This is a genomic window from Conexibacter sp. CPCC 205762 (assembly GCF_030646155.1).
Taxonomy (GTDB): domain Bacteria; phylum Actinomycetota; class Thermoleophilia; order Solirubrobacterales; family Solirubrobacteraceae; genus Conexibacter.
The window spans coordinates 1-57671 of record NZ_JAUTDN010000024.1; the positions used below are offsets into that span (position 1 = coordinate 1).

The window sequence follows — 57671 nt, forward strand, 5'->3', positions numbered from 1 at the left end:
AGCCTCTCAGCGCCGATGGTACTTGGCCCGCAAGGGCCTGGGAGAGTAGGACGCCGCCGGTTCCTTCTTTGCAGCCCCGACCACACTGTGGCCGGGGCTGCACACGTTTAAGCCCCACGCTCCAGGCGCGCGCGAGACGCCCAGAGCACGGCAGCCCGACTGCCGCCCAGCGAGCGATCTGACTAGGGAACGCCATTGCGGGGTAGCGGTTGGGGCGCGATGACCGCACTGACGCTCACCTTCGACGACGGGCCCGATCCGCGCTGGACAGCGCGCGTGCTCGACGCGTTGGACGCCTGCGGGGGCCGCGCCACGTTCTTCGTGATCGCCCCGCGCGCCCTGGCGGAGCCGGCGCTGGTCGAGCGGATGGTCGCGGCCGGCCACGGCGTCGAGCTGCACTGCGACGAGCACATCCGTCACGGCGAGCGCAGCCGCGGCTGGGTCGCCGCCGACACCGACCGGGCGCTGACGCGGCTCGAGGCGCTCGGGGTTCGACCGCAGCTGTGGCGGACGCCGTGGGGTGACTGCGCGCCGTGGAGCGGCGAGCTGGCCGCCGCGCGCGGACTGACGCTCGTCGGCTGGACGCACGACACGCACGACTGGCGGGGCGACTCGGCCGCCGCGATCGACGCGGCGATCGGCCCGCGTCTCCATGCCGGGTCGGTCGTGCTCTGCCACGACGGGCTCGGCCCCGGCGCCTGCCGCGACGGCTGCGAGCAGACGGTCGCGTTCGTCGCGCGCGCCGCCGAGCGCGCACGCGCGCTCGGGCTCGCGCTGATGCCGCTGGGGCCGGACGGGACGCCGCTGCACCCTGATGATCGCGACGTGAACGCCGCCAGCCGCATCGACGCCGAGCGTGCTGCCGAGGTGCGACGCGTGGGCGCCGCAGGGGCATCGACGCCGGGCATGCTGCCGAGGTTCGACGCATGAGCGCTGCGGCGGCACCGACGCCGGGCGAGCTGCCAGGGTTTGACGCGGCGCTCGCGCGGATCGCCGCGGGGGCGGACGAGCGGGAGCGGGCGGCGGTGCCGCCGTTCCCGGCAGATGCGTTCGCGCTGTTGCGCGACTGCGGCGCGCTCGCAGTGAATGCGACGGTCGGGCCGGAGCGGCCGGCGGCGGCGCAGGAGCTGCGGCTCGTGCGCGCGGTCGCGGCGGCCGACGGGTCGGTCGGGCGGATCTTCGACGGGCATCTCAACGCGGTCGAGCGGCTTGCCGTCCACGGCGAGGGCGCGCTGCGCGAGCGCGAGCTGGCGCTCGTCGCCGGCGGGCGCCTGCTCGCGGGCGTCTGGGGCGGCGAGCCGCTGCCGGGCGAAGGGCCGCCGGCGCAGCTCATGCCAGCGCGCGCGGGTGACGCGGCGGACGGGATCGTCGCGCGGCTGCGCGGGGTGCGGACCTTCTGCTCCGGAGCGGGCGGGCTGCAGCGGGCGCTCGTGCTCGCACGCGAGCAGGACGATCCGGCGGGGCCGCCGGTCGCCGCATGGGTCGATCTGACGCGCCCCGGCGAGGTCGAGGTCGACGAACGCTGGTTCCGCGGCGCCGGCATGCGCGCCTCCGTCAGCCACCGCGTCGTCTTCCACGACACGGCGGTGCTGGCCCGCTTCGGCGGTCCGGGAGAGCTGGCGCTCCAACCCTGGTTCGGACGCGACGCGCTGCGCACCGCCGCCAGCTGGGCCGGCATCGCCGACACGGCCGCCGTCGCGGCGCTGGAGCAGCTCGCGGCACGCACGAGACGCGGCGAGCTGGAGGCGCTCGCCGCCGGGCAGCTGCTCGCCGCGCGGCAGACGATCGAGCTGTGGGTCGACGCCGCCGCGGCGGCGATGGAGCGCGGCGCGCCGGACGAGCTCGCGCGCCTCTCGGCGCTTGGTCGTCACGCGATCGCGGCGGCGGCGCGGGAGCTGCTGGAGGTCGCCGCGCGCGCCTGCGGCTCCCGTCCGTTCGCGTCCGGCGGTGCGCTCGACCGCGCTCGCCGCGACCTCGAGCTGTTCCTGCTCCAGCACCGGCTCGATCCGATCGTCGCGCGGGCTGGGGCCGTCGCGCTCGACACGCTGGAGACGCTGTGAGCCTGCCCGCGTCCGCGTCTGCGTCCGCGCGCAACTGGCCGCCGCGACCCGGCGGCGGCGCGCGCATGCGGGCAGCCGACTTCGAGGCGCGCTACCGCGCCGAGCGCGACCCGTGGCGCTACCGCAGCAGTCCGTACGAGCGCGCGAAGTACGCCGCCACGCTGCGGGCCTGCGGCCGCGGGCCGTTCGAGCACGCGCTGGAGCTGGGCGGCTCGATCGGCGAGTTCAGCGCGCTGCTGGCGCCGCGCTGCCGGCGGCTGACGACGATCGACGTCAGCGCGACCGCGGTCGAGCGCGCCCGCGTCCGCGTCACCGGTCTGCCCGTCGACGTGCTGCTCGGCGCGATCCCCGACGACCTCCCGCACGCGTCGTTCGAACTGGTCGTCGCCTCCGAGGTCCTCTACTACCTGACCGTGCCGCAGTTGACCGCGACGCTCGCGGCGCTGCGCGCCCGGATGCCCCGCGGCGCGCGGCTGGTCGCCGTCCACTGGGCGCCGCAGGGGCCCGAGCGGCCGCTGAGCGCCTACCTCGTGCATGCCGCGCTGCGCGCGCAGCCGTGGCTGAGGTCACACGTCGCGGCTGACGAGGGCGACTACCTGCTCGACGTGCTGACGGTCCGATGAGCGCTCGCGAGCTGGTCGCGGCCGACGCGCCGGTCGCCTGCGTCGCGATCCCCGCGCGCAACGAGCGCGAGCGGATCGGCGCCTGCATCGAGGCGCTCGCGGCGCAGCGCGCGCCCGGACCGATCGAGGCCGTGCTCGTGCTCGACGCCTGCAGCGACGACACCGGTCCGGTCGCGTCGGCCGCGGCCGCGCGTCACGGACTGCGGCTGCACGTGCAGGAGGGGCCGGGTGCCGGCTCCGGCCCCGCCCGCCGGATCGCGATGGATGCCGCCGCGCAGCGGCTTCACGAAGCAGGCGTGCCGCACGGCCTGCTCGCGACGACCGATGCCGACAGCCGCGTCGCACCCGACTGGATCGCCCGCCAGCTCGTGCATCTGGCGCGCGGCGCCGGCGCCGTCGCCGGGCGGATCGAGCTCGACCCGGTCGAGGCGGGCCTGCTGCCGGGGCACGTGCTCACGCAGCGCGCCGCGCTGGCCGAGAAACGGCTGGAGCGTGTCCGCCGTCGCGACCCGCAGGCGCAGCACCACCATTTCGGCGGCGCCTCGATCGGCCTCGCCGCGTCGACCTACGCGCGGGTGGGCGGGCTCGAGCCGCGCGACGCGCTCGAGGACGACGCCTTCGCCGAGCGGCTTCTGCGCCACCGCATCGCGATCGCGCGCGTCGACGACGTCCGTGTCGTCACCTCCGCGCGCACCCATGGCCGCGCGACCCGCGGGCTCGCGATCGACCTCGCCGCGCTGTGCGCGCGCGAGCAGGCGGGCCGCGTCTGAGACGGCTCGTGCGCGAGGGCGGCGACAAAGCCGCCGCTCAGCGGGCGTACATGATGACGCCGACGCCGAGCAGGCAGATCATGGCGCCGATCAGGTCGGCGCGGTCCGGGTGGAAGCCGTCGAAGGCGACGCCCCACAGCAGCGAGCCGACGATGAAGACGCCGCCGTAGGCGGCCAGCACGCGGCCGAACTCGTTGCTCGGCTGCAGCGCGGCGACGACGCCGTAGAGCCCGAGCGCGACGACGCCGAGCGCGACCACGAGCGGCCCCTTGTGCTCCTTGATCCCGATCCAGACGAGGTAGGCGCCGCCGATCTCAGCCAGCGCGGCGGCGACGAAGAGCGCGATCGAACGGCCGGTCACGCCCGCCATCCTGCCACGCCGGCGCGATCCCGGCGACCCGACGTGCGGTCCGGTCACCGGCGCGTCGGCGTCGTCCGGATCTGTGTCAAGATCTTGACGTGAAGCGAGTGGATGTCGACAGCTCGATCGGCTACGCGTTGAAGCGGACCGCGACGGCGCTGCGGACGGCGATGGAGGCCTCGTTGCGGTCGCTTGGGCTGAGCGTGCCGCAGTACTCGTGCCTGGAGATCCTCAGTGCGCGGCCGGAGATCTCCAACGCGGACCTGGCCCGGGGCGTGTTCGTGACCCGCCAGGCGATGCACCAGCTGCTCGGCGGCCTGCAGGAGGCCGGGCTCGTCAGCGCCGTCGGCAGCGGGCGCGTTCAGCGCTATTCGCTGACGCCTGAGGGGCAGCGGGTCATCGTCGCCGCGTCGGCGGCCGTCGTGGCGGTGGAGGAGCGGATGCTGTCGGGCTTGGGGGCGGCGGAGCGGCGGCGGCTGCATGACGACCTGGAGCGGTGCACCGCAGCACTCGGCGAGCGGGCATAGGGCCGGCGGCGCGAGGTCGCGCGATACGTCAAGACCTTGACAACTGTCAAGGTCTTGACGTAGTCTTGACGGCGTGAACCGCTTTCCAAGGAGCCTCTGATGCCTGTCACCGGACCCGACTTCATCTCCCTTCAAGTCCGCGATCTGGGCCGCTCGGCCGCGTTCTACGAGCAGTACCTCGGCTTGGTGCGCAACCCCGCGGGCCCGCCCCACGCGGTCGTCTTCGACACCAAGCCGATCGCGTTCGCCGTTCGCGATCTGCTGCCCGGCGTCGACCTGGACGCCGTCAAGCAGCCCGGCGAGGGCGTCGCGGTGTGGATGCACGCACCTGAGGCGCAGCAGATCCACGACGCGCTCGCCGCGGACGGGGTCACGATCGTGACCGAGCCCTTCGACGGGCCGTTCGGGCGGACCTTCGCGTTCGCCGATCCCGACGGCTACCAGATCACCCTGCACGCGAAGGGCTGAGGCGCGCGCTCAGTGGGCGATCACGGGGACGGCGTCGGGATCGGGCGCGGCGAGGATGCGGGTGCGCAGCAGCAGGCCGCAGGCGATCGTGCCGGCGGCGAGGATCGCGGCGGTCCACCAGAAGGCGGTCGCGTAGCCGTGGATCGTCGCGGCCAGCTCGAGGTTCGGCACGCCGGCTGAGGCGTTGGCGGCGATGTGGTCGCGGACGGCGCTGGCGAAGATCGTCGACAGCAGCGCGGTGCCGATCGAGCCGCCGACCTGCTGGCTGACGTTGACCATCGCCGAGCCGACGCTGGCGTCACGGTGCGCGACCTCGAGCGTCGCCGTCGTCATGCCGCCGCCGTAGACCAGCCCGAAGCCGATCCCCATCACGATCAGCCCCGGCAGGACGCCGGTCGCGTAGCCGGAGTCCGCCTCCAGCTGGGCGAAGAGCGCCATCGAGACGGCGGTCAGCGCCAGCCCCGCGCCGAGCGTCACGCGCGGGCCGATCCGCTGCAGCAGCGCGGTCGCGCCGCCGACGCCGGTCATGATCGCGACGTTCATCGGCATGAAGGCGAAGCCGGTCTGGACCGGTGAGAAGTCGAGCACCTGCTGCATGTAGTACGTCAGGAAGAGCGAGACGACGAAGATCGCGATCGCGCCGATCCCGAGCGCGAGGTAGGCGCCGCCGCGGTTGCGCTCCAGCAGCACGCGCAGCGGCAGCAGCGGCTGCGCGACGCGCTGCTGGAGCCCGGCGAACAGCACGAGCAGCACGACCGACGCGGCCAGCATCGCGAGCGTGACCGCGTCGCCCCAGCCGTGGCTCTCCGCGTTGGAGAAGCCGAAGACGAGCGCGAACAGGCCGGCGGTGACGGTGAGCGCGCCGGGCACGTCGAGGCGCGGCTGCTCGCCGTGGCGGTGGGCGCGCTCGCCGTGCAGCAGCGCCAGGCCGCCGAGCGCGGCCGGGACGGCGAAGAGCAGGTTGACGTAGAGGCACCAGCGCCACGACAGGTATTGCGTGAGCACGCCGCCGAGCAGCAGCCCGACGCCTGCGCCGATGCCTGAGATCGCGGCGAAGACGCCGAACGCCGTGCCGCGCTCGCGCGGGTCGGTGAAGGTCGTCGCGACGAGCGACAGGGCGGCCGGCGCCACCAGCGCGGCGACGAGGCCCTGCAGGGCGCGCGCGACGACGAGCACGCCGAAGCTGCCCGCCGCGCCGCCGAGCGCCGAGGCGCCCGCGAAGCCGAGCAGGCCGATCACGAACAGCCGCTTGCGGCCGATCAGGTCGCCGAGACGACCGCCGAGCAGCAGCAGCGAGCCGAACGCGAGCGCGTAGGCGGTGATCACCCACTGGCGGCTCTCGGTCGAGAAGCCGAGGTCGGCCTGCGCGGAGGGGAGCGCGATGTTGATGATCGTCGCGTCGAGCACGAGCATCAGCTGCACGACGCCGAGCACGCCGAGGATCAGCCAGCGACGGGCATGGTGAGGATCGACCGCGGCAGCGGTCGCAGAGGGCGACATGGAGATCCCTTCAGAGACGGGAGGACAAGGCGCGGCGGCCACGAGGGCGCTCAGCGGCGCTTCACCTTAGCACCGTCATCCGCGGCGATCGGACAATTCAGGCGCACGAGATGACCTTGACTTTTCACTGCATTTCCCACCTCTTTGCCCGTTCCTGCGGGATGCGCCCCCGCCTTGACTTTTGCCTCCCGATCGTGGAACGGCTCCGCTGATCGCGCGATAATTCATAACGATCGGCCGGGGACGCGGGTGGTGTCGGTGGCATGCGCTCGGACACCGGCCCGCGCCAGGGGTCAAGCCGCGCGCGCAGCCGCCGACCATTCCGGACATGTCCGTCGCCCGTCGCTCCACCCTGCTCGCCGCCGCCGTCTTCGTGACCGCCGCGGCGCCCGCCGCCGCCGCGGTGCCGTTCACCGAGACGTCGTATCCGATCGCCAACGCGAGCTCTGTGACCCCTGGGGACTTCGACGGCGACGGCGCGATCGACGTCATCGTCTCGCAGGGCGTCAGAAGAACGGCGACCGTGCTGCTCGGCGACGGGCACGGCGGCTTCACGGCGGGCTTCGGCGGGGCGCTGACGTTCGGCGGCTCGGTGCACGCGATCGCGGCCGGCGACCTCAACCACGACGGGCGCGCCGATCTGGTGGTGCCCAACGACACCGCCGGCGCGGGCGCCGACAGCGACCAGGTCCAGATCTTCCTTTCCAGCCCGACCGGGTTCGCGGCGGCGCCGTCGCTCACCGCCGGCCAGCGCGCCGGGGAGGCGACGATCGCCGACTTCGACGAGGACGGCGACCCGGACGTCGCCGTCTCCAGCATCGTCGCCAACACGCTGACCGTCTTCCTCGGCGACGGCGCCGGCGGCTTCACGCCCGCGCCGGGCGGGCCGCTCGCGCTCGACACGCGCCAGCTGCAACCTGCGGACGTCGACGGTGACGGGCACCTCGACCTGGTCGCGCAGCGGTCGACCGCCACCAGAGAGGTCGCGGTGCTCAGAGGCGACGGTCACGGCGGCTTCTCGCTCGCCGGCACGGTGCCGACCGGCCGCGCCTACAACAGCGTCGCCGTCGCGGACCTCGACGGCGACGGTGACGTCGACGCCGTGGCCGCGGGCGGCGGGTTCGACGGCGCCGTGCTGCCGCTCCTCAACGACGGCCACGGCACGCTGGTCCCCGGCACGCCGATCGTCAGCGAGATGGCCGCGTACGTCACCACCGGCGACTTCGACGCCGACGGCCGCGCCGACGTCGCGGTCGTCGCCGGCATCGGCTACGGCACCGCCGTCATGCTCGGCAACGGCGACGGCACGTTCGCCGCCGCCGAGGAGCGGAGAACCGGGCCGTCCCACGCCGGGATCGCGACCGCCGACGCCGACGGCGACGGGCGCGACGACCTCGCGGTCGTCAACTTCGGCGGCACCGCAGGGCTGTCGCTGCTGCGCAACGACGCGCTCAGCGACGGCGCCGTCACCCCGGGCAGCGCGCAGAACCTCGGCGAGGCGACCGTCGGCACGAGCGGCGCCGCGCAGACGTTCACGGTCAGCTCGGCCGGCACCGCGGCGCTCCACGTCGGCACGGCCGCGACCGGCGACGCCGCCTTCGCGGTCAGCGGCGACACGTGCAGCGACGCGAAGCTGCGCGCCGGCGAGACCTGCACCGTCACCGTCGCGTTCGCCCCCGCCACGCCGGGGCCTGCGAGCGCGACGCTCACGATCCCCACCGACGACGAGCCGCTGACCGTGGCGCTGAGCGCGGTCGGGCTGCCGGTCTCGGTCGACCCGGATCCGGACCCCGACCCGACCGATCCCGAGCCGAACCCGTCGACCGACCCGAGACCGGCCCCGTCGCCGGCTCCTGGGACCGTCCCGACGCCGGCCCCGTCGCCGGCGCCGGTCCAGCCGACGACTCCGCCGGCCGTCCCCGCCCCCAGAGGCGCGGTCTTCGCCCCGCGCGCGGCGAGCACGATCCCGGTCGCACGGACCGGCGCGATCGTCCTGCCGCTCGCCTGCCCCTCCGGCCAGCCCTGCAGCGTCAGCGGAACGCTGACCGTCAGCGGGTCCACGTCACGTGCCGTCGCGGCCAAGACGACGGTGCTGATCCGCCTCCGCGGCATCCGCCTCGCCGCACGTCAGACGAAGACCCTCACGGTCACGCTGCCGGCACGGTTCGTCAAGCAGCAGCAGGCCAAGGGCGTGCGCACGCTCCGCACCGTCCTCACGCTCGACACCCGCCTGCGCGACGGCAGCACCGTCACGACCCGCAAGCAGGTGACGCTCCTGCTCCCGCGCCTCAGAGCAGCGCAGAGAAGAACGCCCACCACCCGCCCCGCCCCGGCTCCCGCCAGACGCCCCTCCTTCACCGGCTGATCCGCCACCGGCTCGGCGCACGTCGCTCCACGACAGCCCCGTCGCGATCAGCGCCGGAACGCCGAGCAGGAAGGCGGTCGCCAGCTCGACGGCCTGCAGGACGATCCCGTAGGCGAGCGCGTCGGCGTAGGAGATGCCGTAGCCGCCGCTGAGGACGGCGACGCAGGCGGCCTGGAAGACGCCGAGGTTCGACGGGGTGATCGGCACGGCGGCGGTGACGTTGACGGCGAACAGGACGCCCGCGGCGGCGGCCGCGCCGGCGTCGGCGTCGAGACCGAGCGCCACCAGCAGCAGGTAGCAGGAGCTCCACTGGATCGCCCAGGCCAGCAGCTGCATCGCCGCGGCCTTCGCGCCCAGCCGTGGGTTGCGGAACACCCGCAGGCCGTCGCGCACGCGCGTCATCGCGGCGCGGAGCCTCGCCTCGACGCTGCGCGCGCGTCGCGATCGCGCGCCTGCACGCAGCAGCGCCGGGGCGAGCAGCACGGCGGCCGCCAGCGCCAGCGGCGCGACGGCGAGGGCGACCAGCACGCCGCCGTGGTCGCCGGAGCTGCCGAGCGAGGCGGCCATCACGACACCCAGCAGGATGAGCGCGAGGACGTTCAGCAGCGCCTGGGAGACGATCGTGCCGGCGACGGTGGGGAGCACGTCGCGCTGGAGCCCGCCGATCCGCCGCGACACCACGAGCGCACGGGCGGGCTCGCCGAGGCGGGCGGGCAGCGTCGCGGACAGCAGCACGCCGACCGACGTGCCGCCCAGGACGTCGCGGCGCCCGACGCGCGCGGACGGCAGCGCGGCGCGCAGGATCGCCCGCCAGGCCACGGAGCGCACGACGATCGACAGGCACATCAGCGCCAGGCCCGCGATCACCCACGCCGGTGACGAGCGCGACAGCGCGTCGGTGAGCGGGCCGACCCCGACGTGCCTCAGCGCTCGCCATGACAGGCCGATGCCGGCCGCGGCGGCAGCCACGATCGCCCCGCGCCGGGCGATCCCCGGCAGGCGGCGGGGCTGGCGGGGCTGGGGCTGCTGGCGCGGCGGCCGGGCCGGCGCCGGCTCGAGACTGGGCAGCCGCCGGGCGGGCACGCGCGGCTGGCCGTCGGCGGGCACGAGGCCGTGCTTCTGACCGAGCTTGCGCAGCGTCCCCTCCGGTTCAGGAGCGGCGATCGCGTCGCCATAGGCGTCCAGCAGGCGATCGGCGATCCTCGGCCACGCGAAGCGCTCGGCGGCGTGCGCCGCGTTGCGGCTGAGCGCCTGCTCGCGGGCCGGGTCGGCGGCGAGCGCGCGGAGCGTCTCGGCCAGCGCGACGGCGTCGTTGCGCGGGATCAGCAGGCCGTCGACCTCGTGATCGACGACGTCGCGGTAGCCGGCGATGTCGGAGGCGATGACCGGGGTGCCGGCCGCGAACGCCTCGGTCAGGACCATCCCGAACGACTCGCCGCCGAGCGAGGGCGCGCACAGCACGTCAGCCGCCTGCAGCACCTGTTGCTTGCGGGCGTCGTCGACCTGGCCCAGGGCCTCGATCCCGCGCAGGTCGGCCAGCACCAGCGCGGCGTCTTCGGGTCGCACGCCGACCAGCGTCAGCTGCGCGGGAACCTGCTCGCGCAGCGTCGCGAAGGCGCGCAGCAGGACCGGCAGCCCCTTGCGCTCCACCGGCTGCCCGACGAAGGCGATCCGCAGCGGCCTGCCCGCCGCCCGCGGCGCGCGCGGCGCCGGCGGGAGCAGGTCGACGCCGTTGGGGATCACGCGGTAGCGCCCGCCCCAGAAGCGGCGCCCGGTCCAGGCGGCCGCCTCGGAGACCGCGACGCGCACGGCCAGGCGGTTCATCCGCCGCCGCGCGCCGGCCGCCGCGGCCAGCCCGTGCGGGACCGCGCGCTCGGAGTGGGTGTGGAAGGTGCCCACGAGCGGAATGTCGGTCGACAGCAGCGCGTCCCAGCAGACGGCCGGCGCGACCGGCTCGTGCAGGTGGACGACGTCGTATCCGCCGCTGCGCAGCTCGCGGCGCGCGACGGCGACGGCGGCGGGCGTCAGCGCGAGGTTGGAGATCGCGCCGTTGGCGGGCAGACCGACGGTGCGCCCGAGCGACACGACGTGATCCGGCAGCTCACCGGCGAGCGGACGGGCGCCGCCGTGCCGGCGCGCCGAGCGGCGGTCGTCTGGGTCGAACGGCGCCAGCACGCGGACCTCGTGCCCGCGGGCGAGATACTGCCCGGCCAGCGCCTCCACGTGCCGGTTCACGCCGCCCGGATAGCTCCACGAGTACGGCGACACGAGGGCGATGCGAAGGGGAGAGCTCATGCGCTCCAGCCTCCAACGGGATCGCGCCGCCGACCATCGGTGACTGCCCTGAGTGGACCCTGAGGGGGCTAGATCATTCTCCGCTGCGCGGCCCAGCGGGTGAGCGCGTTGCGGTTGGTCAGCTGCAGCTTGCGCAGCACATTGGAGACGTGGGTCTCGATCGTCTTGATCGACAGGTGCAGCCGCTCGGCGACCTGTCTGTTGGTGTAGCCGCGGGCGATCAGCAGCAGGACGTCCTGCTCGCGCGCGGTCAGCGAGTCGCGCTCGGGGTCGATCCGCGCGGCCGGATCGGCGGTGGCCGATCTGCCGCTGAAGGCGTCGAGCACGAAGCCGGCCAGCCACGGCGAGAAGACCGCGTCGCCGTCGGCGACGCGGTGGATCGCCGCGACGAGTCTCTCGGGGGTGATCGACTTCGTCACGTAGCCGCGGGCGCCGGCGCGGATCGTGGCGAGGATGTCCTCGGGCGAGTCGGAGACCGACAGCGCGAGGAAGCGCACGCCCGGCCGCTCGGCGTGGACGGGCGCGATCACGGCGTCGCCGCCGCCGTCAGGCAGGTGCACGTCGAGCAGGACGACGTCCGGGTCCGCGGCGCGGACCAGCGGGATCGCCTCCTCGACGGTGCCGGCCTCGCCGACGACCTGAATCGTCGGGCCGAGGCCGGCGCGCAGGCCGGCCCGGAAGATCGTGTGGTCGTCGACGATGACGACCTTGCGCAGCGGATATGCCATGGCGGTCAGCTTCCTGTTCGCGGCAGCACCAGTTCCACCTCCGTGCCGGCGCCGGGCGCGCTGACGACGACGGCTCGCCCGCCGCAGCGCTCCATCCGGCCGACGATCGACTCGCGCACGCCCTTGCGGTCGACGGCCACGTCGGCGGGGTCGAAGCCGCGGCCGGCGTCGCGCACGTAGATCGAGGCCTCGTCGTCGGTCACGCGCGCCAGGACCGAGATCGCCTCGACGCCGGCGTGGCGCCCGGCGTTGGTCATCGCCTCGCGCGCGGCGGCGGCCAGCGCGGCCAGGCCCTCGTCGAGCACGTCATCGGACGGCTGCACGAGGTCGACCTCGATGCCGTAGTGCTCCTCGACCTCGGCGGTCGCCGTGCGCAGCGCGCTCGCGAGCGTGGCGGCGTCGCCCGGCGCCTCACCGCCGTAGAGCCAGCCGCGCAGCTCGCGCTCCTGGCGGCGCGCCAGCGACTGCGCGCGGCGCGGGTCCTCCTCGCGCTGGATCAGCGCGAGCGTCTGCAGCACCGAGTCGTGCAGCCGTGCGGCGACGTCGGCCCGCTCGTCGGCGCGGATGCGCAGGCGCCGCTCCGTGTCGGCTTCCGCGCGCGCCTGCGCGAGCTGCGGGCCGACGATCAGCCCCAGCCCGGCGGAGACGACGGCGGCGGCGATCAGCGCGCTCGACAGCTCGGCCAGCTTGCCGCTGTCGGTCAGGAACGAGACCGCGCCGCCGACCAGCAGCGCCAGGCCCGCGCCGAGCCGCAGCAGCTCGACCCGCTCCAGCCGCGTGCCGGCCTCCCGCGCACGCGTCGTCTCGCGCCACACCAGCACGACGCCGGCGGTCAGCAGCGCCGCCGGGACCAGCACGCTCAACGGCGGGGTCACGACGTGGAGCCCGAGCGCGTACAGCACGGCGCCGAACACGAGCAGCAGGGCCGGCGTCGTGCGCGATCGTTGCGACCACGGCGTGATCGGCCCCGGCTCGGCCGGCAGCAGCACGACGAGCGCCGCGTAGGCGACGAGGCCGACCCCGCCGGTCACGACCAGCAGCGCCGTGACCGCCAGGCGGACCAGCAGCACGTCCGCGCCGGTGCTGCGAGCGATGCCGGCGCAGACGCCGAACAGCAGGCGGTCAGCAGCGGAGCGTTGAACGGACACGTGCTTGAACGTAGCGGCGCACGCCGGTCACGAGCCGTGAGCGGCGTCGACGCGCGCGGCGCGGACCGGGGCAGGCGTGAGCGCGGAGGCCACGACGATCAGCAGGAAGCCGACGGCCTGCAGGACTATGCCGACGGTGTCGCTCGGCATCGGGTCGCCGAAGACGACGATGCCGCCGGCGATGCCGACGATGTTCGCGGCGGTGCCGGTGATCGCGATCACCGGCACCGCGTCGCCGTCCTGCAGCCCGCGCGCCGAGGCGTAGAACGCGCTGACCGAGGCCAGCGCCGCGACCAGCAGCCAGGGCGACACGAGGCCGAGCGGGCCGGCGTCGCTCAGCAGGCCGGTGAGCGCCTTCAGCGCGACGTCGGAGACGCCGAACAGGACGCCCGCGGCGGCGCCGAGCGCCAGCCCCTGCTTCTTGGCGCGCACGCCGGCGATCCGCGTCCCGACGATCAGCAGCGCGCCGACGCCCAGCAGCAGGCCCTCGAAGGCGATCATCGCGGTCACCGAGAAGGAGGAGTGCGACCCGTGCACGGCCGGCTGCGTGACGGTGATCAGCGCCAGGCCCGTCGTCATCGCGGTCAGCCCGATCCACTGGCGCTTGCCGACGGCGAAGCCGAACAGGCGGTCCGCCATCACGGCCAGCAGCACGAGCCCGCTGGCGAGCACGGCCTGCACGACGGAGATCGGCGCCAGCGCCAGCGCCAGCACGTGGAAGATCCAGGCGCCGACCGCGACGAGCCACCCGATCGTGAACCAGCGCGACCGGAACAGGCCGGCGGCTGATCGCAACGGATGCCGCACGTTCACCGGAGGAGCGGCGGCTGCACCACGGTGCTTGAAGAGGAACGCGAGGTTGGTGACGAACGCGCACAGCAGCGCGAAGAGGATGCCGAGATAGAGAGAGAAGTGCATGCATCGAGCCTCCGCCTCGCACGGCCTCCCGACCATCGATGAACACCCTGAGTGACCCACTAGGTGGGGCATCGAGGAGGCCCAGCGCATTGGAAACGTACCGTTGCCAATTGGGTGAGAAGTCGAGCAAATCAGTCACTGACTGATGACAGGTTCGCTCCTCCCAGAGTTGACGATCTCTCGGTTCCCCGTCCCGAGCAAGGACCGTCACGTGTCACCACGCCCTGCCCGATTGCTTCCAGCCGCCCTCGCGGCGCTCGCCCTGCTGGGCCTTACCAGCTCCGCGTCCGAGGCCTCGACCGCCTATATCGGCACGACCAGCTCCGGGCTCTACGCCGTGAACCTCGAGACCGGGCTGCCGACCACGCTGCCCGTGCTCAACCCGACGGGCACCAAGCGCATCGAGGTCTCCGCGGACGACAGAACCGCGTACGTCCTGCATGGCGGGACGACCTCGGGCGCCCTCACCACGATCGACGTCGCGACGAACACGCTCGGTACGCCGGTCACGTCGCCGAGCCTGGCGAACCCGACGACGGCCCGGCTCGCGCCGGACGGCCGCACGCTCTACGTCGCCGCCGGCCCGCGCGTCGTGCCGGTCGACGTCTCCGGCGCGACCCCGGTGGTCGGCACCCCGATCACGCTGACGGGCACCGTCAGCGCGCTTGCAGTCGCCCCGAACGGCAAGCTGTACGTCGCGATCAACCAGCGCGACGTCGCCGAGCTCGACCTCGCGACCGGGACGCTGAAGCCGGGCCTGAGAATCACGGACACGACGATCGACCTGCTCGTCGGCCCCGACGGCACGACGCTCTACGCCGGCACGATCAACGGCTCCCGGCCGCTCGTGCAGGCGATCGACCTCGCGACGATGACCCAGAAGCCGTCGATCCTGCTCCAGGGCGGGACGCAGACGGGCAGCTTGACGATCAGCGGCGACAGCAGAGATCTGCTGGTCACGCACTACACCAACACGCACGACTCGTACGTCTCGCGGATCGACCTGGCGACGAGCGCCGTGACCGAGCAGATCAGACTCGGGGAGACTCCCCAGGGCGGGCGCGCCGCGGCGCTCGGCCCGCGCGGCTCGCGGCTCTACGTCGCCGGGCTCGCGTCCCGGAAGCTGATCCCGGTCGGCGTCACCGGCGGCTCCCTCTTCACCCCGCCTGAGGCCCAGTTCCCCCAGATCACGACCAACACCAGCAACACGCCGATCGCCATCGGCATCGCCGACACGGTGCCCGCTCCCGAGGACGTCGCCGCCCCGGCGATCGCCGCTCCGTACGAGCTGGAGCTGATCGAGGGCTTCACCGGAGTGGTCGGGGACCCGACGAACCCGACGCTGCCGATCTCGGTCAAGCAGGCGTTCGTCGCCGGCGGGGAGGTCCCGGCCAACGAGCTGCGGATCACGAACGTGCAGAGCGACAGCCCGGCTGTGATCGCGAGCGACAAGGTCACCGTGATCGGCAGCGGGCCCGACCGGCGCGTCGCGTTCCAGCCGGTCGGCGACGGCAAGGCGCGGATCACGCTGACGGTCAGCGGACTGGCCGGCAAGACCGGCACGTTCTCGTTCGACTACTGGGCGACGAAGGCGACGACGCCGACGAGCCGCGTGCTGCAGAGCACCTCGGACCTCTCGACGGCGCAGGACGTCGGTGACGGGCACCTGCTGGTCGCCGACGACGAGAAGAACGACATCCGGCTGTACGACGCGCGCGTCTCGGGGCTGCCGGTCGCGACGTTCCAGCTCGGCCCGGTCCAGACCGGCGTCGAGAACGAGGTGGACTTCGAGTCCTCCGCGCGTGCCGGCGACACGATCTACTGGCTCGGCTCGCAGCTCGCCAGCGACAACCGCTACGACATCTACAAGACCCGGCTCGTCGGACGGGGCGCCGCGGCGCGGTTGGTGCCGGTCGGCAGCCCGTACAAGGACCTGATGCGCGACCTGCAGCGCTGGGACGCCGCCCACGGCACCCCGTTCGGGATGCTCAGCACGGCGCCGGCCCTGAACATCGAGGGCTCCGAGTTCGCGCCCGGCTCGACCTCCACGCTGTACATCGGCGTGCGCGACAAGCTCCTGGGGACGAACGCCATCGTCGTTCCGGTGACGAACTTCGACAAGCTCCACAACGGCGACGGCGAGCGTGCCGAGTTCGACGAGCCGATCGTCCTGGATCTCAGCGGCGGAACGATCCGCGAGATCCGCAAGAACAAGAACGACCAGTACCTGATCATCTCCCAGGGCGCCTTCGTCGGCGACTCGACCTACGGGCTGTGGAGCTGGAGCGGCGTGCGCGGCGACCAGCCGATGTACGTGCGGGCGCTGCCCGAGAGCACCGAGAAGTGGGCCGACAACGCCGACGGCTGGGAGGCGATCGGGACGATGCCCGACCTGCTGCTGCCCGACGGCAGAGTCCAGACGGGGCTCGACCAGGGCGAGGCGCGGCTGTACACGCCGTACAACAGCAGCACGGTGAAGAACAAGCGCCTGCAGGGGCGGCCGTTCAAGCAGAAGGCGCGCGTCGACTGGTTCGCGTTCGACAACCCGAACGTCGGCGCGGTCGCGCAGGCGACGACGCCGGCGTTCGCCGCGCAGGCGACCGGGACGACCGGGCCCGGCCAGTGGGTCACCGTCACGAACCCGGGCGCGCAGCTGCTGAAGGTCAGCGACGTGCGCTACAAGGGCGACGACGAGGCGTCCGAGGGCGAGTTCCTCGTCGCGGCCGACGAGTGCGAGGGCGAGACGATCCGTCCCGGCGGCAGCTGCCGCGTGCAGGTGCGCTTCTCGCCCGCGCGCGAGGGCGCCACGACGGCCGGGAAGCTCATCGTCAAGGCGAACGTCCCCGGCAGCCAGACGCTCGTCCCGCTGACGGGCACGAGCACCACGCTGCCCGCCGGGCCGCGCGGTGACGACGGCGCGTCCGGCACGCCCGGCACCCCCGGAACGCCTGGCACGCCCGGCACCCCCGGCAGCAAGGGCGACACCGGTGCAAACGGCACCGACGGCAGAGCCGGCGCGAACGGCAGAGACGGCGTGAACGGCGGCGTCGGCCCGATCGGTCCGCTTGGCCCGATCGGTCCGCAGGGTCCGATCGGCCCGAAGGGCGACGCCGGCGCGGCCGGTCGCGACGGGACGTTCGCGTTCGCGGCGACCCGCTCGAAGGTCTCGGTCCGCCGCGGCCAGACGGCCCGCGTGTCGTTCCGGATCAGCAACGGCACGGCCACGACGCTGCAGAGCGCCTCGGCGACGGCGAAGACGCCGAAGGCGCTGCGCGCCTCGGGCCGGACCTCGCTGAAGATCGCCGCGCTGGAGGGCGGTCAGTCGCGCACGATCACGGTGCGGCTGAAGATCGGCCGCAGCGCGAAGGTCGCCTCCCACGCCGTGCGGGTGTCGCTGAAGATCGGCAGCCAGACCGTGACCCGCACCGTCATGGTGCAGGTCCGGCGCTAGCGCAAACGGACCGGGCCCCGGGCGCGTCATGCGCCCGGCGCCCGGCCGGGTGCGCCGGTTGGCGCAAGTTACGCTCGGCTGACGCGAAACTGGCAGACTGCGCACGCGTATACCCGACGGGCGGAGATGTCGATGGCGTCGACGGAGACTCGGCAGGCAACGAGGGAGACAGCTCAAGCGGGCGTCAACGGGCCCACTCGGGCCCGGATCGGCGTCAAGACGCTGCGGACCGACCGCTGGTGGCTCTACCCACTGGCGACGTTCGCGGTCTTCTCGGCGTTCGTCGCGTACGCGACGTTCCGGGCGGTCTGGGGCCACGACTACTTCGCCGAGCCGTACCTCTCACCGTTCTACTCCCCGTGCTTGACCGACTCCTGCGTCAAGGGGTCCTCAGACTTCGGGCAGCCGTTCAGCTGGTGGGGCCTCTCGCCGGCGCTGATCATATTGATCTTCCCGCTCGGCTTCCGGATGTCGTGTTACTACTACCGCAAGGCGTATTACCGCTCGTTCTGGCTCTCTCCGCCGGCCTGCGCCGTGGCCGAGCCGCACGCGAGATACACCGGCGAGACGCGGTTCCCGCTGATCTTCCAGAACGTCCATCGCTGGTTCTGGTACGCGGCGGTGGTGGTCAGCCTGATCCTGACCTACGACGTCGTGCTGGCCTTCGGGCCGGCCGAGGGCGAGTCCAGCGGCATCCACATGGGCCTCGGCACCCTGCTGATGCTGATCAACGTGGTCTTCATCTGGGCGTACACGCTCGGCTGTCACTCCTGTCGCCACATCATGGGCGGACGGCTGCGGCACTTCTCGAAGCACCCGATCCGTTACAAGGCATGGACGCTGGCGTCGAAGCTGAACGCGAGACACGCCAATTACGCCTGGTACTCGCTGTTCTCGATCGCCATCGTGGACGTCTACATCTTCCTGCTGGCGGCCAACGTCTTCAACGACCCGCGATTCTTCTAAGGACTTGGCCTTCCGATGAGTGAGACGCGACACCCCATGACCGGCAACGTGATGTCGGGCGATGGGACGGGTGGCATGGAGCGGCACACGTACGACGTGGTCGTGATCGGCGCCGGCGGCGCCGGCCTGCGGGCGGCCATCGCCGCCCACGACGCGGGCGCGAGAACGGCGCTCGTCTGCAAGTCACTGCTGGGCAAGGCCCACACGGTGATGGCCGAGGGCGGCATCGCGGCGGCGATGGGCAACCGCTGGCCCGAGGACAACTGGGAAGTGCACTTCCGCGACACGATGCGCGGCGGCAAGATGCTGAACAACTGGCGGATGGCGCAGCTGCACGCGCAGGAGGCGCCCGAGCGGGTGATGGAGCTCGAGGACTGGGGCGCCCTCTTCGACCGCACCGACGACGGCCTGATCTCGCAGCGCGACTTCGGCGGCCACAAGTACGCGCGGCTCGCGCACGTCGGTGACCGCACCGGCCTGGAGATGATCCGCACCCTGCAGCAGCGTGCCGTCGAGCTCGGCATCGACGTCTTCATGGAGTGCACGATCACCGACCTCTTCAAGGACGGCGACAAGATCTCCGGCGCCTTCGGCTACTGGCGCGAGTCCGGCCGCTTCATCACCTTCGAGGCACCGTCGGTGATCCTCGCGACCGGCGGCATCGGCAAGTCCTTCAAGGTCACCTCGAACTCGTGGGAGTACACCGGCGACGGCCACGCGCTCGCGATGCGGGCCGGGGCCTCGCTCATCAACATGGAGTTCGTGCAGTTCCACCCGACCGGCATGGTCTGGCCGCCCTCGGTGAAGGGACTGCTGGTGACGGAGTCGGTGCGCGGCGACGGCGGCATCTTGAAGAACTCCGAGGGCGAGCGCTTCATGTTCAGATACATCCCGGAGTTCTTCAAGAGCGAGACGGCCGACACGATCGAGGAGGCCGACCGCTGGTACGAGGACAAGAAGAACAACCGCCGTCCCCCGGAGCTGCTCCCGCGTGACGAGGTCGCGCGCGCGATCAACTCCGAGATCAAGGCCGGACGCGGCACGCCGCACGGCGGCATCTACCTCGACATCGCGTCCCGTCGCACGCCGGAGTTCATCCGCAAGCGGCTGCCGTCGATGTACCACCAGTTCAAGGAGCTGGCCGACGTCGACATCACGGCCGAGCCGATGGAGATCGGCCCGACCTGCCATTACGTGATGGGCGGCGTCGAGGTCGACGCGGACACGCAGGAGAGCGCGATCACCGGCCTCTACGCCGTCGGCGAGTGCTCCGGCGGCATGCACGGCTCCAACCGGCTCGGCGGCAACTCGCTCGGCGACCTGCTGGTCTTCGGCAAGCGGGCCGGCGAGGCGGCGACGGCGTACGGCAGCTCGCTGGGAGCTGACCGGCCGAAGATCGACGAGGCCGACGTCAAGGCGGCGGCGGAGAGCGCGCTGGCGCCGTTCGAGGTCGAGGGCGGAGAGAATCCCTACACGATCCAGTCCGACCTCCAGCAGTCGATGAACGACCTCGTCGGCATCATCCGCACCGCCTCCGAGCTGGAGGAGTCGCTCTCCGAGATCGAGGCGTTCAAGACGCGGGCGAAGGCGATGAAGGTCGAGGGCCACCGGCAGTACAACCCCGGCTGGCACCTCGCGATCGACCTGCGCAACATGCTGATCGTCAGCGAGTGCATCGCCAAGGCGGCGCTGGCGCGCGAGGAGTCGCGCGGCGGCCACACCCGCGACGACTTCCCCGGCCCTGACGCCGTCTGGGGGACGAAGAACCTCGTCGTCAACCTGAACGCCGCCGGCACCGGAGTCGACCTGCACGAGAAGCCGCTCCCGGTGATGCCGGACGAGCTCAAGACGTACTTCGAGGAGAAGTGACATGGGCTACGACCTGAAGATGCGGATCTGGCGCGGCGACCAGAGCGGCGGCGACCTCGAGGACCACACGGTCGAGGTGTCCGAGGGCGAGGTCGTCCTCGACGCGTTGCACCGGGTGCAGGCGACCCAGGCCGGCGACCTCGCGATCCGCTGGAACTGCAAGGCCGGCAAGTGCGGCTCCTGCAGCGCCGAGATCAACGGCAAGCCGCGGCTGCTCTGCATGACGCGGCTTTCCGACTTCGACACGTCCGAGACGATCACCGTCACGCCGATGCGCACCTTCCCGGTGATCCGCGACCTCGTCACCGACGTCTCCTTCAACTACGAGAAGGCGAAGGAGCTGCCGTCGTTCGCGCCGCCGCCGCGCGACGCGGACAACAAGCGCCGGATGCAGCAGATCGACGTCGAGCGCGGGCAGGAGTTCCGCAAGTGCATCGAGTGCTTCCTGTGCCAGAACACCTGCCACGTCGTCCGTGACCACGAGGAGAACAAGCCCGCCTTCGCCGGCCCGCGCTTCTTCCTGCGGTACGCCGAGCTCGACATGCACCCGCTCGACACCCACGACCGTCGCGAGCTGGCCCAGGGTGCCGCCGGCCTCGGCATGTGCAACATCACCAAGTGCTGCACCGAGGTCTGCCCCGAGGGCATCAGAATCACCGACAACGCGATCATCCCGATGAAGGAGCGCGTCGTCGACCGCAAGTACGACCCGCTGCTGACGATCGGCAACCTGATCGGCCTGCGCAACAAGGACACCGAGGGGCGCAGAGAGGTCTAGCGGGGCCGCGCGCGGCGAAGCAGGTCAGCTTCCGGATCGGTGAGCTACGCTCGGTGCGTGAGCGCCAGGCCGCCGGGACGGACGAACACCGCTGTCGCCCGGGGCGAGGCGCGCCGCGCCGCGATCGTGGCGGCCGCGACGGAGCTGTTCGCCGAGGCGGGGTATCACGCGACGACGCTCTCCGACGTGGGCGCGCGGGTTGGGATCAAGCGGCCCGCGGTCCTGCATCACTTCGCGTCGAAGGAGCGGCTCGTGCACGCGGTGCTGGACGAGCATGAGCGGCGCTTCAACGCGGTCCGCATCCGCATCGCCCAGCACCGGGGGCTCGACGCGCTGCGCCAGATGATCCAGGTCATCGAGTTCCAGCGCGACAACCCCAAGCGCACCGTGCTGTGGAACATGCTCCTGGCCGAGAGCGCCACGCCGGACGCCCCGATGCGCGAGCGGATGCTCGGCAACTACAACCTCTTCCGCTTCTCGGTCACGTTCTTCCTGCGGCAGGCGGAGGAGGACGGCGAGCTGCGGCCCGGCGTCGACTTCGACCGCGAGGCCAACGCGCTGATCGCGTTCTTCAACGGGCTGGAGACGTCGTGGCTGCTCGATCCCGCGGTGCCGATCGTCGATCTCGCCCGCTGGTTCGTGGACGAGATGATCGCGCGCGTCCAAAAGCCGGGCTGACCGCAGACGCGCCGGTTGCAAGCTGACTGACTGTGTGTCAGCCTGTGCAGGCTGACCTGTCGTCAGTCTGCTGTTCGATCGTCGTCCCCCGCCTCCAGGAGCCGTCTGTGCCTCGTTTCGCCCGTGTCGCGGCGCTCGTCGTCGTCGCCCTGTCCCCGCTTGTCCTCGCGCCGGCCGGCGCCAGCGCGGCACCGGCGACCGCGACCGCAGCCGGGCGCCTCGTGACCGTGACCGCCCCGGGAGTCGTCCGCGGCGGCATCTCGGTGCGGTGGCGCACGACGACGAAGCTGGCGTCCGCGCGGCTGACGCTGAACGGCCGCCGCGTCGCCGCGGCGAACCGGCTCGTGCTGAAGGGCGCGCGCGCTCGGCTCGCGCTCGACGCCGCCGACGGCGTGCGCTTCGGCAGCAACCGGCTCGTGGCGCAGGTCGTCGGGAAGCAGGGCCGCCGGCAGACCGTCCGTCGCACCGTCGTCGTGCGCCGCGACGCGCCGCTGCCCGCCGTGCAGACGCGCGGCGGCCGCGTCGCCGGTCGCACGATCCGGCTCGACGGCCGCGGCACCCGCAGCACGTCGCCGTCGCTCAGCTACCGCTGGCGCGTCGTGCGCGCGCCCCGCGGTGCGAAGGCGAGGCTCGTCGGCGCGCGCACCACCACGCCGCGCCTCGTCGGCTCGCTGCCGGGCCGCTACGGGATCGCGCTGACCGTGCGCGAGCGTTCGCGGGGGAAGCGCTCGCCCGCCTTCCTGAGCGCCTCCGGCTGCTCGGTCGCCGCCAAGGCACCCTCCGGCGAGGTCCCCGCGGGGCCGCGCGCGCCCGTCGCGTCGACGCCGGCCGCCAGGCTGCGCGCCGCGGCGATCTCGGTCGTGAAGCCGACGACCGGGGCCGCCTCGCCGCTGCCGGCCGGGGCCGCGACGGCCGGCTGCACGACGCACGTGGAGAGCGTCGACGTCGGCGTCAACGCGCTTCCGATCGGCGTCGCGATCGACACCCACGCGCTCGTCAGGGGCGTGCGCAGCATCGTCGTCGGCGACCGCGCCTTTCCGCTTCCCGCCGCCGGTGACGGCGCCGCGGCGGCGATCTTCGACGCTGAGACGATGGAGCTGATCTCGTTCGTCAGCCCGCTGCCGCAGACGCTCGGGCAGTCGCCGGTCACCGCCTTCCAGGCCGCGGCGCAGCAGTCCTCCCAGTACGTCAAGGCCGGCCAACCGGTCCTGATCGTCGCCGCCGGCGTCGCCGGCTGCTGCGGCACCGACACGCAGGACTCCGCGGCGGGCTTCAGCGCGATCGCGACCTACGGCAGCGTCAACGGCGGGGCGAGCCCGACGCTCAACGAGGGCCAGATCCTGGGCGGACCCGAGACGGTCGCCGGCGAGCAGATCGGCTGGCTCCAGCCCGGCGTCCCGCTCGACGGCGCCGCCGCGCTCTACGGCTTCGTCTCGCCCGACCGGGCGACGTTCGACACGCAGGCGGCGACGACCGCGCTCTCCAACACGATGCAGGTCAACGGCACCACGTACCCCGGCACGCTGCCGGCGGGCACGACCGCCGGCTACCAGGTGCTCGTGCTCGACGCGTCGCTCACGCCCCAGCTGGGGACGCCGATCACCTACGGCACCGTCGGGACGGCCGGACCGGCCGCGGAGCAGCAGATGGCGCAGCTGCTGCAGCAGGCGTCGACGCTGCCGGGCAGCACGACGCTCGTCCAGAGCATCGACGACCCGTCGCCGCAGTCGCCCAGCGCGCTCGCGTCGGCGAAGGCGATCGGCGCGCTCGGCGGCTCGCCGTGGATGTTCCTCTCGGGCAACGCCTCGTACGCGCTCGTCGGCAATCCGATTCCGCAGTTCGGCACCGACCAGATCGCGCCGTGGGCCGCTGAGACGCAGAGCGGCTGGACCGCGGCCGCCAGCGGCAGACAGGGCGGCGGCAACGGCACGTTGAGCGGCGTGCTGCGCCGTCGCGGCGACTCCGCGTGGGCCTCCTCCGTCCAGAGCGCGCTGGCCGACACCGACACGCCGCCGGACTTCGGCCTCTCCCTCGTCGCCGTCCAGCCGGCGGTGCAGTGGCCGTACGACGCCACGCCCGGCCAGATCGCGGCGACGACCTGGATCGCCGAGCAGCTCGGCCTGCAGCCTGGGCCCGGCTCCTGCTGGCAGCCGTCCGTCCCCGACTTCCGCTCGTCGTACTGCAACGAGGCGATCGACTGGGACTCGATCGGCGACGAGCTGACCGAGCTGGGCTACCCGACCGCCTCGAAGCCGTCGTTCTCGCGCACGGACTTCGTGAACGTGCGCAGACAGCTGGGGATCGAGACCGGCAACATCGGGACGATCACGGCGCTGATCGGCACGCTGCAGGCGCCGTTCACGGCGTCGGCGAGCGGCGTGCCGGTCGACGCGCAGGCGATCGCCGGAGAGGTGATCAACGCGATCCCGCCGCCCTCCCCGAGCAGCACCAACGCCACCCTCTCGATCTTCGCGTCGATCCTGGAGGCGGCGGCGATCGTGCCGGAGGTCGGGTCGCTGCTCGGCGCCCTCGGCGCCTCGCTCGACTTCACCGCCGCGATGACGCAGACCGACGGCACGACCCGCCCCTACTGGCAGGTGCAGACCTCGGCCGATCAGATGGGCGCGCAGATGCTGAACACGCTCCAGACGATGTCGGGCCACCTCGACACGCTGGAGGAGATCCTCGTCTCCGACTGGGGCCGGATGTCGGCCGCCGTCGCCGGGGCCGAGGGGCCGTGGGGCGTCAACGGCGGCGGGCTCGCGCAGCAGGAGTCGGTGATGCAGCTCGGCGTCGAGCAGGCGATGTGGACGGGGATCCTGCCGGCCGCGTTCACGCTCAACTCGTTCCCCGGCGTCCAGGACGCGGCCCAGGTCTCGTGCGTCACGACCGACGATCCGCAGGAGTGGCTCCCGTGGGGCAAGGCGGCGTCGATCGGCAGCTTCCTGCCGCTGAACACCTGGCAGCAGTCGCCGACCGGCGGCATGGCGACGTCTTCGGGCGTCAGCGCGCTGCTGTCCGGCGACGTCGACACGAAGTCGTCGGTGGCGGTCAGCCCCGCGCTCGCCGGGCAGATGTTCGGTCCGCCGCAGCAGCAGGGGGCGGGCCTGATCCAGCCGTGGCTCTACGCGCGCGCGAACTGGACGGTCGTGTCGCCGTCGATGAACGGCCAGAACAACGAGTGCCAGATCGTCAGCTAGTTCGCTGAGGCCACGTTCTGCGATGCCGGTGTGCGGATGCTGTGAGCGCCGTCGCCGGTGCTCCCGGCATGAGCACCACGGCCGCCACCCTTCTCACCTCTTCGCAGCCGTCCTCGCGCGCCGGCGCCTCGCGAGAGCGAAGTGCCGGCGAAGTGAGCCAGATGATCCGCGACCTGGAAGAGCAACAGGAGGAGTCGCGTTCCGAAATCACCGACCTCGCCGGAAAGGCGCGGCGGGTGCTTCGAGCCTATGCCGTCGTCGGCGCTCCAGTGGCGTGGCGCCGGCGAACAGCTCGCGCTGCGCGTCGCGGAGCTGGCCGGCGGCCTCGGTGCCCTCGCGCGTCGGGCGCCGCAGCGCCTTGCTGGGCCCGAAGCGCATCCGTCCCTTGGCCGATCCCCGGAGAACGGCGCCGAGCGTCGGAGAGTCGACGATTGTCAGACACAGATCGAGCTGATTTCGTCATATCGCTGGCGGAGCGCCGTGTTCAGAGGAATGTCATGCACAAGCACCGTAGATCGAGCGGCGAACGAGCGGTCCGTGAGGGCAGGCGATTGAGCCTCACATGGCTGCTGATCGTCGTCGGCGTCGTCTTCGAGATCGGCTTCGCCTCATGTCTGAAGCTCAGCGACGGCTTCACGCGTCCGATGGCGACGCTCGGCGTACTCGCGTTCGGCACCGTCAGCCTCTTCTCGCTGTCGCACGCGATGCGGTCGATCGACGCCGGCCCGGCCTACGCCGTCTACACCGGGCTCGGCGCGACCGGGACGGCGCTGGTCGGCGTGCTGCTGCTCGGCGAGACGCTCGGGCCGGTTCGGGCTCTGGCGATCGTGGCAATCGTCGGAGGGGCTGTCACGTTGGCGCTCGCGGGCGGCGGATGAGCAGACCGACTCGCGGATCGACGGGTACGATCGGCGCGTGGGATCCCGGTCGATGCTGACCCTCGGCGACCTGCTCGACGAGGACGCGCTCGGCCTACGGCTGCTCGTCGGCGACGCTGCCGACCGCGACAGGCCGGTAGCGGGCGCCCACGCGATCGACGTGCCGCAGCCGTCTGCCTGGATCGACCGCGACTGGCTCGTGCTGACCGCCGGGACGATGCTGCGCGACGACGAGGAGTCGGTCGGCAAGCTCGTGCGCGAGCTGGCCGAGACCGGGGTCGCGGCGCTCGCGTTCGGGATCGAGCCGGTCTTCGACCACGTGCCCGAGACGCTGCTCGACGCCGCCCGCCGCGCGGGCCTGCCGGTCGTCGTCGTGCCGGCGCACACGCCCTTCCGCGAGATCGTCGAGCGGGTCGTGCGGGCGAGCCTGTCGGAGGACGTGCGCGCCTCGCAGCGACTCGTCGCGATGCAGCGCTACCTGATGGACGCGCTCGGCGACGAGCAGCCGCGGATGGCGGCGATCGAGCGGGTTGCCGCGCTCGTGCGCGGCGAGGTGGCGCTGCTGACGCGCGACGGCCGCGTCGACGTCACGACCGGGATCGTCCCCGCCGCCGAGCTGTGGGAGGCGATCACCGCGCGGCCGCAAACGACCCTGGAGCTGACCTGCAAAGGCGGGACCTGGATCGCGGTGCCGGTCCTGCGGCGTGACGGCGCCGTGCTGCGCTGGGTCGTCGCGAGCTCGGGGCAGAGCGGGTCGGTCCAGCTGACGAAGGCCGCTGTGCAGGCGGCGGTCCCGCTGCTGACAGGCATCGATCGGCTCGACGCGACCCGCCGCAAGCAGGACCGCGCGCTGCGCGCCGTCGCCTTCCAAGGGCTGCTGGCGGGCACCGCTGACCCGCTCGTCGCCGCGCAGCTCACTGAGCTGGGTTTCGCGCCTGAGCAGCCGGTCGCGGCACTCGTCGCCGTGGCCGGCAGAGGCGACGATGACGCGCTGCTCTCTGCGGTCGAGGAGGCGCTCGACCACGCCCGCCTGCCGTTCGTCGCGCTCCAGCGCGGCGGGCGCGTCGTACTGCTCGTGCAGGCGGACGAGGCCGAGGTCGAGCGGCTCGCGCACGGGCTCGCCGGAGGCGACGGCGAACCCGCGGACGCGCCCGCGACGGCGATCGGCGTCGGGGGCCACGGTCGTCTGCACGGCGGCGTCGAGCGCTCCCACCGCGAGGCCGAGCTGGCGGTCGAGCACGCGGGCGGCGGCGCGCCGGTCGTGCGCTTCGACGCGCTCGGCACGACGACGGCGATCCTCGGCGAGATCCCGCTCGCGCAGGTCGGCGCGCGCGCCGAGCCGCTGTTCGAGCGGCTCGCGCGCCAACCGGCCGCACTGGAGACGTTGACCGCCTACTTCGACCACGACCTCAACGTCTCGACGACGGCCGTCCACCTGCACCTGCATCCCAACTCGCTCCGCTACCGCCTGTCGCGGATCGAGGAGGCGATCGGCGCGCCGCTGCGCACGCCCGCCGTGATCGCCGCCGTCTACCTCGCATTGCGCGCCGGCGGGCACGGCACGGCCGGCGATCGCTGACCCCGCTCGGGCGATCGGCGAACAATCGCCGCTCTCTTCTCGTTTCCGACAGTAGGCCGTGGGAAGGCCGCTCGGGGAGCATCGCATCATGCTGCGTCCCTCCCCCGAACCCGACGCGCCGGTGCGACGCACGCGCGTCCTGCCCGCGTCGGTCGCGCTGCGCTCGCTCGCCGGCGCGCTGTGGCTCGTCGTCCCGCTGATCGCGCTCGCGCTGCTCGCGCTCGCCGTCTTCGGGCCGACCGACCAGCGCACCTTCGTCACGTTCCTGATCAACGTGACGATCGTCGTCGGGCTCGGCGCCTTCGCCGGCAACGCGGGCGTGCTGAGCTTCGGCCACGCCGGCTTCGTCGCGCTCGGCGCCTACCTCGGCGGGATCCTCGCGATGACGCCCGCGCAGAAGGCGCTGGCGCTGCCGGACCTCCTCGGCGTGCTCGCGAACGCCCACCTCGCGACCCCGCTCGCGCTGCTCGTGACGGCGCTGGTCGTCGGCGCGATCGCGCTGCTGCCCGGCGTCGTCGTCGCGCGGATGACGCCGTCGGCGGCGGTGCTCGGCACGTTCGCGCTGCTGGTGATCGTCAACGACGTGCTGACCGGGGCGCGCAGCATCACGCGCGGCAACCAGACCTTCTTCGGCGTGCCGCCGCTCGCGACGATCATGACCTGTCTGCTCGTCGCGATCGCGGCGGTCGTCGTCGCCCGCCTCTATCGCGACTCGGCCTTCGGGCTGCGCCTGCGGGCCGCTCGCGAGGATCCGCTCGCGGCCTCGGCGGCCGGGATCGCGGTCGGCCGTCAGCGGCTGATCGCGTGGGTGCTGAGCGCGGCGATCTGCGCCGCCGGCGGCATGCTGCTGGGCGCCTACATCGGCGCCTTCTCACCGAAGACCTTCTACCTGACGCTGACGTTCCAACTGCTCGCGATGCTGCTCGTCGGCGGCTGGACGACGGTCTCCGGCGCGGTCGTCGGCGCCGCCGTCATCACGCTGCTGACGACCTTCCTCGGCGATCTCGCGACCGGCCCCGGTCCGCTGCCGGAGTTCCTCAGCCTGACCGAGGTCGGCATCAGCGTCTCGATCCTGATCGTCCTCTACTTCCGCCGCGACGGGCTGATGGGGCGGCTGGAGGTCGACGAGCACGTCGCCGCGTGGCGGCGCCGGCGGGCCGAGCGGGGCACGGCGGCGCCCGCGGCTCCAGCGCCGGGGGAGAGCCCGGCGCCGCTCGTCGCGCCGGAGCGGCCCGGCGCGAGCGCCGAGCTGGTCGTCGCCGGGCTGGCGAAGTCGTTCGACGGCCTGCATGTGCTGCGCGGCGTCGACGTGACCGTCCGCTCCGGCGAGATCCTCGGCGTGATCGGCCCCAACGGCTCCGGCAAGACGACGCTCGTCAACGCGATCACCGGCGTCGTGCGGCCCGAGCACGGCAGCATCGCGCTCGCCGGCCGCGAGCTGGCCGGCAGCGCGCCGTGCGACGTGACGCGCGCCGGCGTCGCCCGCACCTTCCAGAACATCCGCCTGTTCGCGACGCTGACCGTCCGCCAGAACGTGCAGGCAGCGGTCTCCGCGCACGGCGGCGGGACGCTCACGCCCGCGGCCGCCGACGCGCTGCTGCGGGTCGTCGCGCTCGACGACCTCGCCGAGCGCGAGAGCCGCTCGCTGCCCTACGGCGCCCAGCGGCGCCTGGAGATCGCTCGGGCGCTCGCGACCGATCCGCGGCTGCTGCTGCTCGACGAGCCGGCCGCTGGCCTCAACGACGTCGAGTCCGAGCGGCTGCTGCGGATGCTGCGGACGATCACCGCCGAGCGCGGCGTCGGCGTCCTGATCATCGACCACGACCTCGGGCTGATGATGCGCCTCTGCCACCGCATCGTCGTCCTGGACCAGGGCGCCGTCATCGCCGACGGCAGCCCCGACGAGATTCGCTCCAACCCCGAAGTGCTTCGCGCCTACATGGGCGCGAAGTCAGCGCAGGCACTCAACGAAAGACGGGCCGTATGAGCATCTTCAGGAGCCGTGCCGCAGTCGTCGCCGCGATCGCCGCGACGACGGCCGCAGGATTCGTCGCCGGCTGCGGCGACTCGACCGGGGGCGGGGGCTCGGCGTCTGGGGGAGGCGACGGCGGCGGCAAGGACACGTTCACGATCGGCGTCGCCAACGGGCAGACCGGCTACCTGGCGCCGTTCGACGTCCCGATCACGGCCGGCGTCAAGCAGCGCGCGGCCGAGCTGAACGAGAGCGGCGGTCTCGGCGGCAGAGCGAGAATCGAGATCAAGCTGCTCGACACGCGCTCCGACATCGGCGAGCAGGCGACGAAGACGCAGGAGCTGATCGGCGACGGCGTCGACGCGCTCGTGCTCGCCTGCGACTCCGACCCGGCGATCGCCGGCGGCCAGGTCGCGCAGCGGGCCGGCGTGCCGGCGTTCGCCTGTCCCTCCAACCCGGAGAGAGTCGGCGACCACCTGTTCCAGATGTTCGCCCCCGAGCGCGCCCATCCGAGCGTCGCCGCGCAGTACGCGATCGAGCGCGGCTGGAGACGCGGCTTCCTGCTCGGCTCGACCGACACCGCCTACACGCAGAACGGCGTCGACTACTTCAGAACGGTCTTCACCAGAGACGGCGGCGAGATCGTCGGCAGCGCCTCCTTCAGACTCGACCAGCAGGACTTCGCGACCGTCGTCCAGCAGATCAAGCGGGCCGACCCGCAGGTGCTCTACACGACGATGTACGAGCCGACGATCGCGACGCTGCTGAAGCAGCTGCGCGGCGCCGGCGTGACCGTGCCCGTGATCGGCGACTCGATCGAGTCGCCGGCGCTGCAGGACCTCCCGGCGAGCGTCCGCAGAGACGTCTACTTCACCAGCATCGTCGACACCAACCCGGACGCGCCGGCCGGCAGATTCATCGCCGCGATCGGCGACAGATACGGCGGCGACGCCGCCAGCGTCTACGCGGTGATGGGCTCCGACGTCGTCACCGTCCTCGACGCCGCCTACAGAGCGAGCGGTGGCGACGACGGCAGACTCGCGGCCGCGATAGCGGGCCTCAGCGACGTCGACGGGGTCGACGGCGCGATCTCCTACGACTGGCCCGGCGCCGGCAACACGCAGCTGCGCCCGGTGCTGGTCAAGTCGCTGCTCGGCGGCGACAAGACGAGAGTGTGGAAGCGCGTCACGCCCGACCCGTCCACCTATCCGCCGGTGATCGGCTGAGATGAGCGCCGCCGCTCCGACACCGCTGCTGGAGGTCGAACGGCTCGACGCCTTCTACGGCGCGATCCGGGCGCTGCGCGAGGTCTCGCTGTCGATCCGCAGAGGCGAGGTCGTCGCGCTGCTCGGCGCCAACGGCGCCGGCAAGACGAGCCTGATGCGGGCGATCGTCGGCGTCGGGCCGCAGGTCAGCGGCGGGCTGCGCCTGAACGGACGCGAGCTTGCCGGCGTGACGCCTGAGCAGCGCGTCCGCAGCGGCGTCGCGCTCGTCCCGGAGGGCCGGCACCTGTTCGGCTCGATGTCGATCGAGGACAACCTGCTGGTCGGCCGCGTCGGCGCCCGCGGCCGCGGCGCGCGCAGCCGCACGGCGGGCCTGTTGCGCGAGCTGAAGGAGCTGTTCCCGGTCCTGCGCGAGCGCTCCGGCCGGCTCGCCGGCAGCCTCTCCGGCGGCCAGCAGCAGCAGGTCGCGATCGCCCGCGCGCTGATGTCCGAGCCCGAGCTGCTGCTGCTCGACGAGCCGTCGCTCGGGCTCTCGCCGCAGGTCGTCGACGTCGTCTTCGAGACGATCGCGACGCTGCGCGAGCGCGGGATGACGATGCTGCTCGTGGAGCAGGACGTCGCCGAGGCGCTCGCGATCGCCGACCGCTGCCACGTGCTCGCGTCCGGGCGGATCACCCGCTCCGGCACCCCCGAGGAGATCGGCGACCACGAGCAGCTCGTCAGCGCCTACTTCGGAGCAGAGGAGTCGTAGAGATGGATTCGGTCGTTCAGACGCTCGTCAACGGCGTAGCGCTCGGGGGCACCTACGCGCTGCTCGCGATCGGGCTGGCGATGGTCTACTCGGTGATGGGCCTGATCAACTTCGCCCACGGCGAGCTGCTCACGATCACCGGCTACGCGCTCGTCGGCGCGCTGTCGCTCGGGATCCCGTTCTGGCCCGCGGCGCTGGTCGGCATCGCCGCCGCGGTGGTCGCGGCGGTCGCGATGGAGCGGATCGCCTTCCGGCCGCTGCGCGGGGCCTCGCTGGAGACGCTGCTGCTGTCCAGCTTCGCGATCAGCGTGGTGCTGCAGGTGCTGTTCGCGGAGCTGATCTCGACGCGCGCCAAACCAGTCCAGACGCCGGGGATCTTCTCCTCCAACGTGACGCTGCTGGGCGTCTCGATCGGCAGCCTCCAGCTCGTCACGATCGGCGTCGTGATCGTGCTGCTGGTCGGCCTGACGGTCTTCCTGCGCAGATCGATGCTGGGCCGCAGCGTGCGCGCCGCCGGGATCGACTTCGAGATGGCGCGGCTCGTGGGCGTGCGCGCCAACTCGATGTTCCTGCTCGCGTTCGCGCTGTCCGGCGCGCTCGCCGGCGTCGCCGGCCTGCTGTGGGTCGGCCAGCGCGGCTCGGTCGACCCCTCGATGGGGCTGGCGCCGGTCATCGCGGCCTTCCTCGCGACGATCATCGGCGGCCTCGGCAACCTCTCCGGCGCGGCGCTCGGCGGCCTCCTCTACGGCCTCCTGCAGACCGTGCTCGAACAGGTCCTGCCCGGCTCGCTGCAGCCCTACCGCGACGCGATCGTCGTCTCGCTCGTCGTCGCGATCCTGCTCTTCCGGCCCAACGGCGTGCTCTCGCGCGGCCGCGCCGGCCTGGTCCGCGAGGCGTGATCGGCCTCCTCCACGCCGGCCGCTGCTACGCGGCCGGCCGCCTGCTCGCCGTCGAACCCACCACCGAAGGAACCGCCGTGTCACTGCTCGACAGCCTCCGCGCCCATCCGCTGCCGAAGGAGCTGGCGTTCGAGCCGGCCGAGTACGCCGACCGCCTCGCCGCCGTCCGCGCCGAGATGGAGCGGCAGGGGCTCGACGCGCTGCTCGTCGGCAACAGCGGCAACCTCTGCTGGCTGACCGGCTACGACACCGTGATGCCGTCGGGCTCGACCTGCGCGATCGTCCCGCGGTCCGGGGAGATCGCGGTGATCTGTCCCGACCTGGAGCTGTCCTGCGTCGAGCTCTACACGGAGGTGCGCGAGGTCGAGATCGAGGGCTGGCACACCGGCCGCGACGTCGCCTCGCTGATCGCCGGCCGCCTGCGCGACGTCGCCGGCGCGGGCGCGCGCGTCGGGATCGAGCTGGGCAAGATCGACACCTACTCCTCGCCCGCGTTCGACCCCGCGACCGTGACCGCGGTGCAGCTCGCGCTGCCCGGCCGCGCGTGGGTCGACGCGACGCTGCTGATCCCCGGCCAGCGGCTGGTCAAGAGCGACGCCGAGCTGGCCGCGATGCGGACGGCCGGCGCCTACACGGCCGCGGGGCTGGAGGCGGCGGTCGAGGCCGTCGCGCCCGGCCGCACCGACAACGACCTCGCGGCCGCGATCTACGCCGCGACGATCGGCGCCGGCTCGGAGCTGATGCCGATCGACCCGATGGTCGTGCACGGCCGCCGCGCCGGCCACATGCCGTTCCTGACCCACCGCCGGATCCCGCTGGAGGCCGGCGACGCCGTCTACCTCGAGTCCTCCGGCGCGCACCTGCGCTACACGGCGCCGCTGATGCGGACCGCGAACGTCGGCGCGCCTTCCGCCGCGACTGCGCGCCTCGCCGACATGGCGCTCGCGCTTGTCGACGCGCTGCTGCGCGAGCTGCGGCCGGGCCGCAGCGGTGACGACGTCGCGCAGGCGGCGCGCGCGGCGATCGGGGAGCTGCCGGAGCACACCTTCTTCCCGGGCACGTTCGGCTACTCGTGCGGGCTCGGCCTGCAGCCGACCTGGACCGAGTACCCCGGCTACGTCGCGGAGGGGTCGAGCTTCGAGCTGCGCCCGCGGATGACGCTGCACCTGCCGATCTGCCTCTGGTCGCCGCGCGATCGCACCGGCGTCGGCTTCAGCGAGACGGTCGAGATCACTGACGCCGGCTGCGCGCTGATCACGCCCGGGAGCGGCCGCGAGCTGGTCGTCCGATGAGCGCCGCGCGACGCGACGCGATCGTGCTCGGCGCCGGCCTCGCCGGGCTGACGGCCGCGCGCGACCTCGCTGCCGCCGGGCTCGACGTGCTCGTGCTCGAAGGGCGCGAGCGGATCGGCGGGCGGACGCTGCAGCGGCCGTTCTGCGGGGACGGGCCGGCGGTCGAGATGGGCGGGACGTACTTCGTCGGCGCGCTCCAGCACGGGCTGCGGCGTGAGATCGAGCGTTACGGGCTGCGCGTCGCGCGTGCCGCCGAGACGCCGCCGCTGCGCTGGCACACGGGCGGCGAGCTGCGGCGCACGTGGCCGCTGCCGCCGCAGCAGATCGCCGACGCCGAGCGCGCCGCCGCGGCGCTGATCGAGGCGTCGAGGCTGATCGTCCCCGGGATGCCCTACGACGAGCAGGCGCTCGTGCCGCTCGACGAGCCGTACGCCGCCTTCCTCGACCGGCTGAAGCTGCCGGCCGCGACGCGCGACCTGTTCGCGTCGCTGCCGTGCTTCTTCGCCGGAGCGCATCCGGAAGCGCTGCGGCTGCTGCACGTCGTCGACTGGATCGCGCAGCTCGATCACAGCGTCTGGGCGCAGTTCGCCGCGCTGGAGGAGACCTTCGCCGACGGCACCGGCAGCCTCGTGCGGGCGCTCGCGGACGATGCTCGCGGCTCCGAGGTCCGGCTGGGCACGACGGTCGCGTCGCTGTCGCAGGACGGCGACGGCGTCGTCGTGCGGACCGCCGCCGGCGAGACGTTCGCCGCCGCGCGCGCGATCGTGACCGCGCCGGTCGAGACGTGGGAGCGGATCGCCTTCGACCCGCCGCTGCCGGCCGACAAGCTCGCCGCGGTCGACGCCGGCCACCGCGTCCGCACGCGCAAGCTGTGGCTGACGGTCGAGGGCGTGGAGGCGCCGTTCATCTGCGCCGGCAGCGGCTCGCCGCTGCAGTGGATCTCCTCCGAGGGAGAGGTCGGCGGCGCCGTCCTCTGCAGCGCCTTCGCGGGGATCGCGGAGGCGCTGGACCCGGACGACCGCGACGCCGTCGAGGCGGCGCTGCAGCCGTACCTGCCCGGCGCGCGCGTGCTCGCCGTCGACCACGAGGCCTGGAACGACGACCCGTTCTCCGACGGGATCTCGTTCCGGCCCCGCCTGCAGACGCCGCTGGCGCGCAGCGAGGGGCGGATCCACTTCGCCGGCGCCGACGTGGCGATCCACTGGCCGGCCTGGATGGCCGGCGCGATCGACAGCGGCGCCGCCGCCGCGCGCGACGTGCTCGCCGCGGCGCGCCCGTGACATCACCAGACGAGGAGACCTGAGATGGACCACGAGAAGGCCTACGACCACGTCGTCCGGCTCGCCGGCGCGAGCGGCCCGCGGCTTGCCGCGACCCCCGCCGCGCGCGCCGCCGAGGCGCAGCTGACCGGCGACTTCGAGCAGCTCGGCCTTACCGTCGAGCGCCACGCCTTCCGCCAGCCGGCCTACCGCGCGACCGCGTCGTCGCTGAATGCCGAGCTCGGCGGCGAGCGGGTCGCGCTGGAGCACCAGCCGGTCTGGTTCTCCGGCGACACCGGCCCGGAGCCGGTGCGCGGCCAGCTCCTGCACGTCGGCAACGGCTCGGAGGGCTACGTGCGCGGGCTCGACCCGGCCGGCAAGGTGCTGCTGATCTCGCGCGACTCCTACCTCGACTACCCCGACGACGCGCTCTACCGGCGGCTGCTCGCGTGGAGACCGGCCGCCGTCCTGCTGACGACCAACGGCGGCCACGCCGCGCCGCTGGACACCTTCTTCGACTGGGAGAAGCACGAGCAGGAGCCGCCCCCGCCGACGGTCGTGATCCACTACCGCGACGCCGAGCGGCTCGTGCAGGAGAACGCCGGCGAGATCGAGCTGCTGCTGAACTTCGAGATCGCCGACGGCGAGTGCGCGAACCTGATCGCGACGCTGCCCGGTGCCGACCCGGAGGCCGGCGCGGTGATCGTCGCCGCCCACTACGACACGGCGCCGACCGGCGCGGGCGCGATCGACAACGCCGGCGGCACCGCGATGGTGCAGTGCCTCGCCGAATGGCTCGCGGCCGAGACCGCCGCCGGGCGCCGCCCGCGCCGCACGGTCCGCTTCGTCGTCTACTCCGGCCACGAGACCGGCCTGCACGGCCCGCGCGCGCTCGTGCGCGACCGGCCCGAGCTGCTGGAGGAGACCGTCTTCGCGCTCAACTTCGACGTCGTCGGCCAGCCGATCCACCTCAACCACGTCTACGGGATCGCCGCGCCGTCGGTCATCGCGGCCGTGCGCGAGCGGGTCGAGGGGCTCGGCTTCGACTGGCCGGTCGCGGCGGCGGTCGTCCCGTACGACACCTTCAGCCTCTCCGGCGGCGGCGTGCCGTGGGTCAACCTCGGGCAGGGGATGACGAACTGGCTGCACACCGACGGCGACACCGTCGAGCGCGTCCACCCGAGCGCCTTCGTCGCGCCGCTCGCCTTCTCGCGCGCGGTGTTGGAGTGGGCGACCGGCGATGCCGAGATCGAGCAGGGCTACCCGGAGGGGCTGACCGCCTCGGTCAGAGCGTGCAGCGAGCTGTGGGGCTGGGACCTCACCTGGAGCGGGGCGGAGGTCGCCTGATGGCCGCTGCGGAGAGCGGTGCGGGCGCGCCCGGCGTCGCGCGCGGCGCGGGCGCGGGCGCAGACGCGGTCGTCGCCGTGACGCGCGAGGGGATCGAGCCGACGGTGCCCGCGATCGGGCCTGACGACGTGCTCAGCGAGACGTGGAGCGAGCTGGCGTGGAACCGGCTCGTGACCGGCGGCGGCGTCGCGATCGGCTCGTGGCACGGCGAGCCCGGCCGGCTGCGGATCGACGACCAACCGCATGACGAGCTGTCGGTGATCCAGTCCGGCCGCGTCGCGATCGTCGCCGACGGCGGGGCGCGCAGCGAGTTCGGCGCCGGCGAGGCGTTCGTGCTGCGGGCCGGCTTCAGCGGCGTCTGGGAGACGCTCGAGCCGACCGACAAGGTCTACGCGCTGCAGGTGCCGAAGTGAGCGCGCCGCAGCCGCCGGTCGCTCACGTCGACGACGAGCGCGAGTGGACCGAGTTCGGCGACGACGCCGTCTGGTACCTGCACGAGCAGACGACCGCGGAGGGCGCGGCGGCGACCGTCCGCTGCGGCCTCTTCCGCGTCGCGCCCGCGCCGTCGCAGCTGACGCTGCCCTACCACGAGACGATCGTCACGCTCGCGGGCGAGGGCACCACGACGGTCGGCGGGCAGGCGGTCGAGATCGCCCCCGGCCGGCAGCTGTTCCTGGAGGCGGGCGCGGCGGCGACGTTCGCGCCGCGCAGCCTGAACGTCGAGTTCATCACCGTGGTGGAGGCGGCGGGCGGCGACGCTGCGAGCGGCGCGGCAGGCGATGCGGCGGCCGGCGCGGCGCCCGCGCCCGCGCTCGGCCTCGCCGTGCTCGACGGCGCCGAGCCGGCGCTGCTGCGCACCGCCGCGGCGGCGCCCGCCGTCACGGCCGGGACGATCCGCCTCGCGGCGGGCGAGCACGAGCAGCAGGACGACGCCGACCGCAGCCTGGTCGTGCTCGACGGGGCCGGCGAGCTGCTGCTGCCCGACGGCACGGCGCGGCACCTGCGGGCCGGCACGATCGCCTTCCTCCCGCGTGGGCAGCGGGTCGCCTGGCGCGTCCGCGACCCGCTGCGGGCGTTCGTCACCGCGGTGCGCTGAAGCGGACGCGGGCGGCGGCGGCGCGCGCCGCCGCCCGCGCGCGTCAGCGCGGCTCGACGATGCGCGCGGCGGCTGACACGGCCGCGGCGTAGGCGCCGAGGGCGGCGACGAGGTCGTCCTCGGCGCTGTCCTCGATGCGGTTGTGGCTGATCCCGCCGATGCTGCGCACGAACAGCATCGCCGCCGGCACGCCGGCGCGGGCGACGGCGACGGAGTCGTGCAGCGCGCCGGAGACGAGCGCGCGGGAGCCGGCATCGCTCGTGCCAGCCGCGCCGCTATCTGCGCCAGCCGCGCCGCTATCTGCGTCAGCCGCGCCGCGGTCTGCGGCGACCGCCGCCTCCAACGCCGCCACCAGCCGCGCGTCGAACGCGACGGCGGGCGTCGCCCACAGCGGCGCGACCTCGACCTCGACGCGCTCGTCGGCGGCGATCTCGCGCGCGGCCCGCTCGACCGCCGCGCGCAGCGCGAGCAGCTCCTGCTGGCGCTCGTGGCGCAGGTCGACGAGCAGCTCGGCACGGCCGGCGACGGCTGTCACGATCCCCGGCTCCAGGCGCAGCGCGCCCGCGGTCGCGAGGCCTCCGGCGGTCGCGGCCGCGTCGCGTGCGGCGAGCGCCAGGCGGGCCGCGGCGGCGCCGGCGTCGCGGCGCAGCGGCAGCGGCGTCGTCCCGGCGTGGGCGGCCTGACCGGCGAAGACCACGCGCAGCCGCTCGACGCCGACCGCGCCGCGCGGCACACCGAGCGCTCGCCCAGCCGCTTCCAGCACCGGCCCCTGCTCGATGTGCAGCTCCAGCAGCGCGTCGACCTGCGCGAGCCGCTCGGAGGCCTCCGGCATCGCCGCCACCGCCACGCCGTGCGCGGCCGCGACGTCGGCGAAGCGCGCGCCGTCGGCGTCGCGCAGCTCGGCGACGGCCGCGGCGTCGAGCAGCCCGCAGGCGGCGGACGAGCCGAGCAGGCTGTGGCCGAAGCGCGCGCCCTCCTCGTCGGCCCAGTCGACGAGCGCCAGCGTCGCCTCGCGCCAGCCCTGCTCCGCGGCGCTGCGCACGACCTCCAGCGCGGCGACGACGCCGAGCGCGCCGTCGAGCCAGCCGCCGTCGGGGACCGAGTCGAGGTGCGAGCCGAGCGCCAGCGTCGGCGTGCCCGGATGGCCGGGCAGCAGCGCCCAGCCGTTGGCGGCGGCGTCGTGCTCGACCGCGACCCCGCAGGCGGCCAGGCGCTCGCGCAGCCACGCGCGCGCGGCCAGCCAGGTCGGCGTCCAGGCGACGCGCTGGGCGCCGCCCGCGTCGGAGGTCAGCGCCGCCAGCTCGCGCAGGTCGGCGACCATGCGCCGGCCGTCGACGCGCAGCTCAGGCGTCATCGCGCAGCAGCTCCATCGTCGAGCAGTGGATCCCGCCGCCGTTGCGGTGGACCTCGTCGAAGGGGATCGTCAGCACCTCGATCCCGCGCTCGCGCAGCAGCTCCGCGGTCCGCGGAGCGGCGGTCGAGGTCAGCACGCGGCCGGGCGAGAGCGTCAGCAGGTTGAGCGCCCACGGCTCCTGCGGGTGCGCCCAGATCAGCTCGATCCCGAGCGCGCGCAGATCCTCCATGAAGGTGTACGGCAGCCCCTCGGCGTTCACCAGCGCGCGGTCGCGGTCGACCATCGCGAAGTGGATGTCGAGGTGGACGACGAAGCCCGGCAGGTCGACGACCATCAGCTCCCAGCTGATCCGCGCCAGCGTCGCGCGCAGCTGCTCGGCGCCCTCGCGGTTGCAGCGAACGGACGTGCCGAGCGCCGCGAGGCCGGGGCGCAGCTTCATGAACGAGCCGCCCTCCAGCGTGGCGCTGCCGACCGTCGTCGCGAGGATCGGCAGGCCCAGCGCGGCGACCGTGCGCGTGACGTCGGCCTCCTCCCCGCGGCGCATCCGCGGCGCGAGCCGGCCGATGATCGCGCCGCCGCGGACGGTCACGAGCGGGTCGCGGACGTAGCCGGCCTTCGTGAACGGGAACGGCAGCGGCTCGGCGACGTGGACCTCGACGCCCTCGGCTCGCAGCGTCGCGACGAGCCCGGCGTGCTCGGCGTGGAAGCCTGCGAGGTCGGGCGCCGCGCCGCCGGTGAAGTACCAGTTGCCGTCCGGGTCCACCAGCGCGTCCAGCTCGGGCCGGTAGTGCTGCGGCGCGATCGCCTCCAGCGCCGGGCCGGGCGCGCGCACGAGCACCTTGCGCAGGCGGCCGACCTCGTCGGAGGCGCCCCAGCGCTCGCCCCACACCTGCGCCAGCTCACCCGGGTCCTCGAACGGCGGCTCGGGCGCGGGCGGCGTCAGCAGCTGGTGCGAGCCCGGCGGCGGCGCCGCGTAGCCGTCGAGTGCGTCGAGCCCGAGTGCTCCTGACATCTGTCCGTCCTTCCGGGGTTTCCGAGGGGGTGAGCCGAGTCGCACGCTACGCGCGCGGGTGCGCGCCCAGCCACTGCGGATCGTCCAAAGTCGCATGCGCCGTTTCGTGCGCTGCCAGGTGGCGCGCGCCGTTCGGTCGATCCTCCGACGAACGGCGCGCGCTTTCGGGCTCCGTCCAGTTGGGCTGCGCCACGGCGTCGGCGATGCTCTCAATCCCATGGACCCGATCACCGCCTCCACCTTCGGCCGTCGCTTCCGCGGCGAGGTCGTGCTGCCGGGCGACGCCGGCTACGACGCCGCGCGCGCCGTCTACAACGTGCGCGCCGACCTGCGGCCGGCCGTCGTCGCGCGCTGCCGCGGCGCCGCCGACGTCGCGACGGCGCTGCGGGTCGCCGCCGACCGCGGGCTGGAGCTGGCGGTGCGCGGCGGCGGGCGTCACGTCGCCGGCTACGGCTCGGTCGACGGCGGCCTCGTGATCGACCTCGGCCCTGCCGACGGCGTCCACGTCGACCCTCGCGCCGGCGTGATCCGCTTCGGGCCGGGCGCGCGCAACCGCGACCTGCTGGTCGAGGCCGAGCCGCACGGGCTGGCGCCGGTGACCGGCGTCGTCGGCCACGTCGGCGCGGCCGGCCTGACGCTCGGCGGCGGGATCGGCTGGCTCAGCCCGCGCCACGGCTTCGCCTCCGACAACGTGATCGCGCTCGACCTGATCAGCATCGACGGCGAGCGGCTGCGCGTCAGCGCCGACCACGAGCCGGAGCTGTTCTGGGCGATGCGGGGCGCCGGCGCCAACTTCGGCGTCGTGACGAGCTTCGAGGTCGCCGCCCATCCGGTCCGGCGGACCGTCCTCGGCGGAGATCTCGTCTTCGCGGGCGACAAGGGGCCGGACGTGCTGCGGCGCCTGCGCGAGCTGGCGCTGACCTGCTCGACCGACCTCTACTTCTTCGCCCTCTACGGCCTCGCCGAGCCGCTGCCGGGGATCCCGGCGCAGCTGCACGGGAGACTGGTCCTGACCGTCTTCGCCGCGCATCTCGGCGAGCCCGGCCAAGCGGCCGCGGAGCTGCGCGAGCTGCGCACCGACCCGCAGCCCGACGCCGACCTGATCCGCGAGACCGGCTACGTCGACCTGCATCTCGACCAGGACGAGATCTACCCCGAGATCCGCCAGTACTGGGCGGCCGAGCACGTGCCGCTGAGCGACGCCGCGATCGACGTGATCCACGACGTCGCGCTCGCGATCGAGGACCACAGCGTGATCGACCTCTACCCGTGGTCCGGCGCGATGTGCGCCGAGCGCCCCGGAGACGGCGCCTTCGCCTGCCGCGACAGCGGCTGGGACGTCGCGACGCTCGCGCAGTGGACCGACCCCGCGCGCGACGACGCCCAGCTCGCCTGGGCCGAGCGGATCTCCAGCGGCCTGCGCGCGACCGGCGAGGTCGCCACCGGCGTCTACCCGAACATGGTCAGCCGCCTCGGAGAGGAGCGGCTGCGCGAGTACTTCGGCGCCGCGCGGTGGGCGCGGCTGGAGGCGCTCAAGCGCCGCTTCGACCCCGCCAACCGCCTCCACCGCAACGCGAACGTCCCGCCGCCGGCCGCCTGACCTCTCGATGCCCCCCACACAGCGAGAACCCACCGTGAACAGCAACGACCCGATCGAGTTCAGCATCTTCCTGAGTCGCATGCGCAACGTCGTCGACGAGATGTCGGTCACGCTCAGCCGCGCCGCGATGACGCCGATCATCGCGCTCGCGCACGACTTCTCCTGCTGCATCTACGACGTGCAGGCGCGCCAGGTCGCCGTCCACGACGCGCTGCCGATCCAGACCAGCTCGATGGACCTGCTGATCGAGGAGACCGCGACGGCCTTCGGCGCAGACATCGCGCCCGGCGACGTGATGCTCTGCAACGACCCGTACCGCGGCAACACGCACGTCGGCGACCTCGTCGTGCTGGCGCCGGTCTTCGTCGACGGGCGCCAGCTGTTCTGGTCGTGCGCCCGCGCCCACCAGCTCGACATCGGCGCGCCGCTGCCGACGACGACGACGCCGTGGGCCGCGAACGTCTGGCAGGAGGGCCTCGCCGTCCCGCCGCTGAAGATCTACGCCGCCGGCAGACGACGCGACGACGTGCTCGACCTCTACCTGCGCAACCTGCGCTGGCGCGACCTGCTCGAAGGCGACCTGATGGCGCAGCTCGGCGCCGTCTGGACCGGCTCGCGGCGGCTGGAGCAGCTCGCCGCCGACCTCGGCGCCGAGCGGATGCTGGAGCACGTCGAGCGGGCGATCGCCTACGGCCGCCGCCGCACCGCGAGCGAGATCGCCGCGATGCCGGACGGCCGCTACGAGGCCGAGGGCTGGATGGACGCCGACGGCGCCGGCCGCGTCAACGTGACCGTGAAGGCCGCCGTCGAGATCGACGGCGACGTCGTCCGCGTCGACTTCGCCGGCACCGACGGCCAGTCGGCGAGCGGCTTCAACGGCAGCCGCGCCGTCGTCGAGGCGGCCGGGCGGATCCCGCTGCTGATGGCGATCGACCCCGACATCCCGCACAACCAGGGCTGTCTCGACGCGGTCACGGTCGCGGCCGAGCGCGGCAGCCTCGCGCAGGCGTCGTACCCGGCCTCGACCGGCGGCGCGACGACCTGGCCCGGCGACGTGCTGCAGGACGTCGTCTGGCGCGCGCTCGTGCAGGCCGTCCCGGAGCGGGTGCGGGCCGGCACGGCGCGCTGGAACAACGCGCCGGAGCTGTACGGCGCTGGCGGCGAGGAGGCGGAGCCGTGGGGCCTCGTGCTGCTCAACGGCGGCGGCGGGGGCGGCGCCGCGGCGGGCACCGACGGCTGGCCGCTGATCACCTCGCCGGCGGCCGAGGGCGGCCTCAAGGTCGCCTCGGTCGAGGAGACCGAGCTGCTGCATCCGCTCGTCTTCGTCGAGTGGGAGGTCGAGCCGGACTCGATGGGCGCCGGCGAGTGGAGCGGCGGCCCCGGCATCCGCCTGACGTTCCGCCCGACCGACGATGCGATCGACCTCTTCAACCCGTCCGACGGGCTCGACAACCCGCCGCACGGCGTGCTCGGCGGGAGCGCCGGCGCGCAGGGCGGCTCCTACGTCACCGAGCCCGACGGCACGCGCACCTTCTATGCCTCCGTCTACATGACGAAGCTGCTGCCCTCCCAGCAGTGGACATCGCTCTCCAGCGGCGGGGGCGGCTACGGCGACCCGCTGCGGCGCGACGCCGCCCAGGTCGCCGCGGACGTCCGCGACGGGCTCGTGACGCGAGCGCGGGCGGAGGCGCTGCACGGCGTCGTGCTGACCGCCGGCGGCGCGCTCGACGCCGCCGCGACGAGCGCCCGGCGCGCCGCGCTCGCCGCCGCCCGGCCCGATGGCTGGGACGCGGTCGTGCCGGCCTGCGCGGCGACCGAGACGTGGGCCGACCGCACCGCCGCGCCCGAGGACCGGGTCGTGCGCGACGGCGCGACCGTCGAGACCCTGCTGGCCTGACCACCACCTCTTCTCTGACCTAGGACGAACATGGCACTGCGCATCGGCGTCGACATCGGCGGCACCTTCACCGACCTCACCGTCGTCGACGACGGCGGTCGCACGCTGCTGGTGTGGAAGGAGGACACGACCCACGGCCGCTACGCGGAGGCGATCAGAACCGGCCTGGGCGCGATCGCGGCCGAGCTGGGTCGCTCGCTGCGGGAGCTGCTGGAGGACGTCGGCGTCTTCGTACACGGCTCGACGATCGCGACGAACATGCTGATCGAGCGCAACGGGCCGCAGGTCGGCCTCGTCGCGACCGAGGGCTTCCGCGACGTCCTCTACTTCCGCGATGCCTTCAAGGCCGACCGCTACAACATCCACCTGCGGCGGCCGGCGCCGGTCGTCGACCGCCACCTGCGGGTCGGCGTGCGCGAGCGGGTCCTGCGCGACGGCACGGTCGAGACCGCGCTCGACGAGGGCAGCGTCCGCGCCGCGGGCGCGACGCTGCTCGCGGCCGGCGTCGAGGCGGTTGCGGTGTCGCTGCTGTGGGCGCACGTCAACCCCGCGCACGAGCGGCGCGTGCGGACGCTGCTGGCGGAGCAGCTGCCGGCGGTCCCGATCCTGCTCTCCAGCGACGTGCTGCCCGAGCACGGCGAGTGGGTCCGCACCTCCGCGACGGCGCTGTCGGCCTACGTCTACCCGGCGACGGCGACCTACCTGCGCGAGCTGGAGCGCTGGCTGGCCGAGCAGGGGCTGCGCTCCGACCTGCTCGTGATGCAGATCAACGGCGGCTGCGCGAACGTCGAGCAGTGTCTGAAGGTTCCGGTCGCGCTGACCCACTCGGGGCCGGCGGCGGCGCCGGTCGCCGCACGCCACACGGCGCGCCGCGTCGCGCAGGCGCTGGCGCGCGAGGTGATCACGATCGACATGGGCGGGACCTCGTTCGACGTGACGCTGATGCAGCGCGGACGGGTGCCGCTGGCGCGCGGGCTGGAGATCGACCACCAGCCGATCGGCGTCCCCGGCGTCGACCTGCACTCGATCGGCTCCGGCGGCGGCTCGCTCGCGTGGGTCGACTCGGGCGGCGCGCTGCGCGTCGGCCCCGACTCGGCTGGCTCGACTCCGGGGCCGGCGGCGTACGGCAACGGCGGCGTCCACCCGACCGTCACCGACGCCAACCTCGTGCTCGGCTACCTGCCGGAGGCGCTGCTGGGCGGGCGCAAGGCGCTCTCGCGGACACTGTCGGAGGAGGCCCTGGCGCGTGACGTCGCCGAGCCGCTCGGGCTGTCGGTGACGCAGGCGGCCTTCGGCGTGCTGCGCGTCGTCGAGGAGGACATGGCGGGCGCGATGCGTGCCGTCTCGGTCGAGCGCGGGATCGACCCGCGCGCCTTCCTGCTCGTCGCCGGCGGCGGCGCCGGGCCGCTGCACGCCGCGCGCCTCGCGCGTCACCTGGAGATGCGCCAGGTGCTGCTGCCGGCCGAGGCGGGCGGGCTGTCGTCGTTCGGCATGACCGTCACCGACGTCCGCCACGACTACTCGTTCGCGCTCCACACGAAGACTGGCGCGTTCCTGCGCGAGCAGGTGGAGGCAGGGTACGCGGAGCTGGTCGAGCGCGCCCGCGCCGACCTGCTGGCAAGCGGCCTTGATCCCGACGCGACCCGCTTCGAGCGCTCGGTCGACGCTCGCTACGAGGGCCAGGTCCACACGCTGATGACGGCCGTCCCGGACACCGACCTGGAGGAGCGCGCGCTCGCGACGCTGCGGTCGAGCTTCGACGCCGCCCACGCGGCCCGCTTCTCCTACGACATGAGAGACCGGCCGGTCGAGTTCCTGCAATGGCGGATGTCGGCGATCACGCCCCGCCGCACCGACGTGCGCGAGACCTTCGACGACCTCCCGACGGCCGACGCCGAGCCGGCCCGCCGCGGCTTCCGCAGCGCGATCTTCGACCTCGGCGACGGCGCCGTCGAGACGCCCGTCTTCGACGCTGCGGCGCTCGCGGCCGGCACGATCGTCGCCGGCCCGGCGATCCTCGACAGCGAGACCTCGACGATCATCGTCCCGCCCGGCGACAGCCTGCGCGCCGACGGCAACCGGAACTTCCTGCTCACGGTCGGCTGAGGCCGCTTTCGCCAGCCTTCTGACGGGCCGGCACTCGGCGCTCACACGCACGAGCGCTGCGCCGCTGCTGGCGAGCGCGAGGCGGCTGGCGACGGAGGCAGTGTCGCTGACGACGGCGGTCGTCGTCTCGTTGATCGGCGATCGACATTGCCGCCTCCCTTCGGGAAGGTCGGACACCGGCCGGTCATTCGCGCACCGCCGGGCCACCTGTTTTCGGGGTCGGCACCGTAGCGCGGCCGTCGAGCCGAATCGACCGATTCCCCCGTGATCGGCCCCGATCTGACCGGCAAAAGGCACTAGTGCCTTATCTCGGCGACCTCCTGGGTGCGATCAAGCAGCTCTCCGGCGGCAGAAATGTGCGATTTGCAGGAAGATCCGACGGCCACTGCGTGGCTGGGCGTGCCGTCGATTACCGCGGATTCACGGGGATTGCCATGGTTTCGGGCACTCGGCGGCGCGAGTGCCCGACCGGCGGAAGCTGGCGGCGGGCGCCGCCGGATTCGGCCTTCATGGCGCCCTCGCGCGGGGCTGGCGTGGGCCCCGAGCTCGCGGCGCGCGTCGAGGCGCTGCCGGTTACCGTGCCGGCATGCGCGGTCCGGTCAGAGGTTGGGAGATGCCGCTGGACAAACTCGTGGAGCTGCCTGCCGAGACGCTGGCGTTCGAGAACGTGATCGACTCGGCGGGGGCGTCGCGGCCGGACCCGGTCGCCTTCTGTCGATCGCAGTACCGGCGAAACGAGCCGCAGGCGGCGCTCGCGCTCGCCGAGGCTCTCGCGGCACTCGAGCGATTCGGCCTTCTGCTCGATCCGACGAAGGGCCGAAGCCCGACGGCCGGTTCGGCGGCGGTGGCTGCCACCAGTCTTCGATGATCGCGTCCACGGTCGTCTCAAGCGCGGCAGCGGCGCGGAGCATGTCCCTGAGGTGCGGGTTGCGTCAGCGCGGGTCGTTGACTTCCCAGCGGCGGATCGTGCGCAGCGAAATGTCGGTGCGGTGCGACAGCTCCTGATGGCTGTTGCACCGTCCCGGTCCGCACAGAGGGAGATCCGCGGAGGCGGCGGCAGCTGAGGAGCGGCGGGCTACCGCTACCAACGACCTACCGCTCCTGCTTTGGGAGCAGGAGGTGTTCGCGGACCGTTCACCAGTCGGTGTGCTGATCGTCGTACTCGTCGCCCGCGACCGACATCAGCAGCGCGATCATCGTGCCGCCCGCGCGTTCGAGCCGATCGCCGTCGCTCGGCGGGAGGACCTGAGCGGATCGCGAGGTGTAAGGTCTACCTAACTTCTCCTGATCAGCGGCCGTGCTGGAGAAGGTAGGGGCGCCCCGCGCATCCGCGCGATGTCGCCGACCGGGGGCCGCCGTTCATCTTGGAAGGTGCATTCGACGTGAAGAGCCTGCTCGCTCGCACGGTGGCGTTCGTCGTCCTCGTGCTGGTGCTCCTCGTTCCCGGTCAGGCCGCCCACGCGGCCGACCCCGTTGCGATCACGGAAGGCGCAGGGCTCGACTGGGGGCTGAAGAGGTCGTGGCGCAACTACATCACCGCGGCGGGGACGACGCTGACCGACGGCGCGACCCAGAACCCTGACGGCACCTTCCACTTCCCGCTCGTGAGCGGCAGCTTCGACACGGTCACGAGAGCGACGGTCGTGCAGTTCGGCGGCACCGCGCAGTTCCTCGGACACTGCGAGCCGACGCCGTTCGAGCGGCCGTGCCAGCTCGACCTGACCATGTCGGCGCCCCGCGTGGAGATCACCGAGGACCACGTCGCGCTGTTCGTGAAGATGTCGAGCAAGCCGATCAGCGGCGGCGACATCGTCGACTACCCCGACATCGAGCTGGCCTCGCTCGACGTCGAGCAGGTCGCGCCGACGGTCACCGGCGGCACGACGAGCTGGAGAGAGATCCCGGCGATCATGACGGCGGCGGGCGCGGCCGTCTTCAGCTATCCGGTCGGCACCGTGCTCGACACGCTCTCGTTCGGCTACAGGGGCCCCGGCGGCAAGCCCGTCGGCGAGACCTGGACGGAGCCGGGCGCGCCGCTGTACGAGCCGGCCGCCGTGGCGGCGGCGCCGGCCAACCTGATGCAGAGCCAGCCCGGCCGCAACGCCAACGAGCTGGTCGCGTCGCTCTACCAGGACGCCAACAGCGTCGCCGTGCTCGACCGCGACACGCTCGCGCCGAGGGCGCTGCTGCCGGCGGTCAGCGGCCGCCTGGTCGAGCCGGTGTCGATCGCGACCGATCCTGCCAGCGGCGCGATCTTCTTCGGCACCTCGATCAACGACAGATCGAAGGGCCTGCATGCCTACGCCTACGACGGCGCCGCGCTGACGGGTGGCATGCTCGACGGCTCCAGGGTCGACGCGACGACCGACACCGGCGCGGGCGTCTGGGACGCCCAGAACGGCCGCTACCTCGTCGTCCGCGGCTACGCGGCCAGGCAGGAGCTGTGGCAGATCAGGAGAGACGGGCTCGGGGTCTGGCAGGCGAGCGCGATCGGCGTGATCAAGGGCATCAACGGGCAGCCGGTCACCGGCCTCTTCCGCTCGCTGGCGTTCGCGCCGGGCGGCGGCCCCGGCCTGCCGGACGTGCTCGTCGCCGCCAACAGCTACGGCGGCCAGCTCAAGCGGCTGTGGGTCGACGCCGACAGCGTGCTGGCCGAGGACCTGCCGCAGGGCAGAGGCGCCAACGCCGTCCAGGTCCTGCGCGTCAGAGACGGCCTCTACGCGATCGACGGGGTCGGCGACGTGCGCTTCCTGCCGATCTTCGGGTTCGGGGCGTACCTCAGCCTCGATCCCGCGGGCGAGCCGGTGCGCGTGCCGTCCGGCGGGCAGAACGTCAACACCCACCGTGTCACGGTCGCGTATGACCAGAACAAGCTGTTCCTCGTCAGCCATCAGATGACGAAGGTCACCGAGCTGGTCTCCGGGACGCTGCGGCGCAGCTTCGTCGTGCCGGGTGTGTCGCTGTTCAGCTATTGGGACGACGCGCTCGTCGGCGCCTCGCGCAGCGGCGACCTGCTGGTCAGAACTCCCGGCAGAGGAGTGCGGTCGCTGACCTACCGCGCGACGGCGCCGGCCATCACTACACAGCCGGCGGACGCGGTCGTCACGCTGGCCGACGTCGCCGGCAGCGCGACCGCGACCTTCAGCGCCGTCGCGACGGCCGACCCGGCGCCGACCGTGCGCTGGCAGTGGCGCGTGCCGGGCCAGACCAGGTGGGCCGACGTCGCCGCGGGCGCCGGCGTCGAGGGTCAGGCCACGCCGACCCTGAGGGTCGCCGTCGGCGACGCCGACCGCGGCAGGCAGTACCGCGCGGTCTACGCCAACACCGGCGGCGAGCTGAGCACGCAGGCGGCGACGCTCGACGTCCAGGCGCCGCCGACGATCTCGGTCCAGCCGGTGCCGGTGGCGGCGCTGGAGGGCGACGACGCCTCCTTCACGGTGATGCCGAGCGGCAACCCCGAGCCGACCGTCACCTGGCAGCGGCTGGTCGACGGCTACTGGCAGGCGGTCGACGCCGACAGCGGCGACTTCGCCGTCGACGGCGGCTTCCTCGTCGTCCGCGACACGCGCCGTGCGATGTCCGGCAGCAGCTTCCGCGCGCGCGTCGTCAACGCCGCCGGCACGGTCTTCAGCGTCCCCGTGACGCTGCGGGTCGACCAGGCGCTGACCGCGCCGGTCACGTTCGGCGGCGGCCACGTCGACTGGGGCTTCTCCGAGCGCTGGCGCTGCTACGTCGTCGGCAACGTCGCACGCGGGCAGATCGAGCTCTCGGGCGGCGTCGAGCGGATCGGCGGCACGCTCGCGAGCGGATCGCTCTGCAGCGGCCGCAACGCCGGTTCCGAGCAGCTGCGCTTCCCTGTTCGCGGCGGCCGCTACGACCCTGCGAGCGGCAGGCTGGAGGTCGCGCTCGGCGGCTCCGTGCGCTTCTGGGGTCACGACTACCACGTGCCCGGGAACACGACGCCGCAGCTGGACACGCGCTTCTCGAACCTGCGGGTCGTCGCGGACGCGACGACCGGCACGCTCTACGCCGACGCGGTCGGCGCCACGATGGAACATCCGGAGCCCGTGACCCGCACCGGCGTCGCGCTCGTGCGCGTCGACCTCACCGGGGTGAGCCCGGCGCCGTTCGAGGGCGGGCTCGGCTGGAACAGCCTGGCGACGACGCTGACGGCGACGGGTGCCGAGGTCTTCGGCAGCTATCCGGAGGGCGAGCCGTTCGACCGGCTGGCGCTGGCGCCGAGACTCGGGGCGCCGCAGCCCGATCCCGAGCCGGGCCCCGATCCGACGCCCGACCCCTTGCCCGACCCGGGCCCCAGGCAGCCGACGCCCCCGGTGCCGACGCCGGTCCCCGGGCCGGGTCCGACGCCCACGCCCACCCCGGCACCCGCGCCGAGGGCAGCCGCAGCCACGCCGCGCGTCGTCTCCGCGGCGGCCACGACGTTGGTCGATCCGCGCCGGTTCGCGACTGTCGCGACCGTCGTCTGCCCGGCCGCCGCGTCCGGGGGCTGCCGCCTCGGCACGCCGAGACAGGCCCGTGTGACGATCGGCGGCAGGCGCTACGCGGTGCGGGTCATCGCTCCGCAGCGTGTCGCCGCAGGTCGCCGCGCGATCGTGCGCGTGCAGCTGACGAAGGCCGCCGCCAGACGACTCGCGGGCCGCCGCGCGGTCGTGCGGATCGCGCTGACGACGACCGCCGGCGGCAGGCGCACCAGCCGCACGGTGACGGTCAGGATCACGAGGGGAGCGGCGAGGGGGCGCCCGCGCGCGTGAGCGTGGCGGTCACTCCGGTTCGTGCTGGGCGAGGACGCGGCTGAGCAGGCGGGTCAGCGTCTGGCGATCCCTGGCTGACAGCGGCTCGAGCAGATCGTCCTGGACCTGTTCGAGCACGCTGTCGAGGCGGCGCAGCTGCCGGACCCGCCTCTCGTGAGGGTCACGCGGTTGCGCCGTCCGTGGTCGGGGTCGGGCGCCCGGTCGACGGAGCCCTGCCCGACCAGCTCGTTGACGGCCGCGACGACGTCGCTGCGGTCGATGCGGCACCGGCGGCCGAGCTCGACCGCGGCACGATGCCCGTCGAGGCGCTGCTGGCGAAGCTCCGCCGCTACAGACGACTGCGGAACCACACGCCCAACGGTCCGCGCAGCGACGGCGAGCCAGCGTGGCCGCGAGGCCGTCGAGGCGCGCGAGGGCCTCCTTGCTCAACCTGTCGGCGAGCTGTGCGAGGTGGACCCTCGGGCATCGTGATCTCGAAGCTCGTGCGGTCGTCGTCGGGCTCCCAGCCGAGGTCGTCGAGCAATCGCATGAACGGCTCGAAGTGACCGCGCCGCCTGCGGGCCGCAGCGAAGTCGGTGTTGGTCAGGGCGAGATAGATCGTGTCGATCTCGCCCAGCTCCGCGATGGCCGCGGCGCGCAGCACGTCGCGTTACCGAGGGCCTAGAGCCTTCGGTGCCAGGCCCCGGGGTGTCTTCAGCACCGCCGGGGCCACCTTGTGGACGGGCGGCCACGATAGCTCTGGCCGGCGCCGTCACCCAGCCCAATCGGGCCGAATCCAAGGGCATCGGCGGCAATCGGCCGGAATAAAGGCACTAGTGCCTGAAATCACCGCGAATCACTGCCGATCCACGGCGATTCCCGAAACCACGAAACCCCCGCGCTAGCAGGGGTTTCGTTGGAGTGGAGCTAGCCGGGCTCGAACCGGCGACCTCCTGGGTGAGATCCAGTTATACGTCTACTGGTTCGTCTAGGTTCGAGCGGAATAACCGGTCCATATCGCCATGTCTGAGGGCAATACGTGGGTTCGGTACCCGTAGTGGTACCCGTGAGCAGGAGCGGTACCCTCGCACAGACGGGTGGTACCCTCTGACCGGTGGCCGAGGCTCCAACACCCGCAGTGCTGGTGCGAACCGCCAAGGACGGAACGCCGTTCTTTGAGGCGAAGTGGCGTGCCGCCGGCGGCAGGCAGATCAAGCGCCGGCTCGGTAGGGCTTGGATCTCCCCGGACGGCGCTGGCGGCTGGACGCGGAGAAGAGGGCGCCCAAGAGACGGCTGGCTCGACGAGCGCACCGCCCATGCTGCCGCGGCCGAGATGGTCGCAGCCGTCTATCGCGAGCACCAGGCCGCGGTCGAAGCTGCTGCGCGAGCCGGCATCCCTACGTTCCGGAGAGTCGCGCACGAGTGGTTGGAATGGAAGCGGGACGTGAAGGGCGGCGCCCCTTCCACGCTGGCCAACGATGCGTTGCTGCTGCGCGAGCCGGGAGAGCCGTACAAGCGTGGCAGAGGCACCGTCAAGGGCCGCGTCATGGCGCGCTTCGGTGATCGGCCTCACGACGAGATCACGCCACGCGAGGTCGCGCAGTTCCTTCGCGACCTCGATAGCGAAGGGCTGTCGGCGCGCAACGTGAACGAGCATCGCTCGCTCCTCCATGCGGTCTTCACCTATGCGATGAAGCCTGACACCTACGCGCTCGCGTCCAATCCGGCCGCCGGCACGGACAAGCGCTACCAGCCGCCCCCGCCGCCGCTCGACCACTACGAGGTTGAGGAGGTCGAGGCGCTCGCGCGGGCGTGCGAGCGCGGCGAACATCGCTCGGCGATGCCGAACTACAGAGGGCGCCCTGCGTTGCTCAGCGACGACGAGCAGCAGGCCCGTCGCCTCGAGAATCACCAAGACGGCGATCTCTTCCGCGTGAAGTTCTACAGCGGCATGCGCCTCGGGGAAGTGATCGCGCTGAGGTGGCGGCACATCCATTTCCTTCCGGATCTTTCAGGCGCGGTACTCGACGTCGAAAGAGCCGTGAGCGCCGGCGTCGAGAAGCTGCCAAAGGGAAGACGCGGCCGACAGGTGCCGCTCCCGCGTCCCGGGGCCGAAGCGCTCGCCCGCCTCGGCCAGCGCGGCGACTTCACGGACCCAGACGACTACGTCTTCTGCAATCGCTTCGGAGACCGCCTCGATCCCTCAGCGATCCGCCGCCGGTACAAGCGCGCGACCGCAGCCGCCGGCCTCCGCCCGATCAAGCTTCACGGGCTGCGCCATGCGGCCGGCTCGGTGCTCGCTCGCACGCTGCCGCTCGTAACCGTGCGCGACGTGCTCGGCCACGCCGAACTGCGCACGACGAACCGCTATCTGCACAGCAAGATCGATCCGGCCGCGATCGTGGCGGTCAATGCGGCGTTTGGTGCCGAGTCAGGCCCATTCTCAGGAAAGGAAGTGCGACGCGAAGGCATCGTCGACCCCTAGTTTTCGACTATGTCTCGTCCCGCGACAGACCCCGGCGATGGTGGCAGCGAGGATGTGAGACCGCACCGAGTGCGCCGCCTCACGCGCCGGTCCCGACTGTGGTGGCGATTTCAACTACGCGCGATCCGGTTCCGGCGACCGTTTCGCTGGTTCCGGCTGCTCCGCAACCCCGAGCCGGACAGCGCCATCCCACTGAGCAGGCAGCAACTTTGGGTCGGGCGGCGACTTGGTCGAGCATATCTCGGCATCGTTGGTTGGCGAGAGCGCATTCGGATCGCGAGGGCGCGGGTTCCCGACCGCGCAAAGCCTGCCCGTACGGTTCTGACTCTCCTCGGGCCGCAACGTTGGCTTCTGTTCCAGCTGGCGTTCCTTATCGCGCTTGGATTTGCGCTGGATCTCGTCGTCCAGAGATACGGCGGGCGCATCGTCGACTGGCTCGGCGTTGAGGAATGGCTTCGGTCGACGTTCTCGTTGCCCAGCGTAGAGACTCTCCGCAACCTGCTCGCAGCCGCTGCTGGCGGCACAGCAACTGTGCTGGGTTTGATCCTGTCGATCAGCTTGATCGCCTGGCAGATGACGGCAGATCGCTACCGAAGTACAAGCATCGTCTCCTTTCTGCTGCGTGAGCGTATGAGCGCGGCTGTCGTTCGGCTGCTCGCCCTCGGATTCGCCTTCTCGCTTTGGGTACTCGCGCTCCTGGAGATCGCCGGGTACTCGCCGTACATCTCGGCTGCGATGGCGCTGTCGATTTGCACCGTCGCGGTGCTGTCGCTCATTACCTATCGCCAGGCGGGGCTGCTCGGGTACCTGCCGCACAACATTGCGATCAGCCTCCGCAGCGAAATCATCGGGGAGATCTTTCGAGCCCGACGACCGAATGCCGGACGGTCCGTCGAGGACTACAGCCGGCGGGTTATCGCGGGTGATTTGCAGATCTTCGATGAGATGCTCGGCCGTCTGTTGGAGAGCGGAGATTCCGAGGATGTGGCCGCGTGCCTCGATGAGATGCGCACCATGCTGTCGGCCTACGTGCGTCTGAAATCGGGCTTCAGTCGGCAGAGCCTTTTCTTCGAGCGCTACGACCAGCGACTTGAATCAAACGTCGGCGTCGATGTCGATGAAGCCATTCTTGCGCAGGGCCTGATGGATCCGACCACGAGCGTCGCCGATCACCTTTGGTTTGAGAGAAAGGTCCTGGCTATCGTTCGGCCGGTCCTTGTCGCCAGAGTCCTGGACGCGTCGAGAGTTGCCCAAAGCCTGATCGGACTGTGGTCGGAGTCGCTTCAGTACGCCTGGCTCCACGAGGATCCAGAAGTTGTCGACCTTATCTTCGCCGAGGCAGAAGCTGCCGGGGTGCATGCAAGGATGCGAACCGATCGCAAGGTCACCGAGCAGTTCATGACGCTGCCGTGGTTGCTCGTTGAGGCGATCGGTCGCGGTTGGCACGTGTCGGCGAAAGAGATCGTCGCTAAGGAGCCCTGGCGCCGCGATGCCGCGCTCGACAGCCTTCCCTGGGATGCCCAGGATGACGCTGCGCGGATCGGTCTGGCGATCCGCCGCGAACGAGCGATCTGCGACGAGATCATCACCCCTCGCAATCAGATGGCAGAGGAAGTTGAGGGTTGGCGCGCGCCGCGGCTGAGACGTCTGCAAGAAGAGTCGTTGCGGCGGGCGATCAACTTCTGCGACGCGCAGTTGGCGGCTGCCCTGCACGAGAGAAGCGAGCAGTCCTATGTCGTAGCCCGCATGTCGCTGCGTTGCATCCTCCGCATTGCGCACTATGGGTTCACGCTGGGCGAGATGAGAGACGTGGCTAAGAGGGTCCTCCACGTCATCGATAGATCGAGCCCCGAGAACGCAAAGGACTTGCGCGAAGACGCCGGCCGAGCGGCTCGGGTGCTTGCAGCTCAACAAGAATGGGAAGGCGCATACGCACTGTTGCGCACAGCAATGGGCGGATATGTCTTGGCTCGGTTGCGAGAGTCGGATGAGCAGCAAGCGATCAGGCTCACGTTCGATGGGCTGGTTACGGCGGCAACGGTGTATGGCTGGGCGGAGCTGCACAACCGGAGAGACCAAGTCATCGAAGTTGGTCGGACTATCGACGTGCCGTTTGCCAGAATCGATGGTCTAGCGGAGGCCGTGGAGAATCATGGGTGGATGGTCGATCTCATGCTTCCGATGGTCGTGTATTACCAGTGGATGCAGCCCCTGACGCAAGCCGTCCAAGCACTTCCGGAACGGCCGAAACCTGGCAGTCATGGATACATGCTCGAAAAGGACCATCCATCGAGCTTGATCGCACAGGCCGAACTGCTGTTTGGACCCGACGAGTGCGTAAGACATCTCGTCATGGCGGTTGCAGCTCGACGAGCAAGCGACCGGAGACGCCTGGCTGAGGTTCTTTCGCAGGTATACCTGCAAAGGATCGGCGATGCGTAAGAGAAGGGCCAGAGGCGTCTTCTACGGGCGCGATCGTTATGCGGCATTCGCACTGGGACTCGACCGCGCGATTGGTTCTTCACACGCCGATCTCGACATCTTCGTCTCGGCGCGTGGCGTTGCCGGGACTGTGGTACCCGAGATAGACGAAGGAATTCTTGGTGTCCGCGCTGACGTTCCAGCCCAGGGCGAGTACGCCTGGGATGTGCTGCTTTCGCGACGCCGTCGGCAGGGCCTTTGGAACATGCCGAACCTTGCGATGGAGCTGCGTCAGTATGTCGAACAGCTCATCGAGTTCGGCGAGATCTACTTACGACTCGAATTCCTCAGAGGCCCCACCGGCACGTACGACCTGGCGACCGTGACGTGGCTGTCTCCGGAGACGATGCTCCGTCGCCGCGGCGGCAAGGACGCCCCTTTCGAGCAGTTCGTGAGCCGGCGCGCGTTCGACGGCTCCGGTCTTACGGTCGTGGACCAGATGGCGGAGCAGATAGCGGAGATACCCGCCAACGAGATCGCGCGGCTTACATGGCCGTTCGACACGCCCGGTGGACGCTCTCCCGCGCAAGCTGCGCTGGCATTGGGCCGTGAAGCTGATCGAAGCTCTGACCGCACTCTGCGGTCGGGCCATGCGGGGGCGTTCCCGGACGAGACGTTTCTCCCTATCGCCCGCGCCAGAGCAGGGGCCTATGCCGGCGCCCTCGAAACACGACAGACGGTCTCCGCCCGGATCAAGGATCAGCTCTTCTATCCCGGGACGGATGAAGCGGAGTGGTTTCCATGGATAACGGGCATCACGGCGTACTTCGCTGCGGACCGCATCCTTCGGTCACGCATCGCGCTCTCCAATCTGCGGGAGCATTTCTTCGACCAGTTCAATACCCAAGTGATCGATCCTTGGCGGGCCCTCAATGGCTGGGACAGCGTCAAACTTGAGATTCGCGCGGACCTCTTCTCGACCTCAGATTGGGAGGACATGCGAAGTGGCCTGGTGGCTGGAGACGTCGACTTGGAAGACGTGAAGGCTGCACTTCGTCTTGAGCAAGAGTCTGCGCGTCAATACGGGCGACTCGCTGCCGTCTCGATCGCAGGGTCTGACGCGCCAACCTCCGTCTAGTCACTGCGAACCCGCAGACGATCCTCAACGTCATCACGCAGAAACCGCACGGCGCGGCCGAGTCGGGACGAAGGCAGCTCGCCGCGACGAGCCAACTCGTAGACCGTGGAGAGCGGCAGGCTGAGCACTTCAGCGACTTCTCTGGCTGTCATCACGTCGGCGCGGGTGAGACGTGGGCGGGGTGGTTCGCCGGCGGTGGAGTTAGTTGACATTTGGATCCGTCCTCTGTGCGGTTAGCGGTGGCGGCGGGAAGTGGTCTGGAGCAAGTTGGCGAAGCTCTGCAGCGAGTTGCCGAAGGCGAGTTCGATGCGTGGGTCGGCGTGCGCGCCTCTGTCGATCGCCTCGCGCCATACGGCGAGCGCGGCGGCCTGCTCGGCGATCTCCGGCAGGTCGAGCGCGTCGGCGCGGAGGTGTCTGAGTTTCTGCGGGTAGCGGTTGCGCAGTGCGTCGATCGCGGCGGCGTGGCGTTCGGGCGGGAGCCAGTCGGCCGCGCCGGTGCCGTGGCCTTCTTTGTTGCCGCAGCCGGACGCGGCGCGTCTGCGCACGACAGCCGCGAGGGAGGCGCCTCGGTCGAACAGACCGGCTCGGATGAGCCGGGCGGCGGTGGTCGCCTCCGGCTCGTTGCGCTCGGCGGCGAGGGCGGCGAGTTCGTCGCGCTCGCTGTCTCTGAGAGTCACCTGCACGCGGGCCGGGCGTCTGTGGCCGGTCATCGCTCGACCGCCAGGTCGTGCCCGTGCTCCGGCGCGAGGTCGGTGATAGCGACCGGTTGCAGGCGTTCGACGCTGAACGCGTCGAGGGGGTCGTCAGGCAGGCGGCGGGGGTCGTGCAGTTCGACGGTCAGCGAGGGTTCCTGCGCGCGGCTGACGTTCATCCGCTCGGCCAGGTGGTCGAGGCGACCGGCGTCGTCGTGGCCGTCGAGGTCGTCGCGGCCGACGTGCCACTCGACGCCGCCGCGCGTCGCCTCGACATAGGCCGTCTCGGCGGAGGTCTGCCAGCCGCCCGTCACGACGACCGAGCGCTCGACGGTCGCGCCCTGCTCGCGCACGACGTGCGTTGCGTAGCCGAGCCTGACGGCGTCGAGACGGTCGGTGTCGAGGGTGACGACGCGATCGCCGCTGTCAAGCTGGACCGCGAGTCGGTCGGTTCCGAGGTCCACGATCTCGCCGCGCTGGCCGTTCTCGACGCGCGGTCCGCTGCGCACCGGCATCGGCCGCGTCCAGATGACGCGGTCACCGGCATGCAGCGGGTAGCCGTCGGGGTGCTCGACGTGCTCGGGGGACAGCTCCTCGCGTTGGCGACGGAGCGCTTGAACGCGGAGGTTGAGGTGGTCGATCTCGACGTTGCTGGCGTCCGACATCAGCGCCACCTGCGCGTGGCCGTGCTCGGCGGCGTGGCGGTCGTAGGCGCGGGCTGCCTGCTCGATCGCGTCATCGCGCGTGTCGGCCAGGTGGACGGCGCCACGCTCCCGGTAGAAGGCCAGCGCCGCGCGCGCCTCGCAGCTGCGGAGCGCGTGCCAGGCGTCCTGCTCGGCGGGGTCATTGGTGCGGTGGACGGTGCGCAGCTCGGCGGCGGGCAGCTCGGTGGCGAGGCGGTCGAACATGCCGCCTGCGCCGATCGAGGAGAGCTGACGGCCGTCGCCGATCGCCACCAGCGCCCCGCCGCGCTCGCTCACCAGCTCGGTCAGTCGGTGAAGGCGGTCGGTGTCGCCCATGCCGGCCTCGTCGACGTAGACGGTCGTGTTGGCGTCGAGCGGCAGCCGGCCGCGCTCGACGGCGTTCACGAACCCGTCGATCGTCTTCACCCTGCCGGCCAGCGACGGTGCGCTCTCGCCGAGCCGCTGCGCGGTGCGGCCGGCGACCGCGACGCCGTAGACCTCGCGGCCGGCAGTGCGCTCGGCGTGGGCGGC

Annotated in this window: 43 protein-coding genes and 2 pseudogenes (1 of these 45 running past the window's edge); 32 read left to right on the top strand and 13 right to left on the bottom strand. The window is 72.5% G+C overall.

Features of this window, described 5'->3' with window-relative positions:
• Positions 1-219: 219 nt before the first annotated feature.
• The 4 genes from Q7L73_RS17705 to Q7L73_RS17720 all read left to right on the top strand — a co-directional run bounded on the left by Q7L73_RS17705 (position 220) and on the right by Q7L73_RS17720 (position 3453).
• Positions 220-930, top strand: a complete 711-nt coding sequence (locus tag Q7L73_RS17705; RefSeq protein WP_304691057.1) for a polysaccharide deacetylase family protein — start codon at positions 220-222, stop codon at positions 928-930.
• Positions 927-2060 (top strand): hypothetical protein, encoded by a 1134-nt coding sequence (locus Q7L73_RS17710; protein WP_304691058.1) that lies wholly within the window; start codon positions 927-929, stop codon positions 2058-2060. Before Q7L73_RS17705 ends, Q7L73_RS17710 begins: the two co-directional genes overlap by 4 nt.
• A gap of 65 nt (positions 2061-2125) precedes the next feature.
• Positions 2126-2683 carry an SAM-dependent methyltransferase gene (locus tag Q7L73_RS17715; protein WP_304691059.1) on the top strand — a complete coding sequence of 186 codons (558 nt, stop codon included), beginning with the start codon at positions 2126-2128 and terminating at the stop codon, positions 2681-2683.
• Positions 2680-3453, top strand: coding sequence for a glycosyltransferase family 2 protein (locus Q7L73_RS17720; RefSeq protein WP_304691060.1), 774 nt, complete (start codon positions 2680-2682; stop codon positions 3451-3453). The genes Q7L73_RS17715 and Q7L73_RS17720 overlap by 4 nt, the downstream gene beginning before the upstream one ends.
• A 37-nt stretch (positions 3454-3490) precedes the next feature.
• Here Q7L73_RS17720 and Q7L73_RS17725 read toward each other — a convergent pair whose 3' ends face one another.
• Entirely contained in the window at positions 3491-3814 is a 324-nt protein-coding gene (locus Q7L73_RS17725) for a YnfA family protein (protein WP_304691061.1), read from the bottom strand.
• Positions 3815-3921: 107 nt separating this feature from the next.
• Here Q7L73_RS17725 and Q7L73_RS17730 point away from each other — a divergent pair, with 107 nt between their 5' ends.
• Together Q7L73_RS17730 and Q7L73_RS17735 are read left to right on the top strand one after the other, a co-directional pair.
• Complete coding sequence (locus Q7L73_RS17730) at positions 3922-4341, top strand: MarR family winged helix-turn-helix transcriptional regulator (RefSeq protein ID WP_304691062.1); 420 nt, start codon at positions 3922-3924, stop codon at positions 4339-4341.
• 99 nt (positions 4342-4440) lie between these two features.
• Entirely contained in the window at positions 4441-4809 is a 369-nt protein-coding gene (locus Q7L73_RS17735; RefSeq protein WP_304691063.1) for a VOC family protein, read from the top strand.
• A gap of 9 nt (positions 4810-4818) precedes the next feature.
• On the opposite strand, the gene Q7L73_RS17740 is transcribed toward Q7L73_RS17735, so the two are convergent.
• Positions 4819-6309, bottom strand: a complete 1491-nt coding sequence (locus tag Q7L73_RS17740; RefSeq protein WP_304691064.1) for an MFS transporter — start codon at positions 6307-6309, stop codon at positions 4819-4821.
• Between the two features lie 328 nt (positions 6310-6637).
• Between Q7L73_RS17740 and Q7L73_RS17745 the strand changes: the two are divergent.
• Positions 6638-8023 (top strand): annotated as a pseudogene (locus Q7L73_RS17745) (FG-GAP-like repeat-containing protein); the annotation flags it as partial.
• A 348-nt stretch (positions 8024-8371) separates the two neighbouring features.
• Here the strand turns inward: Q7L73_RS17745 and Q7L73_RS17750 are convergent.
• The 4 genes from Q7L73_RS17750 to Q7L73_RS17765 all read right to left on the bottom strand — a co-directional run bounded on the left by Q7L73_RS17750 (position 8372) and on the right by Q7L73_RS17765 (position 13763).
• Entirely contained in the window at positions 8372-10969 is a 2598-nt protein-coding gene (locus Q7L73_RS17750; RefSeq protein ID WP_370552397.1) for a lysylphosphatidylglycerol synthase domain-containing protein, read from the bottom strand.
• Between the two features lie 68 nt (positions 10970-11037).
• Positions 11038-11697: a response regulator transcription factor gene (locus Q7L73_RS17755; protein ID WP_304691066.1), complete on the bottom strand. Its 660-nt coding sequence runs from the start codon at positions 11695-11697 to the stop codon at positions 11038-11040.
• Positions 11698-11702: 5 nt separating this feature from the next.
• Entirely contained in the window at positions 11703-12845 is a 1143-nt protein-coding gene (locus tag Q7L73_RS17760) for an ATP-binding protein (RefSeq protein WP_304691067.1), read from the bottom strand.
• A gap of 27 nt (positions 12846-12872) precedes the next feature.
• On the bottom strand, positions 12873-13763 hold the full coding sequence (locus Q7L73_RS17765; RefSeq protein WP_304691068.1) for a hypothetical protein: 891 nt from the start codon (positions 13761-13763) through the stop codon (positions 12873-12875).
• Between the two features lie 211 nt (positions 13764-13974).
• On the opposite strand from Q7L73_RS17765, the gene Q7L73_RS17770 reads away from it, so the two are divergent.
• The 17 genes from Q7L73_RS17770 to Q7L73_RS17850 all read left to right on the top strand — a co-directional run bounded on the left by Q7L73_RS17770 (position 13975) and on the right by Q7L73_RS17850 (position 37001).
• On the top strand, positions 13975-17214 hold the full coding sequence (locus tag Q7L73_RS17770) for a hypothetical protein (protein WP_304691069.1): 3240 nt from the start codon (positions 13975-13977) through the stop codon (positions 17212-17214).
• Between the two features lie 126 nt (positions 17215-17340).
• Positions 17341-18180, top strand: coding sequence for a hypothetical protein (locus tag Q7L73_RS17775; RefSeq protein ID WP_370552398.1), 840 nt, complete (start codon positions 17341-17343; stop codon positions 18178-18180).
• Between the two features lie 75 nt (positions 18181-18255).
• Positions 18256-20049: a fumarate reductase/succinate dehydrogenase flavoprotein subunit gene (locus Q7L73_RS17780; protein ID WP_370552401.1), complete on the top strand. Its 1794-nt coding sequence runs from the start codon at positions 18256-18258 to the stop codon at positions 20047-20049.
• 1 nt (position 20050) lies between these two features.
• Positions 20051-20827, top strand: a complete 777-nt coding sequence (locus Q7L73_RS17785) for a succinate dehydrogenase/fumarate reductase iron-sulfur subunit (RefSeq protein WP_304691072.1) — start codon at positions 20051-20053, stop codon at positions 20825-20827.
• A gap of 57 nt (positions 20828-20884) precedes the next feature.
• Positions 20885-21505, top strand: coding sequence for a TetR family transcriptional regulator (locus Q7L73_RS17790; protein WP_304691073.1), 621 nt, complete (start codon positions 20885-20887; stop codon positions 21503-21505).
• Between the two features lie 107 nt (positions 21506-21612).
• A complete protein-coding gene (locus Q7L73_RS17795; protein ID WP_304691074.1) occupies positions 21613-24705 on the top strand; it encodes a hypothetical protein in 3093 nt (1030 codons plus the stop codon).
• A 497-nt stretch (positions 24706-25202) separates the two neighbouring features.
• Positions 25203-25583: a multidrug efflux SMR transporter gene (locus Q7L73_RS17800; RefSeq protein ID WP_304715599.1), complete on the top strand. Its 381-nt coding sequence runs from the start codon at positions 25203-25205 to the stop codon at positions 25581-25583.
• A 37-nt stretch (positions 25584-25620) separates the two neighbouring features.
• Positions 25621-27162, top strand: coding sequence for a PucR family transcriptional regulator (locus tag Q7L73_RS17805; RefSeq protein ID WP_304691076.1), 1542 nt, complete (start codon positions 25621-25623; stop codon positions 27160-27162).
• A gap of 88 nt (positions 27163-27250) precedes the next feature.
• Positions 27251-29149, top strand: a complete 1899-nt coding sequence (locus Q7L73_RS17810) for a branched-chain amino acid ABC transporter ATP-binding protein/permease (protein ID WP_304691077.1) — start codon at positions 27251-27253, stop codon at positions 29147-29149.
• Complete coding sequence (locus Q7L73_RS17815; RefSeq protein WP_304691078.1) at positions 29146-30360, top strand: ABC transporter substrate-binding protein; 1215 nt, start codon at positions 29146-29148, stop codon at positions 30358-30360. Before Q7L73_RS17810 ends, Q7L73_RS17815 begins: the two co-directional genes overlap by 4 nt.
• A 1-nt stretch (position 30361) precedes the next feature.
• Positions 30362-31108: an ABC transporter ATP-binding protein gene (locus tag Q7L73_RS17820; protein ID WP_304691079.1), complete on the top strand. Its 747-nt coding sequence runs from the start codon at positions 30362-30364 to the stop codon at positions 31106-31108.
• A 2-nt stretch (positions 31109-31110) separates the two neighbouring features.
• Complete coding sequence (locus Q7L73_RS17825; RefSeq protein WP_304691080.1) at positions 31111-32007, top strand: branched-chain amino acid ABC transporter permease; 897 nt, start codon at positions 31111-31113, stop codon at positions 32005-32007.
• Complete coding sequence (locus tag Q7L73_RS17830; protein WP_304691081.1) at positions 32004-33299, top strand: Xaa-Pro peptidase family protein; 1296 nt, start codon at positions 32004-32006, stop codon at positions 33297-33299. The genes Q7L73_RS17825 and Q7L73_RS17830 overlap by 4 nt, the downstream gene beginning before the upstream one ends.
• Complete coding sequence (locus tag Q7L73_RS17835; RefSeq protein ID WP_304691082.1) at positions 33296-34579, top strand: NAD(P)/FAD-dependent oxidoreductase; 1284 nt, start codon at positions 33296-33298, stop codon at positions 34577-34579. The genes Q7L73_RS17830 and Q7L73_RS17835 overlap by 4 nt, the downstream gene beginning before the upstream one ends.
• Before the next feature lie 24 nt (positions 34580-34603).
• A complete protein-coding gene (locus Q7L73_RS17840) occupies positions 34604-35905 on the top strand; it encodes a M28 family metallopeptidase (RefSeq protein ID WP_304691083.1) in 1302 nt (433 codons plus the stop codon).
• Entirely contained in the window at positions 35905-36318 is a 414-nt protein-coding gene (locus tag Q7L73_RS17845) for a cupin domain-containing protein (protein WP_304691084.1), read from the top strand. The genes Q7L73_RS17840 and Q7L73_RS17845 overlap by 1 nt, the downstream gene beginning before the upstream one ends.
• The gene (locus Q7L73_RS17850; RefSeq protein WP_304691085.1) at positions 36315-37001 is read left to right on the top strand and encodes a cupin domain-containing protein; all 687 of its coding nucleotides are present in this window, start codon (positions 36315-36317) and stop codon (positions 36999-37001) included. The genes Q7L73_RS17845 and Q7L73_RS17850 overlap by 4 nt, the downstream gene beginning before the upstream one ends.
• A 43-nt stretch (positions 37002-37044) precedes the next feature.
• Here Q7L73_RS17850 and Q7L73_RS17855 read toward each other — a convergent pair whose 3' ends face one another.
• The gene (locus Q7L73_RS17855; protein ID WP_304691086.1) at positions 37045-38355 is read right to left on the bottom strand and encodes a hydantoinase/carbamoylase family amidase; all 1311 of its coding nucleotides are present in this window, start codon (positions 38353-38355) and stop codon (positions 37045-37047) included.
• Positions 38345-39367, bottom strand: coding sequence for a dimethylarginine dimethylaminohydrolase family protein (locus tag Q7L73_RS17860; protein ID WP_304691087.1), 1023 nt, complete (start codon positions 39365-39367; stop codon positions 38345-38347). Before Q7L73_RS17860 ends, Q7L73_RS17855 begins: the two co-directional genes overlap by 11 nt.
• 217 nt (positions 39368-39584) lie before the next feature.
• Here Q7L73_RS17860 and Q7L73_RS17865 point away from each other — a divergent pair, with 217 nt between their 5' ends.
• The 5 genes from Q7L73_RS17865 (at position 39585) to Q7L73_RS17885 (ending at position 49742) form a co-directional block, all read left to right on the top strand.
• Positions 39585-40967 carry an FAD-binding oxidoreductase gene (locus Q7L73_RS17865; protein ID WP_304691088.1) on the top strand — a complete coding sequence of 461 codons (1383 nt, stop codon included), beginning with the start codon at positions 39585-39587 and terminating at the stop codon, positions 40965-40967.
• 34 nt (positions 40968-41001) lie between these two features.
• Positions 41002-42864, top strand: coding sequence for a hydantoinase B/oxoprolinase family protein (locus tag Q7L73_RS17870; protein WP_304691089.1), 1863 nt, complete (start codon positions 41002-41004; stop codon positions 42862-42864).
• Between the two features lie 30 nt (positions 42865-42894).
• Positions 42895-44970, top strand: coding sequence for a hydantoinase/oxoprolinase family protein (locus Q7L73_RS17875; protein ID WP_304691090.1), 2076 nt, complete (start codon positions 42895-42897; stop codon positions 44968-44970).
• A 613-nt stretch (positions 44971-45583) separates the two neighbouring features.
• A complete protein-coding gene (locus Q7L73_RS17880) occupies positions 45584-45838 on the top strand; it encodes a hypothetical protein (protein ID WP_304691091.1) in 255 nt (84 codons plus the stop codon).
• 514 nt (positions 45839-46352) lie between these two features.
• Positions 46353-49742, top strand: a complete 3390-nt coding sequence (locus Q7L73_RS17885) for an HtaA domain-containing protein (protein ID WP_304691092.1) — start codon at positions 46353-46355, stop codon at positions 49740-49742.
• A 227-nt stretch (positions 49743-49969) separates the two neighbouring features.
• Here Q7L73_RS17885 and Q7L73_RS28780 read toward each other — a convergent pair.
• Together Q7L73_RS28780 and Q7L73_RS17890 are read right to left on the bottom strand one after the other, a co-directional pair.
• Positions 49970-50092: pseudogene (locus Q7L73_RS28780) on the bottom strand (hypothetical protein); the annotation flags it as partial.
• Positions 50071-50385 carry a hypothetical protein gene (locus tag Q7L73_RS17890; protein WP_304691093.1) on the bottom strand — a complete coding sequence of 105 codons (315 nt, stop codon included), beginning with the start codon at positions 50383-50385 and terminating at the stop codon, positions 50071-50073. The pseudogene Q7L73_RS28780 and the gene Q7L73_RS17890, both read right to left, overlap by 22 nt.
• Positions 50386-50835: 450 nt before the next feature.
• On the opposite strand from Q7L73_RS17890, the gene Q7L73_RS17895 reads away from it, so the two are divergent.
• From Q7L73_RS17895 to Q7L73_RS17905, 3 genes are read left to right on the top strand one after another with little or no spacing between them, the layout of a single operon-like run.
• A complete protein-coding gene (locus Q7L73_RS17895) occupies positions 50836-52206 on the top strand; it encodes a tyrosine-type recombinase/integrase (protein ID WP_304691094.1) in 1371 nt (456 codons plus the stop codon).
• A gap of 9 nt (positions 52207-52215) precedes the next feature.
• Positions 52216-54648 (top strand): DUF2254 family protein, encoded by a 2433-nt coding sequence (locus tag Q7L73_RS17900; protein ID WP_304691095.1) that lies wholly within the window; start codon positions 52216-52218, stop codon positions 54646-54648.
• Positions 54641-55765, top strand: coding sequence for a hypothetical protein (locus Q7L73_RS17905; RefSeq protein WP_304691096.1), 1125 nt, complete (start codon positions 54641-54643; stop codon positions 55763-55765). Before Q7L73_RS17900 ends, Q7L73_RS17905 begins: the two co-directional genes overlap by 8 nt.
• Here Q7L73_RS17905 and Q7L73_RS28785 read toward each other — a convergent pair.
• The 3 genes in view from Q7L73_RS28785 to mobF are tightly spaced (at most 23 nt apart) and all read right to left on the bottom strand, a layout consistent with a single transcriptional unit that may run on beyond the window.
• On the bottom strand, positions 55762-55977 hold the full coding sequence (locus Q7L73_RS28785; protein ID WP_370552399.1) for a helix-turn-helix domain-containing protein: 216 nt from the start codon (positions 55975-55977) through the stop codon (positions 55762-55764). The genes Q7L73_RS17905 and Q7L73_RS28785 overlap by 4 nt on opposite strands.
• Before the next feature lie 21 nt (positions 55978-55998).
• The gene (locus Q7L73_RS17910; RefSeq protein ID WP_304691097.1) at positions 55999-56448 is read right to left on the bottom strand and encodes a hypothetical protein; all 450 of its coding nucleotides are present in this window, start codon (positions 56446-56448) and stop codon (positions 55999-56001) included.
• A 23-nt stretch (positions 56449-56471) separates the two neighbouring features.
• Positions 56472-57671 carry the end of a MobF family relaxase gene (gene mobF, locus Q7L73_RS17915; protein WP_304691098.1) on the bottom strand. The gene runs 1431 nt beyond the window's last position, so the window shows 1200 of its 2631 coding nt (coding positions 1432-2631); the start codon falls outside the window, past its right edge — the gene reads right to left on this strand; its stop codon occupies positions 56472-56474.

What these genes read in the sequence shown, in the direction of transcription:
- Q7L73_RS17905 (WP_304691096.1), top strand. Translation starts at nt 54,641, where the DNA reads ATGCGTAAGAGAAGGGCCAGAGGCGTCTTCTACGGGCGCGATCGTTAT.
- Q7L73_RS17840 (WP_304691083.1), top strand. Translation starts at nt 34,604, where the DNA reads ATGGACCACGAGAAGGCCTACGACCACGTCGTCCGGCTCGCCGGCGCG.
- Q7L73_RS17810 (WP_304691077.1), top strand. Translation starts at nt 27,251, where the DNA reads ATGCTGCGTCCCTCCCCCGAACCCGACGCGCCGGTGCGACGCACGCGC.
- Q7L73_RS17750 (WP_370552397.1), bottom strand. Translation starts at nt 10,969, where the DNA reads ATGAGCTCTCCCCTTCGCATCGCCCTCGTGTCGCCGTACTCGTGGAGC.
- Q7L73_RS17705 (WP_304691057.1), top strand. Translation starts at nt 220, where the DNA reads ATGACCGCACTGACGCTCACCTTCGACGACGGGCCCGATCCGCGCTGG.
- Q7L73_RS17865 (WP_304691088.1), top strand. Translation starts at nt 39,585, where the DNA reads ATGGACCCGATCACCGCCTCCACCTTCGGCCGTCGCTTCCGCGGCGAG.
- Q7L73_RS28785 (WP_370552399.1), bottom strand. Translation starts at nt 55,977, where the DNA reads ATGTCAACTAACTCCACCGCCGGCGAACCACCCCGCCCACGTCTCACC.
- Q7L73_RS17845 (WP_304691084.1), top strand. Translation starts at nt 35,905, where the DNA reads ATGGCCGCTGCGGAGAGCGGTGCGGGCGCGCCCGGCGTCGCGCGCGGC.
- Q7L73_RS17880 (WP_304691091.1), top strand. Translation starts at nt 45,584, where the DNA reads ATGCCGCTGGACAAACTCGTGGAGCTGCCTGCCGAGACGCTGGCGTTC.
- Q7L73_RS17855 (WP_304691086.1), bottom strand. Translation starts at nt 38,355, where the DNA reads ATGACGCCTGAGCTGCGCGTCGACGGCCGGCGCATGGTCGCCGACCTG.
- Q7L73_RS17775 (WP_370552398.1), top strand. Translation starts at nt 17,341, where the DNA reads ATGTCGATGGCGTCGACGGAGACTCGGCAGGCAACGAGGGAGACAGCT.
- Q7L73_RS17860 (WP_304691087.1), bottom strand. Translation starts at nt 39,367, where the DNA reads ATGTCAGGAGCACTCGGGCTCGACGCACTCGACGGCTACGCGGCGCCG.
- Q7L73_RS17820 (WP_304691079.1), top strand. Translation starts at nt 30,362, where the DNA reads ATGAGCGCCGCCGCTCCGACACCGCTGCTGGAGGTCGAACGGCTCGAC.
- Q7L73_RS17765 (WP_304691068.1), bottom strand. Translation starts at nt 13,763, where the DNA reads ATGCACTTCTCTCTCTATCTCGGCATCCTCTTCGCGCTGCTGTGCGCG.
- Q7L73_RS17710 (WP_304691058.1), top strand. Translation starts at nt 927, where the DNA reads ATGAGCGCTGCGGCGGCACCGACGCCGGGCGAGCTGCCAGGGTTTGAC.
- Q7L73_RS17900 (WP_304691095.1), top strand. Translation starts at nt 52,216, where the DNA reads ATGTCTCGTCCCGCGACAGACCCCGGCGATGGTGGCAGCGAGGATGTG.
- Q7L73_RS17720 (WP_304691060.1), top strand. Translation starts at nt 2,680, where the DNA reads ATGAGCGCTCGCGAGCTGGTCGCGGCCGACGCGCCGGTCGCCTGCGTC.
- Q7L73_RS17735 (WP_304691063.1), top strand. Translation starts at nt 4,441, where the DNA reads ATGCCTGTCACCGGACCCGACTTCATCTCCCTTCAAGTCCGCGATCTG.
- Q7L73_RS17800 (WP_304715599.1), top strand. Translation starts at nt 25,203, where the DNA reads ATGCACAAGCACCGTAGATCGAGCGGCGAACGAGCGGTCCGTGAGGGC.
- Q7L73_RS17825 (WP_304691080.1), top strand. Translation starts at nt 31,111, where the DNA reads ATGGATTCGGTCGTTCAGACGCTCGTCAACGGCGTAGCGCTCGGGGGC.
- Q7L73_RS17835 (WP_304691082.1), top strand. Translation starts at nt 33,296, where the DNA reads ATGAGCGCCGCGCGACGCGACGCGATCGTGCTCGGCGCCGGCCTCGCC.
- Q7L73_RS17785 (WP_304691072.1), top strand. Translation starts at nt 20,051, where the DNA reads ATGGGCTACGACCTGAAGATGCGGATCTGGCGCGGCGACCAGAGCGGC.
- Q7L73_RS17740 (WP_304691064.1), bottom strand. Translation starts at nt 6,309, where the DNA reads ATGTCGCCCTCTGCGACCGCTGCCGCGGTCGATCCTCACCATGCCCGT.
- Q7L73_RS17815 (WP_304691078.1), top strand. Translation starts at nt 29,146, where the DNA reads ATGAGCATCTTCAGGAGCCGTGCCGCAGTCGTCGCCGCGATCGCCGCG.
- Q7L73_RS17780 (WP_370552401.1), top strand. Translation starts at nt 18,256, where the DNA reads ATGGAGCGGCACACGTACGACGTGGTCGTGATCGGCGCCGGCGGCGCC.
- Q7L73_RS17875 (WP_304691090.1), top strand. Translation starts at nt 42,895, where the DNA reads ATGGCACTGCGCATCGGCGTCGACATCGGCGGCACCTTCACCGACCTC.
- Q7L73_RS17715 (WP_304691059.1), top strand. Translation starts at nt 2,126, where the DNA reads ATGCGGGCAGCCGACTTCGAGGCGCGCTACCGCGCCGAGCGCGACCCG.
- Q7L73_RS17755 (WP_304691066.1), bottom strand. Translation starts at nt 11,697, where the DNA reads ATGGCATATCCGCTGCGCAAGGTCGTCATCGTCGACGACCACACGATC.